The sequence below is a fragment of the Burkholderia sp. YHN3-13 genome, assembly GCF_055810675.1.
Genome location: NZ_JBVVNQ010000028.1, coordinates 1 through 57,045, shown reverse-complemented (window position 1 = coordinate 57,045; position 57,045 = coordinate 1). Strand labels below are relative to the sequence as shown.

The window sequence follows — 57,045 nt, the reverse complement described above, 5'->3', positions numbered from 1 at the left end:
CGCTCGGGTCGATTGCCTTGCGGTAGACGGCTTTAGCGGTGTCGAGAGTGATTCGCATCGCGTTTTCGGAATTCCCGATCGTTGTTTGCTCAGATCCCGTACTTCGCGCACAGTACGGCGAGGCGCTCGGTCTTCGCACGATGCGTCGCCAAGGCTTCCGGCGGCACCTCTTCGAGCTTCACACGCCCATGCACAACCGACATATCCCATTCAGTCGTGCGCCGAACGAGATCGACCAACTCGCGGAGTTCATTCGTGGCAGTTTCGAACACATTCATGGTTACCTTCCTATGCAGGTTGAACGTTGAAGTGCGCGGCGCCGTACCGAGCATTGCAGTTCCAGACTTCAACTCCGTCGCGGGTGAACGTTGCCCATCCACCCTTCACAACCATCCTCGCGCGCGGAAACACTGCACTGTGGCCATTCGCGGCTGCGCCCAATATCGTACGCTCACGGCACGTCGCCTCGTACTCGCCGTCCATCAGCATTCCGTCTGCTGGTTTGCTGCTCATCGTGGTTTCCTTTTCCATTAGGGTCGTTCGACTGCTGACTCAGCGCGATGCCGCGCCGCATCGGCCGAGCGGTCGATTTCTGCCCTAACACCGACCCCAAGAAAATCTCGACCCTCAGCGTCCTTGTACACGTCGTATTTACCCCGCCCGCCCGCAATCACGAATACTTGCTCGCCGGCCTCGACGTCGCCGATTGCGACCTTTACGGTTGCCGGCGTCGGCAACTTCCCGCTTCCATGCATCACGTTTTTCCCTGTCCGTGTTATCGGCACACGTGCGCCGACCATGAGGCAATCCTATCGCCACACAATTACAAATGCAACATCTATGTTGCATTTGATTTAACGGTAAGCACTAGTCCCCGATATGCATCCGCCTCCTTCACGGGCACTTCCTGCCCGGTTTTTTCGTATCGGCCGATTTGTTGGCGAGTCAAGCCCCAGCGCTCCGCAAGCTGCGTTTGGGTCAATCCGGCCTTCTTGCGCAGGGCCTGCGCGTCTTCGCCGTAAAGCACGTCGGTATCCCTCATGGGCGTTTATCAAATGGAACATAGGTGTTCCACAATCTTACCTCACGTGCGGGCGTCATAACACTTCGCAGAACATCTGCCTGAGCCTTCTTTCGGACACGGCCAGATAGGGCAAAACGTGGTCCAGTTCCGCATGACCTAGAAGCTGCTGCACCGTTTCGATATCGTGCCCTTGCTCAACGAGGTTACTGGCAAACGAGCGCCGTCCCGAATGGGACGATCCACCGCGTATCCCCGCATCCCTGTAGAGCTTTGTGACGTAGGCTTGGAGGCTGTCACACGCCGAGTAGTCAACCGGCTCCTCGGCCTCGTTGATGCGCCGCTTGGTGCTCATCGCAAACTTGCGGCCAGTGCCAGCAAGGACCAAGCAAGTCGACGGCGCGAGTCCTCGATAGCGCTCTGCGGTTAGCTCGGTTCCCATGCCGCGTGCAATGCGATGGTTCAGATAGCGCTCCAGGGCCGAAGCCGTTTTCGGATGCGTGAGATAGACGCATCGTTGCCGACAACCCTTCGTGATTGCGGCGCGAAGACTGACCTCTGAACGGATTGCGCCCGATGGAAACAACACGTCCTGAACTTCGATTTGAGCTATTTCGCTGACGCGCATCCCGCATGTAATACCTAGCAGGAGAACGAGACAATCGCGTTCCGGATGGCGCGATGTTGCAGACGTGACGGCGAGTAGATGTCGGATTTGAGCCGGGCGAAGTGTTGCAGCTTGGGCCATGCGTTCCTCTGAACTGGACAGGTTAATGACGTATTCAGAGAGAGATTTGGTCGGGGTCTTTTTCGAGCCTATCACGGCTTGTTTATTCACAACCTCGGAAAATTCGGCGCGGCGCCGACCATCCATTACCATTCCGTCCTATTGCAATTACTCGGCAACGATCGTGACGAATGAACTACAAGACCTACAGGCTCAGCTCCGCGAATTGAATATTCGACTCGCAGACGTGAAGAAGGACGAGAAGCAGGCGTATTTGGCCGGCGTCCAGGAGCGCGTTGCGCTCTACGGCATCACCGAAGAGGAACTACTGCGCGCGGCGGGCTTTCGGAAATCGCGCACACCGCGGGCGCAAGCGAAGTACTACGACCCCTCTTCGGGTAAGCAATGGTCTGGATTCGGGCCGCGACCGAAATGGCTGGAAGGCAAGAATCTCGACGACTACTTGATCGAGCGTGCTGCAAAACCGTGGTGGCCCGGAGAGGACGTCTAATGTCCCGTCCCCGCGACGATCTCGCGGGGACAATGTTCGGCGATCGGCCGAACGTCACGACAGTGGTAGGTCCATGCTCAAAACTTGCGGTACCCTGTCCCTGAACGGTTGCTTAGGGGACACGGCAATGTGCTATTCCGCAAAGATCCAAGCCAACTACCGGGAGTACGTGCGGCGCTATGGCGCCGACATGGACATCGAGACGTTCAGGCGCATCTTCTTCGCGCGCGCATCCGGGGCCGACATCAAGATCCCGAAAGCGGTTGAGGCCGCGTTCGCCGGTGTCGACGAAGAGATCACTGCCGCGATCTCCGCGTATCGAAGCCAGCGAACACGGAAGCTGGAGACCGATCTGTTCGAGCAGCGCGCGCGGCTCGCCGCGGCCGAGAAGAAGCTCGCCGCGAAAGTCACGAAGAAGGCCAGCGAGGACGTCCGGATCGCCACGGACAAGATCGAAGCAGCGATGCGCGGGCTCGACGATCATCGCCGGACGGACCTGCAGGAGCGCGACTCGCGGATTTATCCGGGCTGGTATGCGCCCGTGCTGATCGAGCTCGAAGGCAAGCGGCTGATCGTACCGATGCGATATCGATGCCGCATACCGGGGTGGACCGAGGCAGATGAGAGGGCGAAGCCCGGTTGTTATAACAGCCGCGTAGATTCACTTTCCACGGCCTGGCGCAAAGTCTTCGGCTTCACGCACGGCCTACTACTGGTCGACGCGTTTTTTGAAAACGTGAAGCGCGAGGGCCAGAATGTCGTGCTTCGCTTCGATCCAATGCCGCCGCAACACATGCAGGTCGCCTGCCTATGGACGCGCACCGAGATCCCGGGCGCAGACGACCTCTGGTCGTTCGCGGCGATCACCGACGACCCACCGCCCGAAGTGGCGGCTGCCGGACACGACAGGTGTATCGTCCCCATTAAATCCTCGAACGTCGACGCCTGGCTCGCACCCGATCCAAGCCGCCGCGCGCAGCTGCGCGAGATCCTCGCCGATCGCGAGCGGCCGTACTACGAGCACCAGCTCGCAGCGTAAACGCGGGGGTTGGTAGGGCGGTTATCTCTGTCATATACTGTACAAACATACAGTATTATGCGTAACCGACCCCATGCACCCCGCTCTCGCCCATCCAGAAGCAATCCATTCGAGTTTATGGCGAGCCAGCCAACTGGCTCGCTCGAGCGTGCGCGGCGTCGACACGGGCCATCCGGAGTTGACGGCCGAACTGCCCGGCGGCGGCTGGCCGGCCGGCGCGCTGATCGAGCTGCTCGCACCGCAGCCTGGTATCGGCGAGCTTCGGCTGCTGGCACCAGTGCTCGCGCGCGCGGCCGGCAAGCCGGTCATACTGATCCAGCCACCGCATGCGCTGCAACCGTTGGCGCTCGCGTTTTGGGGCATCGACCCGTCAGGCTTCGTGACACTGCCGGCACCGCGCACGGCCGACGCGCTGTGGGCCGCCGAACAGGCGCTGCGCGCCGGCACGTGCGCCGCCGTGCTGCTCTGGCAGTCGCATGTCCGCGCGAACGCATTGCGGCGGCTCAACCTGGCTGCGCAGAGCGGGCAGGCCCTTTTCTATCTCTTCCGGCCTGTCGCCGCCGCGCGCGACGCGTCGCCGGCACCCTTGCGGCTCGCGCTTGCGCCCAAGCGCGACGGCATCGACGTCACGTTCGTGAAGCGCCGCGGACCGGCACGCGACACGCCGCTGTTCGTTCCCCTGTCCCCCTCGCCGATTTTGTTGAACCGCCATGGCAGTCTTTCTCGGCGTGCATTTACCTCATCTGACCCTAGAAGTGTTCCGGCCGCGATCGCCGGCGCCGTCGCCTGACGATGCGCGCGGGCTCGTCGTGCTCGAGGGCGGCCGCGTCGTGGCGCTCGATCAAGCCGCGCGTGCGCTCGGCGTGGTCGCTGGCATGCGCCGCGGTGGCGTGCTGTCGCTCGCGCCGGACGCGCAGATCCGCGAGCGCGACGCTGCGCGCGAGCGCGAGCTCGTGCTCGGCGTTGCCTATGCGCTCCTGCAGTTCACACCGAGCGTCGTCGGCGCCGAAGAAGCCGTGGTGGTGCTCGACGTGACGGCGAGCCTGCGTCTCTTCCACGGCATCCGCGCGCTGCGCCACCGCGTGCGCGACGTCGTCGCATCGTTCGGCGTCACCGCAGCGATATCCGTGGCGTCCTCGGGCCCCGCCGCGTGGATGGTCGCTCGCGGCCTGCGCGGTGGCCTCGCGCTGACCGCGCGGTCGCTGCGCCGCGCTCTCTCGCGCGCGCCGCTCGTCGTGGCGCCGGACGCCCGGCGCTACGCGAACTGGTTTGAGGATCTCGGCTGCGAAACGCTCGCCGATCTGCAGCGCCTGCCGCGCGCCGGACTGAAAAAGCGCTGCGGCACGCAGCTGCTCGACTGGCTCGACCAGGTCGCCGGCACCGCGCCGGCCGCCTACGACTGGCTCGAAATGCCGCCATCGTTCGACACGCGCGTCGAACTGATGGACCGCGTCGAGCACGCCGAGGCGCTGCTGTTCGTCGCGCGCCGGCTGATCCTGCAGCTGACCGGCTGGCTCACCGCGAAGCAGCTGGACGTCGCTGCGTTCGCGCTGCTGCTCGAGCACGAGCGCGGGCGGGACGCGATCGCGCCGACCGAGATCGAGATCGCGTTGGGCGCCCCTACCCGCTTCGAGGAACACCTCACGCGGCTCGTCAAGGAACGGCTCGGTCACGTCGAGCTCGCCGGGCCCGTGATCGCGGTGCGCCTGGTCGCCCGTAGCGTGCAGGAAGCGGCCGCGCCGAGCGACTCGTTGTTCCCGGAGCCCGGCGGCACGCAGCAGAATCACGCGCGGCTGCTCGAACTGCTGACCGCGCGGCTCGGCGCCGAGAACGTGCTCGTCCCGGCTCCCATGGCCGACTACCGTCCGGAGCCGGCCGCCCGATGGGTGTCGATGCGCGACGCGCCGAAGCCGGCGCCGCTGCCGGCGGATCTGCCACGCCCGGCTTGGCTGCTTGCCAAGCCGGTGCCGCTGCTCACGCGCCAGCATCGACCGTTCTACGGCACACCGCTGCGCATTGTATCGCCCGGCGAGCGCATCGAAGGCGGCTGGCAGGATGGGCAGACAGTGACGCGCGACTACTTCGTTGCCGAGGACGACCACGGCGCCTGCTACTGGATCTATAAGGAGCGGCCGACAGCCAGCGACGAGAGCGAAGCGCGCTTCTTCCTACACGGCCTGTTCGGCTGATCCGTCATGGACGCCGGCAGTTTCGGCGCCCTGCCCGCCTACGCGGAACTGCAGGTCGCCTCCGATTTTTCGTTCCTGCACGGCGCGTCGCGCGCGGAGGAATACGTCGCGCGCGCGGCGCAGCTCGGCTACAGCGCGATCGCGATCACCGACGAATGCTCGCTGGCCGGCGTCGTGCGCGCGCACGTCGAAGCGAAGGTGGCGAACATGCCGCTGATCGTTGGCTCGCACTTTCGCTTGACGGCTGCCGACGGCTCGCCGGCGCTCGCGTTCACAGCCCTCGCGATGAACCGGGACGGCTACGGCAATCTCTGCGAACTCGTATCGCTCGGCCGCATGCGCGGCAAGAAAGGCACGTATCGGCTTGCGCCACTCGATCTCGAGCATCCGGAAGCGCCGTACACCCACCTCCGCAGCCTGCCCGACTGCATCGCGATCCTGTCGCCCGACTTCCCGGCCAATGAGCAGCGCCTCGACGCGCAGGTCGAATGGTTCGCGCGCGTGTTCGGCGATCGCGCATGGGTCGCGCTGACGTTGCACGCGCGCGCGATGGACGACATCCACCGCGGCGTGGTCGAGCGCGTCGCTGCGCGCCACGGCGTGCCGGTAGTGGCCACCAGCTGGCCGCTGATGCACGTGCGATCGCGCAAGCCGCTGCAGGACGTGCTCACGGGGATCCGGGTCGGCCGGCCGGTGTCCGAGTGCGGCTACGAGCTCGCGCCGAACGCCGAGCGGCATCTGCGGTCGCGCTTGCGGCTCGCGAACCTCTATCCGGCCGGCGCGCTCGAGGAAACCGTGCGTGTCGCGCGGCGCTGCACGTTCTCGCTCGACGATCTGAAGTACGAGTATCCCGACGAACTGGTACCGACCGGCACCGACCCGGCGACGTACCTGCGCGAGCAGACCTACATCGGCGCGCGGCGACGCTTCCCGGCCGGCATCCCGGTCGACGTTCAGGCGCAGATCGAGCACGAGCTGCAACTGATAGCGGAGCTGCACTATGAGCCGTACTTCCTGACTGTCTACGACATTGTGCAATTCGCACGGGGACAGGGAATCTTGTGCCAAGGGCGCGGATCGGCGGCGAATTCGGCGGTGTGCTATTGCCTTGGCGTGACCGAGGTGGACCCGTCCCGCTCCAACATGCTGTTTGAGCGTTTTGTCTCAAAAAATAGGGCCGAACCCCCAGATATCGATGTGGACTTCGAACATGACCGTAGGGAAATCGTCATGCAGTACATCTACGGCAAGTACGGCCGCGATCGCGCCGCGCTGACGGCCGCAGTCACGACGTACCGACCGCGCAGCGCGTTGCGGGAAGCCGGCAAGGCACTCGGTGTGGATCCGGCGATCGTCGACCGCGTGGCGAAGCAGCATCACTGGTTCGACTCGCGCGCCGATCTGCTGCAGCGGTTTGCCGAAGCCGGCCTCGATCCCGAAGCGCCGTTGAATCAGCAGTGGGCCGCATTCGCCGCGCAGCTGCTTGGCTATCCACGGCACCTGTCGCAGCACTCGGGCGGCTTCGTGATCAGCCGCGGCAAGCTCACCCGGCTCGTGCCGGTCGAGAACGCAGCGATGGACGATCGCTCGATCATCCAGTGGGACAAGGACGACATCGAGGCGCTCGGCATTCTGAAGATCGACGTGCTCGCACTCGGCATGCTGTCGATGGTGCGCCGCGCGCTCGACATGATCTCGGAGAAACGCGGCGAGACATTCGAGTTGCAGGACATTCCGGCCGAGGACAAACCGACCTACGACATGCTGTGCGACGGCGACAGCATGGGCGTGTTCCAGGTGGAATCGCGCGCGCAGATGTCGATGCTGCCGCGCCTGCGGCCGCAATGCTTCTACGACCTGGTGATCGAAGTGGCGATCGTCCGGCCGGGTCCGGTTCAGGGCGGCATGGTCCATCCGTTCCTGCGCCGGCGTCAGGGGCTGGAACCGGTCACCTACCCGTCGCCCGACGTCGAGAAGGCGCTGAAGCGCACGCTCGGCGTGCCGATCTTCCAGGAGCAGGTGATGCAGGTGGCGATGCTCGCGGCCGGTTTCTCCGCCGGCGAGGCCGACCAGCTGCGTCGCGCGATGGCGGCCTGGAAACGCAAGGGCGGCTTGGAGCCGTATCACGAGCGCCTGGTCAGCGGCATGCTCGCGCGCGGCTACGATCACGAGTTCGCCGAGGCGATCTTCGCGCAGATCAAGGGTTTCGGCGACTACGGCTTCCCGGAAAGCCACGCGGCCAGCTTCGCGCTACTCGTCTACTCGAGCGCATGGTTGCGTCGCCATGAACCGGCCGTGTTTCTGGCCGCGCTGCTCAACAGCCAGCCGATGGGCTTCTATACGCCGTCGCAGCTACTGCAGGACGCGCGACGCCGCGGCGTTGAGGTGCTGCCCGTCGACGTCAACGTGAGCACATGGGATTCAGCGCTCGAAGGGCCGACGACGTCGGCGCCCGTGCGCCTCGGCTTCTCGCTGTTGCGTGGCATGCGCGAAGACGTGGCCGGCCGCATCGAGCTCGCACGCGCTGCGCGACCATTCGTCGACGTCGCGGACCTGGCGCGCCGCGCGCGGCTCGATCGACATGACCTGCAGGTGCTCGCGCGCGCGAACGCCCTTCGCTCACTGGCTGGCGGCAATCGACGCGCGGCGCTTTGGTTGGCGGCCGCCGCAGTCCCTGATCGGGATCTGCTGCGCGGCACCGAGCGCGACGACGCGGTGCCGGCGTTGCCTCAAGCATCGGAGGGCCACGAGATCGTGACGGACTATCGCGCGATGGGCTTCACGCTCGGCCGGCATCCGCTGACGCTGCTGCGTGAGCGCCTCGCGCTCGATCGCCTGCAGTCGGCCGAGCAGCTGGCCACCTTGCGCAGCGGCCAGCTCGCGCGCGCATGCGGATTGGTCACGGTGCGGCAGCGGCCGGGCACGGCCAACGGCGTGCTGTTCATGACGCTGGAGGACGAGACGGGCCAGGTCAACGTGATCCTGTGGCCCGGCCTGCTGGAGCAGTTTCGGAAGGAAGCGCTCGGCGCCGCGCTGCTGGCCGTGTACGGCGTATGGCAGGCCGAAGGGAAAGTGCGCCATCTGATCGCGAGCAAGCTCGTCGACCGGACCGAACTTCTCGGGGCACTGCCCACGACGGCGAGGGAGTTTTGCTGACGCTGCCGAAAAACTGCGGTCAGTAGCTATTGGCCGTTATTCAGTCGGCTTCCCGGCAATGGCGAGCATTCCGCGGAAGTGGCAAAACGCCCGAGCCTATCCCACCCCTGGATATAGCGATACTTCGAGACGCTAGCGACGAGTGAATCCATTCTCAACAGCAGCTGCTCGATCGGCACTAAGCTGTCGTCCGGCAGTTTCCACTCCCGCCCGGTCGCCGCCGTGTCGATGCTCAGTTGTAACACGGACTCCGCCTCTAGGAAGAGCGCCAAGTCACTGTCGGACACATCAGGCTCGACGAGGAAGTACCCCAGATAGAGCACCCGGAGTAACGCGATCATCGTCTCAGGTGTTCCCTGCCCACTTCGAATAGTCGCCAGCGCCAAGTGATTTTCGAGTGATATGGCGCGGGCATGAGGGGCCGGCAGCGGCAACAACTCCGCCTTGCTACGCGGTCGTCGATTCGAGCGTTTTTGCGACATTCTAGTGACGGCGCTTACTGTTGAATCGTTGCATTCTTCATCAGTCCGCCGACGAAGTTCGCCGTCGCCTTCTCGAGCGCCAACGCTTGCAACTGCTGCTGAATCGTCGCCTTCGCGGTGTCAAACGATGGGACCTGCGTTGGTCGCTTCGCGTCGACCTTCACGATCGCGCGTGGGCCATTGACGTCATTGCCAAGCGCGATCGACTGTGGCGTCACACCACCTGCGGGCAATTGCGTAATCGCCTGAGCAACGGCTAGCGGCAATCCTTGCGTATTCCCGTCCGTCACTGGCGTCTTGAAGCTCACCCACGGCAGCTCACCGCCAGCAGAGGCGGTCGGCGCCTGGCTGTACTGCCGCGCCAATGCGTCGAACGACTGCCCCGCTTTGAGGCCAGCCAGCACCGTCGCAGCGGTCGCCGCATCTTTCGTCACGATGATGCGCGGCTTGACTTCCTCCTTTCCAAGCGATGCGACGATTTCATCGTATCGCGCCTTCACTTGTGCATCCGTGACAGGCTCAGGTTTTACGTTATCGCGCACGAAAAGTTGCGTCTCGGCTGTCGATTTCGCAAGCTGCATGGCTGCCTGCACTTCTGGCTTGCTGCCGTAGCTCGCTTTGTCGGCCGCTTGCTGGATCAGCACGCGCGCGATCAACTGGTTTTTGATCGCTTGGCGAAACTGCGGCGTATCAGGCTGGCGCGACGCCTGCAACACGGCGTCGACCTCTTCCTTGGTGATCGGTGTACCGTTCACCGTTGCGACAGCACCCGCGGGCAACGCCGAAGTTTGTGTTTGCGCCTGGACAGGCAGCGCCAATTGCCAGGCAATCGTCGTCGCGATCAGAATTCGGTTGAACGTCGTCTGCATGCTTGATGCTCCTGCTTGTGTGAACACGCTAGCGACCTCAGTCACTGCGCAAAGTGTCCGACACCGAGGGGTAGTCGGACACGACTAAATTCGATCTAGTAAAACCAGTTCAAGGTACCGAGTACCAGCGTCGCCTTGTTGCCCAGTGCCGCCGGCTGCGTCAGCGCGCGCCCGACCAGCACCTCACCCGAAAGCGACTGCTTGCGCCACTGCCATTGGGCACGCAGGCCGGCCCCGATGCCGGCGAGCGTCGGGAAACCTGAAACACCAATCAGGCTCGTCTTGCCGGCATCGAGGAAAACGTACGGCTCGATACGGCCTTCCCTCCACATCGGAACGTTCACCCATGCGAGCTCGTTACGCGCATAGAGGCCACGGTCTCCCGCGATCTCACCCGATCGGAAGCCCCGGATCGTATCCATGCCCCCGAGGTAGAGTTGCTCCGAGCCGTACAGCGCCGTATTCGTGAACTGGCCGCCCAACGCGCCTCGGTACACTAACACCGCGCCGTTCAGCTTCGGCAGCGGCAACGTAATCGTCGCAGTCGCATCGAGCTTGGTGAACTGACTGTGCGCGGCGTCGCGCGCAATACCGTGCTCGTCGTGGTTTGCACCGAACCACGGTAGACCCTGGGACAGCCCCCCGTTGACCGTGAAATTCCCCTGTGCGTCGTTCATTACAAACTTGTGCAGCCAGTTGCCGCCGACCCGGAGCACGGCGACCCGCTGCGGATCGAGGTCCGCACCGTTGATGGTTCGATCGGTGCGACGCCACGAGAGCGTCGTGTCGATACTGGTGATGTCGCTCACGGTCCTGCCGACCAGGTAGTTCCATCCGAAAATGTGCGAGAGCGTGCGGCCATACAGCAGCGCCGTCGAGCCGATCAGCTGCTGGTATTCGGAATCCGCGATCGTGTAGCTGAAGGTATTTCGCCCGAACGGTACGGCGAACGATCCTACCAGTGCGTTGCTGTCCTGACTGTCGAGGAAGTTGACGCTAAACGATTCCTGCAAACCAAGCAGGTTGTCCGCTTCGACGCCGGCGCGATAGCGCGTCACACCCGTTGCGGAGCTGCCGTAGTTGTCGACGCCGAGATTGAAATACAACCGGTCGCCAGGCTTATTGTCGATGGCGACAATCGAGTCACCGGCATTCTGGCCCGGCAGAATTTGTACCGCGGCCTGATTGCGGCGCAGTCGGTTGATCTGCGCGACGCCTTGATCGACGTCTTGCAGACGAAGCGGATCGCCGGGCGAGACTGGGAATGCATTGGCATAGCCGACGTCGGTGAGCCAGCCACCGCCCGCCGACGCCTCGCCTGGCTTGAGGCGATGAATCGGCTGCCCATTGACCATAAAGCCCGCGACGTGGCCGACTTGGATCGAGACCCGGAGAGTGCCGGTCGAAAGATTCTGCGGGCCGAGCAGCGCGCGAGTTGTCACATAGCCTGCCGCGACAAAGGTGTCAGTCAGACGCTTCAACAACACATTAATGCGGTGCGTGCCGAGCTCGTGATTCGCAAACTCAGCGACGAGGGTATCGAGTTTCGCGCGCGACACGCCGCTGGGCGACTCGAACCGCTTACCGTCGGCCGACTGCAGCAGGATCTCCCGAACCCGAAATGTCGGACCACTTTCGACGATCGCGTCGACCGGCGTACCGGGTGGCACGTCGAGCGTCGTATCGGACGGCGGCGGAATCGTCACCGAAGGCGGCGGCTGCTCGAGCTGACGCTGGCGCGCCTGTTCTCGTTGTTGTTCGATAATCAGTTGCGCGGGGTCCTGCACGGGTCGGACCGCCGGAGGCACCGTTTGCGCATGCGCCGGCATGTACCACGCTGCGAGGCTCGCGACCAACAGCGGTAGCTTACATCGAGGGAAGACGGGTGCTTTCATTGTGGTTGTGCGTGCGGAATCCCGCGAGCAGACGTGACGGTGCCGACGGCGCCGCTCGTCGATGCGGCGAAGACGACCGTGGTTGCCTGAAAAGCTACGACGACCATGCCGAGGCGATTTTTCGTTCGATAGTCCATTCGCTTAACGCCACCACCACGTCGTTAGGCCCAAATGCTGATCGATGGAAACCGGCGTTCGCGACGGCGCACGCACGGTAGTAATACCGCCGGCAGCCGTCACGCCCTTTCCGCCGCTGAACGAGCCGCCGTCGATCACACCGTCTCCGGTCAGAAAGACCTGTCCGTTCGCGGCAAAGCCGCCACCGATATCCATCGCGATCAGCTGCGCCCACGTGCTGCCGAAGAACGCCTTGAAGCCACGATCCTGATTGATCGCCGAGTAGCCGGTCACGCCCTGCGCATAGGTGACGGGCGCGTCGACCATGATGTCGCCCGTTGCGAAGACATTGCCGCCGACGTTGCGCGCGACGGCGCCGCTCTTGATCGAGATGTTGCCGCCCACGCTGGATTGCGAACCGCCACTCGCCTGAATCGTGCCGCCGTAGGGCGTGACGTTGCTCGACGCGTTAGCGTGACAGAAGATCCAGCAGCTGCGCGAATAGTTCGCCTTCCCCGAGAACACCGCCGCATTCGTAAATGCGTTCTGCGCCGTGATGGTGACATCACCGGCAGTCGCTTGAATAACACCGCCCGAATTCGTCACGTTTCGTCCGGTGATCGTCAACGGTCCACTGGTTGTCGCGAGGTAGGCAATCTGGTCAGGACGATTGACGGTTCCGTAGTCGACGTTGACCCCGGTCGTCGAATGTGTGAAGAACAGGAAGCTGCCGCCTCGATCCGTGTACGCCGCTGGCTGGCCCCCATTCGTACCGCCCGAGTGGTCGATGACGTTCTGCACGTCGCCGGCCGCCGTCAGGCTCATGCCGCCGTTCGATGCGATGCGTGCGTTATCGTTGATGATGTTGCCGCCCGCGGTCAGCGACGTCGTGCCGTTGGCTGAGAAAATGATGCCCTGATTGGCGGCGCTGGATCCGTTGAGAATATCGCCGGTCGCGCTCAGCGTCAGGATACCGCCTGCAGGCGTGCCATTCGCCGTCGTACCGGCCTGGATCACACTTCCTATGTTCGTAATGGCGCCGCTGCTTGTCAGGTTGACGGTATTGTTCGCACTCAGCGTCGACGGTCCGGCCGCATCGTCCGAAAGCGAGATCGAGCCCGCATGAACCGTCGCGTTGTTTCCGGCATTCAGTTGCGCTCCCTGTAGCGTAACCGCGCCGGTCGTCGAGATCGATGCGTCATGTGCGCCGAAGAACTGGTTGTCGGCGATCGTGACGTCACCAGTCGAAGTGACCACGGCATCGCCCGCATTCGCGTACAGCTTGCCGAGGCTGCGCACGCCGGCGCCCTGATCAGTGATGATCAGTTCCACACGTCCGGCCGTCAGGCCGCCGGCGGCCGTGATGTCGACCGCGAGCGCTTTGCTCGTCGCGCCGGGAAACGATGCACCGATCCGCCAGTCGTGACCGTTATCGGTTGGCGACATGCCCCCGTTCCAGCTCGTGGTACTGCTGCCAACGGTACCGCGAATGAAACTCGGCACACCGGTCTTGTTGTCGTAGGTGTTCGTCACCGGCCCGTTCAGAGCCAGTTGCTTGGCGACAAGATCGAGACCGATCAGGTCGCCCGTCAGCCCGCCTGCCCCGATCGTGATGGTTCCGCGATCGGTATTCAGCACAACGTTGCGCTGCACCGTGCCGGGCGCGAGTGCCACATCGGCGAAGCTCACCTGTCCCGTCGACAGCACGACGTGGCCGGTGTTCGTGAAGTTCCCGCCATCTACCGTCACGCCGTTCGGATTCGCCAAGATGACGTTCGCGCGCGGGCCGAGGACGTTGATGTTGCCCTGGATCAGCGACGGGTTTGTGCTGGTGACCTGGTTGACGATCGTGCGTGCATTGATGCCGACGTTGTTAAGGTCGGCACCGGCCTTCGAGACGTTGAACGACGAGTAGGTATTGTTCGAGACGCCGCCGATGGCGGGCGCGATGTTGACAGTCTGGTGGCCGTTTACCCCCACCGAAACGGACGTTGCGGTACTGCCGTCAGGAACGATGGTCACGGCGTACGCAGCATTCTGCAGAACCGGACCCGACATCACGAGAAATGCTAATAGACGATGAACGCGTCCGATTCGCTCGATGTCGTTGTTTTTCATCATATCGCTCCCGCGACTGTTTATTTTTGACTGACGCCGGTTGATGAAGACACACTTTTCCCAGCCTGCAATGCAGTGCGAAACTGTGGCACAAAGCCCATGAGTGCTTCGTCAATCCCCTGAATTGCGTGAGGCAGGTCTCGCAGAAGATCAGTGTACAAAGGATAGGTATACGGGATCGATTCCTTCGCATCCTGGCCGGAATTCACATCTGCATTTTTGCTGCCGCCTTTGCTGGATTTTGGGCTTATATACGCAGGAGCTGGCAGGAAAATATTCTGAGAGAAGATCGGCTCAAGTGTACTCGCCGAGAAAATTCGAATTCGACTACTCACCGACCGGACATATGGCCAACCCAATCCGGTCGCACCATATCCTGTAATGACAGGTGCAATCATGATTGCATCCGCACCGGTGTAGGCATCACCTTTCAAAACGGGATTCAGCCAGTCGCCTGCGATCGCTGGCGTGCCAGCCTGCCCGAGTTCAATCTCCTTCACTTGATAACCTAGTACCCGCAGTTCGGCCTCTAGTGCGTTAATGTACTTTCGGTTCAGTCCCGTATCACCAAGTTCACTTTTGACAACGCTGTCAAAGTCCTTGTTGGTTCGAGTCGATGCTGCCGCCGTTCCCCCAGCTATCGCCCCACCTACAGCGGCAGCCAGCAGTCCTACGCCAGGAATCGGAACGATTATTGGCCCACCGGACGTGACCGCGAAATACGTAGTCGGCTTCGGCACGTTGACCGCGATCGTCTTGATCGAAGACATCCTCTGTGCGTCGAAATCAATTGGAGAATTAGACGCACATGCACTCAGCAAAAGCACACAACAAATTGAGGACGCCCTAATTATTATTTCCATATAAAATTATCACCCAATGTTTTTCGCAGAAGAAATTTCACTAACTCTACATATTCGCCAATCAGTACCGATCGTGTTACTTATAAATATCAACATAGCGTCCAGTCACTTCTTTGATTGTCCCCGATCGGGCGCGCCCTGGGTCGGGTCAATTGCGACACCAGCGGCGACAGCACCGCACTGGTCGCCCCGCCAATCGCACCGTATCCGGCACCCGACGCGGCCCGCATTCGCAACAGCCCGCAACCCTAGACGCGGCGCGGCTTCGCCAGCGGCCGCCGCCTAGGTTCGGTTCGTCATTCCAGTTTTTGCCCCAGACGCGGGTTTTCAGCCCACACCTCGAAGTCACTTAAAGAGCACTGCGCCGCTCAACGTCGCATGCGATAGCGTTACTGTATTCGCTTTCCAAACCCCATACTGTCAATTCTCATTTGATCATCCTTACGATCCTTTTGGATCACGCTGAATCGTGTTCGCCAAATCCCAACACTGCTCCCGCCTTCGAAACCCTAAGAGGAAGATTTCCAGCAAGCAGATAAGCCGGGTCGCCAGTGCTCAAGTACAATGCCGATTGATAGTGGAAGAGCCAGCATTCACCACAGTCCACAATTTTATCCGTCGACACGACCCATCGATCATCTTCAGGCGAATTGTAGGAAGTGCGAACCGACTCGTTTAGATAGTTTTCAGCAATATCAATGGCGGCTGTCAAAGTAATTACAGTCATTTCGCACCAATTGGTTTCACGGGCATGAAAAGCAACTTCGGAAAGGCTGCTGGATTTGCAACAGTACCCGTTTGCCCATCGAGATATCTAATAGTGCCATTCTGATTGACAACATTGAATACGTGCCCCACATCTGATCCGGCAGGCGGAAAGCCGTACACAATCCCAGTCGCACCATTGCCTTGTTGAAGCAACGACTGCTCGATGCTGCTCGTCGTCGCCGGCGCAAACCTACTTCCGAACTGCTGCTGAAGAACAGCGATGCTCGTTGGACTACCGGGAAGCGCACTGGCTGGATTACCGCGCAACGTAGCATCGGTCGCTATTGCACAGTTGACGCAGTTCATGTCGCCGCCGGTTGGATTGACATTTCTGATACTACCAGCCGCCGGCACCGTATCACCTGCAGTTGCCCGGCTTCCGCTCGAACCTCCAAGCAGCGACGCAGCCCCAACCGTTCCCACCAACGACACCAGGCCCCCGAAATCCGGATCGTCATAAGGCAGCATCGCGCCGTTCAGGAACGGAACATAGTCCGGATAGCCCGGCAGCGCCCCATTCACGAAGTTCGGAATCGCCTCAACCGTTCCGACTGCCGTATTCCACGCCGCGCGCCCCGTATCTTTAATTGCGCTCGTCAGCGTGCCGCAGTTGTGGCCCGGCGCGCATGTATTGTTCAGCGTCTCGTTCTGCGCCGCTGTCATCGCAGCCAGCGCGTTCTGACCCAGCAAGCCCGCCACTGCGCCACCGAGCAAGGACGTTGCCGTTACGATCGCCGCAAGCTGCCCCTGATCGGTGACGCCCTGCCCGCCTGTTACCGCCGTGGCGATGCTGTTCGCCGTCATCGCCGACACCGCCCCGCCAATCGCACCTCCGCCGCACCCTTGACCCGTTGCGGCGCCCGCAGCGCAGCCGAGCGCAGCGTGTGCCGCCACGTACGCCGCACCTGTCAGCGTGCCGTCCTGATTCAGGTTGCCGATTGTGTAGGCAATGGACGCCGCAGCATTCGTCGCTGCGCTGTTGCGCAGGTTCGTCAGGAAGCTGCCGCCCTGGATTGCCGTCTGTATGGTTGCTTGAAGCACCGACTCCGCAGCAAGCGCCGTGAACGCGGTCGACAGGGAACCGGTTGCTGCGCCAGCCTGCGGCACAAGCGTATTGCCCACCGCTTGCACTCCGGAAAGCGCCGCGAGACTGTTCTGCGAGGCATTCCACGACCAGCCCAAGCTACCGTTATCGAACGTAATGCCATTCGTCAGGCCAGCCGTTAGCGCCGCCACACCGCCAGTCTCGAACACCTTCCCTACGCTGAATGAGCCTCCACTGTTCAACTGGCTCATCGTGCTGTTCATCATGCCGGCAAACGCGGCCGACAGCGCCACGTTCGCCGTGCCTGCGCCAACCGCCGCCGCCGTCGTCACAGTCACCTCGGTCGTGCCAACCGCTATCGTCGTCGTAGTCGCTGGCACGGCTGCTGCAAATGTCGTCCCAGTACCGACGGTTGCCGTCGCCGAAGCCCCAATCGCCCCCGACGCCGCCATGCCCCCCATAATCGAGAGCCCGACGATCACTCCAGTCATGAAGATCTGGTCGAACCACGAGTCGCTGTCGAGCGCTTGGGTATCGAGATGGTCGGTGACGGTCTGTTGCGTGAAGTTACCGCCGAGTTGACTCTTCAGATTCGCCAGCATCGCCTGCGTGCCAGCCGTATCGACTGCGCCGTCCGCACCGACTTTCTGGAGTGCTCCGCCGATCTGGTTCAGGCTTTGCACCTGCAAATCGTAATTGGCGGCCGACATGAAACCGCCTTGCTGCGCCACGGTGCCCGTGGTCTGCAACGCCACGCCTTCCGGCCCCTTCTGATAAATCGTGCCGATATCCGTCGAACGCTGTTGGTTAGTCAGCGAACCGGTATTGACCGTCAGGTTCTGCGCCGTGACCGTGCCGGTATTCAGAATGCTGTTCGCGAAATTGAGCGTGACATTCGTGCCCGTGATTTCGCCGTCAGCGTTCACTTCCGCGAAGTTCTTCGGCAGCAGCACCTCCGGCATCAGCGCCTGCACTGTCGGACAGGCCGCGCCGCCGGTCGTGCTGCATCCCGGCTCCGGCACGGATTGCTCGACATACCAAAGCATCGGCGAGTTGATCTGGGCGAGCTGGGCTTCACTCAGCTTCGTGCCGAGCGCGACGTTGTTCTTCTCCGCATACTCGAGCGCCGCGCCGTACAACGCTGCCTTGTCCTGATTGTTGATCGACGCCTGGCTCGTACTGTCCGTCGCACTCGTCGTGCTGTAGAAGCTGCTCTTGCCAATCGCCTGCAACGCTGCCTGCTGGATCAGCTGGTTTTCGGTGTACGGGTCATAGTAGAAAGGCACGCTCCCCGGTTGCAGGTTCGCGGGCAAATTCGCGATCAGCGCGGCCGACGAGAGCGAATCGACCACCTGAGCGGCGGGATTGCTGGTCAGGTAGCTGACCGTGGTCGTCGCACCCGCGATCGTCTTGACGGTGACGCTTTGCGGCGTACCCGCGATAGGCGCAGACGCCGAGCCCGGCGACGCGCCTACCGGACGGGTCGTCACGGTAACCACCGGCGCGACCGGCTGGCCGACCGTCTGCGAGCCGATCGGCGTATTGGCAGGCAGACCGGTCATCCCGGTGACCGACGTCGGCCGGCCGCTCTGATCCGTGACCAACCCGGCCTTGTTCACCGAATCCGCGATCGAACTGGGCAGCGTTGGCGGAGCCAGCGAAATTACCTGTCCCGAGACGACCGGCGGCGGCGTAAAGACGTTCGGGTTCGTAATCCCGTTGACGAGCGTCGAGCCCGTCAGGGTGACCGTTTGGCCGATCACGTTGCCGGTATTGTTCAGCGTCGGCGAATGGACGCTCAGATTACCCGCCTGAATCGTGCCCGGCACGAAATCGGGCAATCCGACGTTCGACGGCAGGCCCGATACTGCTTGCGCATCGCCAGCATTGAACGCCCCGCCATACAGATTCTGGCAAGTCGACGCCATGCCCAGGCAGCCCCACGTTCGGGTACCAACCGGATTACCGGTCCAGTACGCGTGCAGGTACTGGTTGTCGCTCGATGCGCTTTGAGTTGCGTTGATCGTCGCGGTATTCAGTGCCGTGATGAGACTGCCGGTGTTGCTGAACATCCCCGCTGCGATCGACAGGTTGTTGTTCGCCGTAATCGTGGACGGCGTAGCCGACTGCACCTCGACATACGCTTCGCAGTTCTGGCCACACCCGCTATAGGGCGACGCCGAACCATAGTTCTGATGGACCGCCACCGGCGCGGCAATCGTGTTCGTCACACTTGCCGCGTTGATTTGCACGTTATGACCTGCCTCGATTGCGGCCGACGTGTTCGTCACACTGGCAGCCTGCGTCGTGTTCGCCGCAGTCGTGCCAGCACCGCCGATGACGACGTCGTTCTTCGCAACCAGATTGCCGTAGGTGTTGCTGACCTGGTTGGCGGCAATGACGATGTCATGACCGGCCGTCACGTTGCTGTTGGTCTGCTGGTAGCTGTACGCCTCCGAGTTCGGGTTGGTCGTTCTCAGATTCGAGCAGCCGGCATTCGACACCCCCGACGCACACCCGGCCGTCACGGCCTTCGACCCGACATTCGATCCTTGATTCGTGAAGCTTGCCGCCTGAATCGTGACATCATTGCCAGCCGCAAGCGTGCCGGTATTGGTCAGATTGCCGCCCGACAGATTCAGATTGTTCCCTGCAAGAATCTGCCCGACGGCACCTTGTGTCGTGGCGGTCCTGCTCGTTGTCTCCAGCGGCACCGTCCCCGGCGCGCTGATCGTATAGGTTGCCGGCGGCGTTGGCGTACCGACCAGGCAATATCCTCCCTCGCACTGATACGTGCCACTCGGGTTCGCCGTGCCGGCCACGCCGATCGATCCGGACTTCTGCAACGCCTGCAGTGACGTCAGGAACGCATTCAGCGATGCGCCATCGACCGTGTCGGTGACCGACGACGTGAAGCTCGAGCCTCCGTTCTGGAGCTGCTGCACGTTCACGTTGGCGTCGTGCCCTGCGCTTACAACACCGCTCTGGTTATTGAGCGTGTTGGCCGTCAGGTTAAGGTCGTGCCCGGCCGCGATGACAGACGACGTCACGGTCGCGCCGGTCGTGGTGGTGGTCTCGGTAACGGTCGGCAGGGTGAGGGATTGAACCGTCGTTGCACCAGAAACCGGCGTAGAAGGCGGCACGACAACCCACATAGCACCTTTGGGTGCATTACTCGTGGGCACCAGTGCAAACTGGACTGTTCCCGAGGACGCAACCGGTGGCGAGGCGTCGCCCCAGCCTTGATAGATCAGCCGCGCGCTGGAAATCGACCAGACGGTTGAATTTGTCGGCTGCTCACCGCCGACCGACAGGAGCCCGCCGAGCGTCGCCGGCAAGTTTGCCTGCCCAAGGGTCAGCGTCCCACCGTCCTTGCCGACGTTATAGATCGCATAGACCAATTCCGAGCCGATCGGCGTGGCCATCAGCAACCCAGGATTGTCGACGGTCTTCGTGGTCGTGGTGGTTGTGACCGTTGCCGCCGCGGAATTGTTGACGTTGTTTGCCGTGATCTTCAGATCGTTCGTCGCCGTCAGCGTGCCGCCAGCGTTCCCGAGGTCGCCACTCAGGTTGATCGTTGCGTTGCCACTACCGGTCGGGCTCTTGCTATTGCCTGCACTGGTCACCCCGTTCGAATTGTCGTAGCTCGTCCCCGCAATCGTCAGCGTATTGTCTGCGTGAACGGTACCGCTATTCGTACCCGCACCGTTGAGCGTCAGCGCATCGAGCGCCGCAACCGTGCCACTGGTCTGATTGGCGAGCGAGCCATTGATCGTCAGGTCGTTGCCATTGATCGTGCCAGTATTTCCTACAGCACCATTCACCGTCAGTGCACCGATGCCTTGATTGATCGTGCCGGTGTTGTTGAAGCCCTGCGCGGTGGACACCGTGACGTTCGAACTCGGTAGCGTCCATGTTCCCGAATTATTGACCGATTGCGCCGACAGGTTGACGCCATTACGACTGTCGACCGTACCGAAGGTCGCTGCGGACGGATCCAACGTCTGGTTCGGCAAATTCAACGTCGCGTTGTTCTGCCCATAAATCGTGCCGCCTGAGTTGTTGAACGAGCCGTTGCCCCCTGTCACCGTCACGGTCGTCTTGCCCGTTGCAGCGGTCGGATTCGCAACATCACCGGCGTACAACACACCCTTTTGGTTGCTGAGATTCGCCGTCGTGACGTTCAGCGCGTTCGTCGCCAGAAGGCTACCCGAGTTGGTGACGCTGCCGCTCGCCGTGACGTTCGTGGTGGGCCCATAGACGGAGCCACTGTTCACGAGGTCCGCGGCATTGATTGTCGCGGTCTGCAGTGAGGACAGTGCACCCGAATTCGTGACGGTCGTACCCGACACATTCAGGTTGCCGGCCGCCATTTGCGTACCGACGTTATTGACCGTACCGCCCGCCAACGTCGCGTCGCCCTTGAACGCGGCCGTGCCACCCGTCGTCAGGCTTTGCGTACCGGTGATCTGCGTCGCGCCACCGACCACCGCGTTCGCGGTAGTCACGTTCGCACCCGAAAGCGTCGCGTTGCCGCCCACGGACAGCGCCGGCGCATTCGCGTCGAACTGCGCATTGAGTTGCCCTGCTGACGTATCGAGCGCGTTGCTCGCGGTAGCCGTCAGATTCCCGCCCGCCGATACACCCTGCGTCGTGATGTTCGTCGCTGCGAACGTCGCGTTCTTGGAGACCGTGGTCTGGCTGGCGAGCGTCAGGTTCTGGCCGGCGTTCAGCGATGCATTACCCGCAGTCGAGACAGTGCCGGCCGCCGTCAGGTTGCCCGATTTCGCATTGACCGAGAGATCGCCGAGACTCTTAACGCTGCCTTGGGTTTTAACATCAGTGCCGGCCGTGATCGTCGTCGCCCCGCCCGACAGCGCATCGCCGGTCAACGCCGCGGCGCCGTTCGTCGCCGTCAGCGTGCTGCTACCCACAGCCGTGGTCGCGCCGACCGACAGGTTGTTACCCGCCGTCGCCGTCAGATTGTTGCCGGTCTGGACAGTGCCGCTGATGCCGATATTGCTTCCGGCCTTCAGTGTCGTGTCGTTCGCGACGCCGATTGCGCCAGTGCCGTTGATGTCGCGCCCAGCTGTCACACTTGCATTGCCGGAATTGCCGACCTCGAGACCACCGTTCAGGTTGGCGTCACGTGCGGCCGCAATCGTCGTGTTCTGGCCGCTTTGCACGGTCCCGGCAACCGAGGCATCCTGTCCCGCGTTGATGTTCAACGTGCCGGGGGTCGATACCGTACCGGCCACCGCGACGCTGCCTGCAGTCGATCCAATCTGCGCGTTGCCGCCGCTATAGACCGTACCGCCCACATTCACGCCCTGCAGGCCGCTCGCATTCAGCGCGCCCGTCGAGACTACGTTCCCTGACGTGCTCAAGGTGCCGCCGTTCGCCACGAGCGTCATATCGCCAACGGATGCGGCCGTCCCCTTGATGCTGGTATTACCGCCTGACGTCACGCTCAGGTTCCCGCCGCTCGTCACGTTCCCGGCCAGCGTCGTATCCTGCCCTGCCTGAATCGTAACGGCGCCCGGCGCCGCTAAGGTGCCGCCGAAGCTCGCGTCGGTACCCGTCACCGCACTGATCGTGCTGCCACTCTGCACGGCGCCGTTCAGCGCAATCGCTTGCCCAGCGGCCAGATTGACAGCACCTTGCGACGACGTGACGTTGCCTTGCCCCGTCAGCGAACCAGCCAGCGCGGTAATAGATACCGGGCCCTTTGCCTGCGCGGTGCCGCCAATCGACGCGTTCTGGCCGGCACTGACGGTCAGGGCACCATTGGACTGAGCGCTACCGCTTACTGTCGCTGAGCCGACTTGCGCCGTGATCGTCGTGTCGCTCACCGATGCGATCGTGCCGCTCACGCTGGCGCCGCGGCCGGCCGTCATCGAAACCGTGCTGCCACCGGTCAAACTGCCCGTTTCCGTCGCGTCGCGACCGGCCGTGATCGCGATCGCGCCCGGCGCCGATACGTTCGCCAGCGTCGCATCCTGCCCTGCCGTCGCTGTGACCGCACCACCGCTTTGCACCGCACCGCTATACGCGATGCTCTGACTCGCCGACAGCGCAACGTTACCCGTCGTCGTTCCGATCGCGCCAGTCCCGGTCAGGTTTCCGTTCCTCGCCGCAAGCGTCGCGTCGTTGGTCGTCGTCAGCGCGCCGTTGACGGCCACATTTCCGCCGGACACGTTTGCGGTCGCGGCCTGCGTTTGCCCACCAAGCGTCGTGGTGCCGCCGGACTGAACCGTCAGCGTGCCTGGCGTCACCGCGGTACCGGAGATTGTCGCGTTGCCAGCGCTCGCGGTGACGGTCAACGGGCCCTGCGCTGAGACATTGCCGCCTACGAGCGCGTCCTGTCCAGCCGTCACCGAGAGTGCCGCGTTGCTGATCGCGCTGCCCGCAATTTGTGCGGTGCCCGTAGTCGCCGCAATCGACGTCTTGTCGACACCAGACACGGCGCCGTTCACGCTCGCATTGCGTCCGCCCATCAGCGCGACCGTGCTACCACCTTGAACGGCACCGTTCACCGTCAGATCGCGTCCGGCCTTGGCCGAGATCGCGCCGGGCGCGCTCAACCCTCCGACGGTCAGGTCGCCATTCGACGCCTGTAATGCGACGTCGTGCGCGGACAGCGAGCCGATCGACATCGATTGCCCGGCAGTGAGGTTCGCTGAACCGTTTGCAGCGACTGACGCAGCGTTCAAATTGCCGCTGGCATTCATCGACACGTTCTGCCCAGCTGAAACAGAGCCGGTCGCGTTGACGTCGCCGTTGGCGTTGACCGTGTAATTCTGGTTAGCGAGCCCGGTTCCGGTGATCGTCGTCGCGCCTGCGCTCGTCAAATTCACGTTCTGGCTGGCAAACGTTTGACCGACCGTGACGTCGCCGTTCGAATTGACGACGACATTCCCCGCTGTCGCGGTCAACGGGCCTTGCATGTTGGCGCCGAGGCCCGCTGCTGTCTGGACGATGTAGACCTGGCCAGCGGTGACCGATCCGAACTGATTCGCATCGATCGCCAAGCCGTTTGCGGTTTGGATCGCCGTGACATTGTTCGGCAGACCGTTGGCTGCGGTACCGTATGCAGTGCCGGTATTGCCCGTCGTGGTCGGCGTGACGAGCTGGTTGCCCGTCACGACGTTGATGCGCTGATCCGCACGGATCGGCGCCGCCAGCGTGACTGTTTGCCCGATGAGGTCAATATTCCCGACAGTCCCTTCGATCCCGGCTCCCGGACCGTTTACGCCTGCCGGCCCGTTGATCGAGATGTTGCCGGATCGAACGTCGTACGCGACCGCACCGGCGTGCGCGAAATCGGTTGGAGCACCACCGACGCCCGTGATGAACTGCGGCGTGCCTGTGGTCAGCGTGAGATTCGGGATGTTCGTGAGCGACAGTCCGTTTGCCGATACCCCGCCCGGAGCCGCGATCACGATCGGCGCCGCAGCACCGAAGGTCTCCAGTGGTCCGTTCAGTACCGCGATATTGTTCGACGTGACCTGGTTGATGATCAACGACGCAGGTCGGCCGTTCAGATTCGGGTTCGCGCCAAGCGTACCGCCCAGCAGAGGCGTACCCGAAATCGTGCTGTTATTCAGCACGAGGCCTTCGGATCCCACGTTGAACGACTGATACTGTCCGAGACTCACCCCATTGGAGTTCGGCGCGGGGATATTGATAGCAGGGACACCTGAGCTAGTCGCGGTCACCGTCGGCTGAAACGGAATCGGCGCGCGCGGATCGATGATCGGCGCAGCATGCGCAGTCTGATCGATCAGAAGTACCGCGGGGCTGAGGTACATCACGACCGACATGACCCATGCGGTCGCCTTGACCCAAAGCGCATGCTCTTCGCTTTCCAGCGAAGCTTGACCGAAGATGATTTTCTGTTTGGCCGTTCCCCGTTGAACGTGCCGAGCTTCTATTTCGCGCATCAGTCGGCGCATGGTTGGTCTCACTCGGAATTTTCAGCGGATGTTCGCACAGCAGAAACCGAAAGATGGTCAACAATTGTCATGCCCCTTCTTGCTGCCGGGATCATTATTACAAACTGCCTTCATGCTGATTCGAATATCAAAATATCGACGATGGCTTACTGTGACCAATATAAAAATAAATAAATGTTTTGAGATTGATTTAATCAAAAAGACCCCCGTTCCCGGCCGAGAGACCGCAGAGCCATGCCTGACAGCGCTTTGGCTCCGAGGGGGGCGACGGGCGCATCGACTACATGTGTGCGCTAGGACCGAATAGAAATGTTAAAAATCGTTTCTTGAAAACTTAAATCCGATCGATGAATACCTCCCGATCGGGAGGGAATAGCCGGTCGCAACGAGGCATAACGCGGTCAAACGACATCAGCTGGCTCACAAACCACCTGCGATTTTTACGAGGGAGCGTGTTGTGCTCTGTCGACGCGGACTTGACTTTCGTTTGAAGCCGGTAAGGTAGTCGATACCAATTTCTCAACCACGAATGGAGAAAGCATGTCGACATACCACGAACTTCTCGCAAAGCGCGCCGCACTCGAGGCGGAAATCGACGCCGCAAAAGGGGCTGCTCGGGAGACAGCTTTGAAAGAGGTGCGCCGGCTCGTGAACGAATTCGATCTCAGCGCCCGGGAGGTCTACGGGGCGCGCGCAACCCGCAAGCGCGGCCGCGTCGATGCGAAGTATCGCCATCCCGACACCGGCGCGACCTGGAGCGGTCGGGGCCGCCCCCCGGCATGGATTGACGGCAAGGACCGCACGCCCTTCGAAATCCAGCAAAGCGCCCCCCAGTCTTGAACTCCCGCAGAACACTGGATACATTTACAGTGTGCCAGGCGCAGCAGCCACTCGCGATCTACCGAGTGGCTGGCCGCAGGTCCCTTGTCTCGCCGATTACTATGAACCTCGCCCCGACTGTTGATTGCCACGATGCCGAGCTCGATCCGATTCGGTACGGGTATGCGCTCGAGTCCGCAACGCAAGATCTGCGACGCATTGCGACGTCGCTCGCAGCTCGCTATATCAGCGCCGGCCTTGCTCACGCCTTGAGCTGGCCGCTATTGCTCGAGATCGAAGAGCAGGCGTTTTCTGATTTGGCATTTCAGAGCCGCAACGATCCAGCGATCATCGACGCGCTGCCGCGCATCGGGCCGGCGACGCTGCCGGGCGTCGATTTCAGCGGTCTCATCGACTGGGGGCAGTCCGATCCATCGCTGCCGATCGTCTATCAGTGCGTCCGCGAGCTTCTGATGGGCGCCGCCACGTTCGAGCGCAGTGAGGAAGCTGCGTGAGCGACGCAATCCGTGGGCTCAACGAGCTGCGTATCGATGCCCACGCTGAAAAATGGATGGGGGGATGCCCCACCCTTCTGCAAGCGAAGGACGCGAATCGTAGATTCGCGTTATGCTTGGGGTACCCAATATTCAGTATATAAGATCAAATGGACGAACCGACTTTCTGGCTGTCGGCGCCGACCGAGGCCTATCGACAGTGGCAGCGCACGGAAGCCGCCGGCGCTGATCGGCGTGCGTTCTCGCCGAGGTCGATCGTCCAGCACGAAGCGATGTTTGAACGCTTCATGCGCCACCTCGCCGCCGCGCAACGGTCGCTGGCCACCTTCGGACCCGACCACCTCGAATCATTCTTCGCTGATCTCGATCGCCGGTGCAAACCCGGCACCACGACGCGCCTGCGCTACGAGAAGCTTCTCGACAGGCTTGGCCGACACCTGGTCGACGTCGGCGTGCGCAAGACCAATCCAGCGGCCGTCTACACACTGACCCAGATGTGGCCAGAGGACGAACCCGTCCCGGTGTACCTGCTCGAGGCCGATGACCGTCGACTGCAGGCGTCGATCCGAGCCATTGATGGACTCGACGATCGCGCGTTGCGGAACCGCGCCATCGTTGGCTTATTGCTCTCGACCGGCATCACCGCGCAGGAAATCCGGCAGGCGACCGCCGACGACCTCGACCTGTCGCCGGCGCGGCCGCACCTTCAAATCCCGAAGCGCGGCCCGCGCGAATCACGCCGGGTCGACGTAGTCGAGTTCGCGGTACCGGCGCTCACGCGATGGCGAAGCCTGTCTGCGGCCGCCGACAGCCCACTGCTGTTCCCGTCCCCCCGTGCAGGCGGGCCGATGACCGACGAGATGCTCGGCCGCATCGTTCGAGACGAACTCCTCGCGATCGACATTCGGCTCCCCGATATGAGTCCGCGCACCCTGCGCAACACGTTCGCAAGGCGCTTGCTGCTTGCCGGCAAGAGCAACGACGACGTCATGCGAGCGCTGGGCCTCACCAGCCAGCGGACGGTGGTCAGGATTCGCGCAACCCTCTCGCCTTCACCGCAAGCTCACACCGCAGCTTGACTTCTGAACCGCCTCGATAGCCTGAAGAAGCCAGCACTTTCGCTGGCGTCTTTGCTATCGGAGTATTCGTATGGACTACGTAACGCGCTACACCGACCTCATTTACTTCGCGAACGGCGAAATTGCTTCATGTCGATACAGGTTCATCAAATCGCCGGACAACCAGACGCAAGTCATCCTCCAGATCAATCATCACGGCGGCCGACCGGGCAACCTGGCCGCCGATCACCAAACGCGTGACGCGATCCTGAATCGAATCGCAGACCGCGAGTTGACCGGGGTCCCGTTCTCGATGCTCTGCGTCGCATTGACGGAGGGTGACGTGCACCACGTCGTCTTCCCCGAGCCCGATCTGGAAGACTACATTCAACGTGGCCATCCGTACCAACAGACCCCCGAGCGCGCCGCACGCGGCCGCCATATCGAGCGCATCTCGATCGATTCACGGAACCTTGTGATCGGCCGCGCCCGGATTCAGACGGCGCACACCACGCCGACGCCGCCGGATACCGACCTTGCGGCGCTGCTGAACCGCTCTGAGGCGGCGTAGCAATCTTCCCCTACGGGGCGGCAATCGTCTGATACGTTTGTGTGCCGCGCGAAAAAAAAGCCCGACACGTGAGTGCCGGGCTTTTTGCAACAGCGCTTGACCTCAGGCAGCCTGAGAAAACAGGTCGACAGGCGCCAGATTCAGCATCGTAAGGTGCTCCGCGTTCGAGATCGCGCGGTCGACCAGAAATCGATCCAGCTCCGCCGGCGTAAGGTTAAATCGCTCGGCGAGACGGGCGAAGTACTGGCCGCGCTTCGCCATCTCCTGATAACGCCCCGCCATCCCCGCCGGCAGCCGCAAAATGCCTTCGTTCAGCCAGAATCGGGCCGACTCCATCCCAGCGTGTTGCTGGGCTTTCACGGACCAGCCTGCGTCGAAGCTGCAGGTCACGAACGCGCAGGCTGCCTCATTGTCCACCTCGAATTGGTCTCCCTCTTCGAAATAGACGATCTGCTCTCCTCCCTTCGTGCGCGCGTAGCGGCTGGGCCGATCCGGATGCAGATAGCGATTCCACTGCTCTGCGGTGTAGTCGCGAAGCCCGTCTGCAGGCGCCTCGGCATCGTACGCACCGACGTAGAACCATCCGTGATGTGGGATGTCAGTCTTCGGCAACGGGGCGAGCACCGGAACATGGTAGCGTCGGCCGAGGCGATGCACGTCAAACCAGACCGAAAGCGCTGGAAACGCGTGAGGCGCGTAGTGGTGCATGGAGAGATAAAAATCGATCGCCACCAGCTGCGCCGGCGTGATCATCTCGAACTGCACATCGCAGAGCGCCCGGTTCTCCGGAGTATCAGGTATTTCGCCCGTCGCCAAGGCCCCCTCATGCCGCTCCGCGCGCTCGACCTCAAGCACGTCGAGGGTCAGCAGGTACTGCAGCAATCGGAGCCGCTCCCGATAGGAGAGGACGTCGGGCTTGACCGCCAGGTACCCAGCGTCGCTCAGCTTTCGGCCGACCAGTTCTCGTCGACCAAGATCCCACTGCACCGCGACCAGATAGTTCCTGAAGCGATTTAGCCCTTCCAGATGCTGGTGCTCCGGCTCCTTCACCATCGACTCCATCGAGCGATCTCGCTCGCCCGACACGCAACAGAACGCGCACCCGAATCTGGACCCGCACGCGGCTCGCGCGCCGCCCTCCCCGAGAATCACGCCGCATGTTCCCTCGTTTCCCGCCCGATAGAGATCCGACAAGCGTCGAATCGACGCAGCGGAAATCGGCGACGGAAAGGGCCGATCGGCATCGGCCGCGAAGAGCGAGAGCATCGCCCAAACGCAGTCGGTGGACCATTCAGCGATCGGGGAGAACGTGAGCAGCCCGTCCGCGTTTCGGACGGGTCTCAACGCATTCTCGCTGCGCGCCGTCATGGCCGCTGCACGACTGCCGCTTTCGTCGAACCTGTTGCCGAGTATGGTGACAACTTCGCCACTGCCGCTGGCGGCTGCCGAGCGCTCGAGCGCGACGCGCAACCGGTTTTGCGGATCGACCTTCCAGTCAGCCGCGCACGCACGAATCCGCTTCCCGTTCTTCACCCCGTTTTCCGGGGTGCGGGGAAGCGTTCCGCGCCCGATCGTTGCGACGACAAACTGCGACGCCAAAGATGGCTTCGCCACGTGCACCGATACCGACGTGCCAGCGTCCGCATAGGCGTCGCGGATCTCATCCAGCATGGCCTGAAGGTGCCAGTGCATACTCGGGTTTTCAATTGTCGTATCCGCACTCGTCACGAAGTGCTCGCGCGACACCTCTGCTCCGGCGCGTCGCACCGCCTCGAGCATGAGGATCGCGGTGCAAGTCGAGTCCTTGCCGCCGCTCAGCGCGTTGGAGACCGTGTACCCCTTCCGAATCAGCGCGACGAGCGAGTCGATCGCGGACTCCATCTTCACCAGAATATCCGAAAACATGTGCTGCTCCAGTAGCGCAGGAACAGCCCCACGCGGGATCTGTCCCGCGTGGGTTGAGAGGAAGATAACAATCAGGGCGCGCGATACAACTCGCCGCGCGCGGACACCGCTTCCCAGTTCTTCAGGTACGCATCGGCAACACGAGTGTCACCCCGCAACACTACGACGTTCTCCGCGTTGTACCGGGCCGCTTGCTGCGAATAGTTGTAGCTTCCGGTCTCGACGGTCATGCCGTCGACAACGACATACTTCGAGTGCTGCGCCGGAAAGGCGCTCACAACACGAACGGGGATCCCGGCGTAAGCGAGAGCACCGAGCGCCGCCCGTGCTCGGCCGCTTCGATCCTCTTCGAGGTTGCTGCGCGCGTCGACGCTCACCGCGACGTCAACGCCGCGGCGCTTTGCGGTGATGAGCGCACGCGTCACTGCCGGAGCGGTGAACGAGTAAGCCAGCACACGGATGGACTGGCGAGCTTCGCCAATCGTCCGCAGCACCAGCGCTTCGGCGCCGCCATCCGGCGAGAACGCTATTTCAACCCGAGGCGGGATCTCCGCCTGCGCGCGGCCGACCAGCGCAATCGCGACGAAACAGCACTGCCACGCCACCAGTACAGCCCAACCGATTTGCTTCTTCATAGGTATCTCCAAACGAATATGAAAAGCCCCGCTCCATTCGCAAGCGGGGCATTGAGATGCGCCATCGAAACGATGAGAGGGACGCATTAGCGGTTCGCCAATGCCTTCGCAACATCACGCGCGGTGACTGTCAAGAGCCACCGTTCGCTTTCCTTTCGCGGCCACTTGGCGAACTCCGCGTACCCCTCCTTCTGCGGAACAGCGGAACTGACAACCGCAACGAGAAAGCCGAATCGATCGGCTGGAACACGCAGTAGCGCGCAACTGGATTCGAGCGCGATCCGGACCGCCGAAAGGCCGACATAGGCCGGGGCGTCGATCACCGTCAGTGCATTCAGTGCAACATCGCGCACTGACGTGTTCCCAGCTTGATCGGCAACGATCGCGAGCGTCGCCAGACGCGCCCGAACCGACATCTCGTCGAACGGACCTCGCGCGCTTTCAGGCACGACACTCGACGCGAGCTGAACAAGATCAACATTCAGGAGTGGCATATAGGTTCCTCAAAAAAATGGCCCCACTCTCGTGGGAGAGCGGGGCCGCCGGACAAGGGTTAGATGCAGGGCTTGGGGTGCCCTGCGAGAAAAGTGTGGACTTGGCCATCTTTGCAGATGACCGCGTCCGTTTTATTAGCCGGCCGCCTATCCGCGGCGTGCGAAGCCACCGCGTAGCGCAGGGCCGGCGCATGCGGCTCCGAACCGCCGTGCATCGCGATCAACAGCATCACCAGGTTCGTCATCCCGTTCATCGAGCGTTCCTCCGTCGACGATTCAGGACGCCGCGACGGCCGTAGCGGCCACCGTCACCCAGCGCCCATCAACCAACACGTCGCGCAACCGTGAGCCATTCAGCTCGTAGACGTGTTCCGTACCCATGCGGATGGGCTTCGGGCGAACCGATGCCGTCAGACTTCGATGCAGAGCAGCAGTATTGGACTTCAGGTTCATTGCGTTCCTCGAAAAGGAAAAAGGCGAGGAACGCCCCTGTGGGGAACGTTCCCCACCAGGGTTAAAAAATGTGTGCTGCACTACCTCGCAAGTGCCGCCACGTCGATGACAGCATCGGCCTCCGCAATCAGGTCGGGCGTTTGCGAGATGAAAAACTCCCGCGCATACCCACCCTGACGCAGCACCTCGCGCTTCATACGCATGAACTGCACCTTGCGATCGGGATCAAGCGGACCATCCGACTCGTCGCTAAACAGCGTCTCGTACGGTTGTCCCGCGTTACCAGCGATGTACAGGGCGACGCCCCGTGTCAGGCATTCGTTGATCCACACCTTCTGACCACCAGACATCACGCCAACCGCTTTGCTGCTGTCGCTTTCGGCGTCGTGCACGAGGATTTCAAATCCCTCGCGCGTGTCACCATTGGCCAACGTGCGCTGCGTCTGGATCTCGACCGTGAACCGCGTGCCGTAGCACGCAAGCAGCAGGTCGTTCACCGTCTGCGTCAGTGCCGGGCCCGCGTCGTCGATCGTCAGCGCGATCACGCCGTCATTGCCCAGCCCTTTCGCCAACAGCTTCCACTTCGCGATCTCGTCCGAGATGCGCTCTGCGAGTGCCCGCGTCGCTGAAAAGCCCTCAAGCTCGCGCTCGAGCGTTACCAGCGTCGTTTCTCCCGTAGCCTGACTCCGGATCAATGCTTCGATCCTGGCATCCAGCCCCGTGCAGGTCTCGCGTCGAGCGGCCAACTGGCGATCGACATCCGCAATCGCTTGCGCGACATCGACAGAGGCCAGACGCGACACCTCCGCCTCGACCTCCCGCAACAAGCCGTTTATCCGCACCGTCTCGGTCTCTCGACGCTTCGACGCCTCGCCTCGCTCAACTTCGAGCGACGCAAGTTCCGCCTGGCTCTGTTGCATCCCGGTTTCAGCTGCATCGAGCAGCGGCTTTCGTGCGGCAAGTTCGGTTGCACGTTGCAGCGCCTGCCGGGCCGCCGCGATTTCCGAATTGACGCGCTGCAGTTCGGCGCGCTTCGCAGACAACGCCTCAACAGCCGGCGCCAGTTGATCCAGTTCCGCCTTATGGCTGCGGTACCGGGTCCGAAGGTCGTTCAAAGAGATGGTCTGGACGTCCACCTGCTGTGCCGCGCTCCTCGCTTGCGCGAGCAACGGGCATGTCACGTGAATATCCATCCCCGCACACGGCACCGAGCCGATGACCGCCGATTGCTCGGTCAGGGTCTTGATCAAGTCGGCCTTGGTCGTGCCCTCCGATTGCAGGCTGGTGAGCGTCGATCCGACCGTTGCTGCCCGCAGTCGCTTCGCGTCAAGCTCGTCGATCGCGCGCTGCAAAGGTTCGAACAGTGCTTCAGCCTTGCCGAGCCGAAGCTGTGCATCGTCGCGATCCGCTGCGGCGCCAAGAATGGACTCACGCTGCCGAACAACGGCCGCGTGGCCGGCGATCGTGTTACGAATCGTCGTCGCGCGCTGCAAGAACCGTTGCTGCTCCGCCTGCCCGTCACGCTCCATGGCCTCAAGCGAAGACCGCAGCTCGTTGCGACGCGCCCCCAATTCCCCGAGTCGCGCCGCCGCAGCTGCGTTCTCGCCTTGCTTGGCAACCAGCACGGCGTGCTGCTGCGTCAGCGTCGCGATCTCAGCCTGGACAGCCGTGCGCCGCTCGCGCGCGGCAGCCATCTCCGAAACGTCCATCGCGATCGCCTTGCGCGTCTGATCGACTCGCTCACGCTTTCCAGAAAATGCCGTGAGGTCTTGCTGCACAACACCAAGTTGCCGGGCCAGCACCTTCGCGACCTCTGCAGCCTTCGTCGACAACGCACGGAGGTGATCGATCTTCAGCAGTTCAGCGAGCAACGCCTTGATCTCGCTCGCTCCGTACGACGCGAGCGGCCGGCGGTTCTGCGCCGAAAACACGCTCGTGAAGAACGACTCGAGCGAACCGCAGATCGCGTCAACACATCGATCGTAGGTTTCGCCCTTGCCATCCGACACGGTGCCATCCGGCAGCGATACCGGCCGCCACTCGCCATCGGTCGAGCGATAGAACAGGAAGTAGTCCGCCTTGCCGGTCTTGCCGGGCTTGCGGAACGCGAAGGTCGACCGATAGCGCAAGCCATCGTGCTCCCATTCAAACTCCTTGCGCGCCTGCACCCCGCAGATGTGATCCCAGTACGAGAACGCATCGACCGAGAGCTTCGACGCGCGCGACGGCATGATCCGGTATGGATGGAGGTTGTCCATGATCGTCGTCTTGCCGGCGCCGTTCGGCCCCGTCAACGCGATCAATCCATTGGGCAGTGACTCCAGGTCGAGTTCGACGCTGTCGCGTTTCATCCCGTCCCGCACGCCATGGAACCCTTCAAGCAACAGTTTCAGTGGTCGCATGACTGGATCTCCGCGAGCGTAATGGGCTGCAGATAGTCGTCAGGCAGGAACGGCACGTCATCGTCGTCGATCGTCAGCGTCGGCTCGGGCCGGGAAGCCGGCTTGCCCAACGTGCCACCGACAGCAGCCTGCACCGTCCCGCAGAGGCGACGGAACGCGTCCGACGTCTGCTTGAGCACCGCGTCCCAATCGGGACAACCCGTGAGGATCTGCAGCTCGCGCCCCGACCACTGACCCGAATAGCCCGAGTCGAACGACCAGAGCAGGTTCTGCAGCTCGACGCCCGGCGTGACCACGATTTCAGCCAGGTCGGCTTCGATCACATGGGTCAGGACGAACAGGCCATCGCGCTGCGCGATGACAGCGCCGCGCTGAGCACCGAACGGTTGATGAAAGAGAGCTGCCGTGCACCCGCCATGGTCGACGAGGAGCTTCTGCAGCGACTTGGCGTCGGTGGACGCAGTATATGTTTGCGCCCAACGGACGCCAGCAGGATAGAGACCAAACATGAGCACACTCCGGAATGAAGACGGAGTGCGCCCCTGACGGGGAACACGCCCCGTCAGGGAAGAGAGAAACTGGATGCAGCGATGCTGCGTTCGATGCGCCAATGGGCGCGGGGTGAACCTCGTTTCGATAGCCACGCGGGCTATCGGAACATGGCTAGTGTTCGAAAATGACGGAATGCAAACCGTCCGTGGGCCAAACTACGCCGCAAACAAATCGTCGATGAGCCAGGATTGTTCGTCAGCAGCCGGCGCGATAGTCGCCATTGTGGCCAGCGGCAACGCCGACTCGACGATCGGCGTGACGGTCTGACCACCAGCGGGCTCGTCAGCACTGGCTAAACGCGCCAGGATTGCTTGCGCGATCGCGTCCGGCTCCCCGGTCTCGAGCAGCTGCAGCCGGTCAACCAGCGGCATAGCATCGACGTCGGCCAGCTCGCACCATCGGGACAGCTTCGCTTCGACCGTCGGCGCCGTGCTGATCCCCTCTGCCCTGCTACGCATGACAGGAAGCACGCGCGGCTCGAGCTTCACGCCGGCGGCCGTCGAGAACATTGCTTCGATCGCCTTGCGGTCGACCAGCTGCTTATGCTCTTCGTCGATCTGCCAGCGGATACGCACGAACTTCCCGGCGGATGCCGCCGCGAGCGCTTCGAGCTCGTTCGTGTCAGGCGGCCCGTCAAAAGCAACGGAGACCATTTCACGAGATGGCGTCGGAACCTGCGCCGCATGGGCGTCGTTCGCCGAAACCTCCCACGAAAGGTAGCCCTTGTCGCCGAGCTCGCCGTAGTGGAAACGCCCGATCGAACCCGGATACCCCACGATCCGCCCCTCGCGCTCCCACGTCTGGTGCTTGTGGATGTGACCCAGCATGAACGCCGAGCACTCCGCGCCAAACAGCGCGCTCAGGCTGAACTCGTGATCGAATCCTGCCATCGTGACGCCGTGTTCCGTCTGACAACCGTTCACCGTGCCGTGCGACACTCCGATCGTCGGGACGCCTGCCGCTCGGAATGCCGCATTGATCCGGCCGGCAGCAGCGAGGAACCCCGCGAGGGTATCCGCGAGATCAGTCGATGCCGCCAGCGACCCGACGCGCAGCGCCAGCTCCGCTTTGTTCATCGTCGGAAGACACGTAAAGATCGCTTCGGGCTCGCTGTACAGATGGTGTCGCACTTCGTCCTCGTCGAAGACCGGCCCACGCGAGAACCAGAAGTTTCCATCGTAGAGAGCAACCTGACAGACGCGGTCCGCAATGGCCACCGGATACCGAGCGCCCATCAGCGCGAAGTTGTCGAGTGTCCCGGGCGGCTCGTGCGAGAACGTGCCCTGCAGCATCAGCACCGGCATCGCTTGCGCAAGTCGGTGCACCTGAGTCGCGAGTGAGTTCAGCGCCGGCGCATGGGCATCGAGCCGATGGTCGGTCGAGTCACCGCTGATCACCGCCACCTCGGCCTCGCGTGCTATCGCGTCACCTACCGCATACGAGAAGCACCGGTCCGCCTCGTCGAGGTGTTCAGGCGCGTAATGCAAGTCAGAAAAATGCGCGATCTTCATCAACGCCTCCAGAAAAAGAAAAGGCCACCCGCAGGCAGCCAAAGATAGATCCGCGCCGGCATGCGGCGCAAAAAGGAAAGTTACGATCGAGAAAGCGCGTCCCGCACGTGCATGAGCGCCTTGCCGAGCAGGTTCAACCCCTGCCAGGCGGACGGATCAGCGATGCGGGGATCCTGTTCGCCGAGCCCGACGCCCCAGATGCGGTCATACGGGCTCGCCTCGACCAGAACCGACGCCCCGGTCGCGCGCAGCGCGTTCGCGAGAGCCTCGTTTTGTCGAAACTTCTCGCGACAGCCTACGAACATGATCTTCTCGCGCGCCGCTAGCCAACGGGCCTCGTCGAAGCCGCGTACCGAACGGCCAAGCCGCTTCTGCTCGCGTGGCGATGTCGACGACAGGATTGCTTCCGCTGTCGCGTGGTCATCGAACAGCATAGCCTTCGCGTACATCATGAATTGTTCGACACAGTTGAAGGTGACTTCGTGGAACGTGAAGCTGCACGGGTGCCAGTTGCTGAACACGTCGGCGGCGCCGAAAAACGCCGTGATGTTGCCGATCCGGCGCATGGGATCCTCCAGAGGGATGGGTCAAGAGATGGCCGCTTGCGCGGACGATTTCGATGCGTGAGGCACGCGGTCGAAAGCACTTGAGCAAATGGCTTTGCTGAAGGACTCTCAGGGCGCGACGTAGAAAAAGACACCGGCCCCGAAGGGCCGGCGAAAGGGGTGTCATTTAGTTGCCGTGGAACGACTCGACCGCGGCGCCGATTTCACTTTGAAGTGAAGTCGGGTCCTCCAGCGCCGTCGTCAGCCTCGCGATCATCTTGTCGACGTCGGTGGGCCGTTCCACCCAACCGCGTCCGAATCGGAAGTGGCCGTAGATGCGAAAGGCCTTGCGCTGGTCCTCCTCAACGAAGCGAAGGCGCTGCAGTAGGTCCTGCATGCGATGGCGCTTTTCGTCCATCGACTCGGGTGGACCGTCGCCGGCTACAGCCTGATCAGCGCGCATGGCGGGGCTTTCTCCGTCCGACGGGTGAAGCTGAATCACCGTGCTGCCAGAGTCGGGAAGTGTGGGCCGCCCGGCGCCTTCGATCGCTGCCGTGGCGTCCTCGGCACCGTCGAGCAGTGCACCAATGTCGATATCCGCATCGAGCACGGTCAGCATCTGCATCTGACGCACCGCGTCGCCCGCCTCGTTGATACGCGTGATGTCGAATTCCCGCTTCGAGATCCAGAACTTCGTGCCCGTCAGCTTGCCGCGAGCCAGCTGGACCGTCTTCATCGCCGCGTACGCTTTCTGCAGGACGTAGATCGAGTTCGTCGGGAGTTCAATCAAACCCAGTCCCTTAATATCGGGAATGGCGAAGATGAACTGGGCACCGAGGTTGCATTGCCGGCTTTGGTACTGCGGGCATTGCTCGGGGTTGCAGATGCCATCGGGAATTGCATCATCCTGCCGGAAAATCACGTCGCGGCCGCCGAAATGGCGAGCCGCACGCTGCGCCCGCGGATCGCGCTCGACCTTCGCATACGTCTTGCAGTAGCGGAGACCATCGGGTCCGTACTGCGAGAAGTACTTACGGCCGCTCGAGCCCCACGCCGCCATCTCATTCGGGATGTTTTGCATCCAGTCGTTGAAGGCAAATAGCACGGGGAAGCGGTAGAGCCGGATACCCTGCCCTCGATCCTCACCGTAGAGCCGGAGAATTTCGTCGGCGACGTCCGGATTGTTGAAGTCCGACCGGCGGCACGTGAAGTAATCGGTGTTGCGCGGCGCCAGCGCATGCTTGAGCCGACAACGGGATTCGATCGCTTTGCCGATCGTCTCGAACGAGTCTCCGGCGGCCACCATCTCCTCGTACAGCGCAACCGCATCCGGATTGCCCCGAGCGGCAGAGGTCAGGACCTTGATACCGGGCCGGATCTTCCCGATCACGGGCGGACGCATCGCCCGCTCTTCGACGACGCTCCGTACGGGGCCGCCGATCAAACTGACAACTGCATTCATGAAGGTTTCCTCGCAAGTTGGAAGATCGCCTGGGTGCGCAACGCGTCCGCGGATTGCTCGAGCGCGTTGGCAGCCGCCTCTCCGCGGCGGTGGGCGATACTGGACAGAAAAATCCGGCGGTCGGAGTCGGTGAACATCGCGACCCGGGCCACTTCGCAACGCTCCCGCCAGGCGGGTGTCGTCGTGTCGGTGGTCGACCTTTCCTCGGCGATCGTTTGACTGATCACGTCGGCAATCCGGGAATTGAGACGATTGGGAAGCACACGCACCTCCGGGACAGAAAAAAGACGAAAAAAAAGCGCGTTCCTCGGCAGAGGAACGCGCTTCGTGGATTCGGTTAAATGACCCAAGCACCACGTCCCTTCCGGGGACGTGGTGCTCAGGGAGCCGGTCGGCTCATAGAGAGGACGTTAGGTCGTCCTCGCACAGCATGGTCACGCTGTGCTACAGCCCATTTTCGGAAGTGCCATTCCGACGCAGGTTCACGGCTCAGTCGACTACAGTCGTTCTACCCAGACAGAGGCCTGGAGAGAGACACCCGTTGTCCGGGGTCGAACGACGTCGCGGCGCAAATGAATGCGGCCAGCAACGAGTTTTATGACTGAAATGGGGAGCACGGGCGAGGCGCTCATCAGAAAGGAATTCCACACTGGTTGCCAACCAGTCGGAGCATGCCCATAGGCACGGCTTGTACAAAAGATGGACTTCGGCCAGCGAAGTCAAGGTCGATGCGTCAGGGACGCGAGAAGTAGAGTCAGTATCGCGAATATCTCGGCTCGCGATCCCCGAAAAGCTCACGAAAACAGACTCGCTTTTGCCGGTACGCACATCTGGTGACTCGCTCAGAATCATCGATGAGAGAGACCACCCGAAAAAATCATGTCTGCCGTTCTCGAACCACCGCACGAAGGGCGCGGGCAACCTGACACGCCCACGCAAAACACCCCGCCCACCGACGCGTCGCCGGTGCGCCTCGCCACGTCGACCGGATTGAAGCCAATCCAGCGCCTGACGAGCGACAGCCGTATCGACAGGATCGTGCCGGATTCCGACGCGATCACGATCCTGCACTACAGCTCTGTCTTCGCACGCACGTTCATCCGAAGCGACTACAACTTCTGCGCGGCCAAGATCGCCGTTGCCCGCGGCGGCAAGGTACTGGCCGTCCAGACCGCCCTGCGGGAAACCGCTGACTGGATGCGGAAAGCCACCGCGTGGGTCGAACGGCACAACGCGCGCGCGCTCACTTTCCCGTACGAACAGATCGAATTGAAGGTGACGCGGCCGCTGGCCGGCCTGCTGGTCAGGTGCCTGACTCAATACGACCGCCTGTTCGTCGCGTCGATGGAGGCGCAGCTCGCGGAGAAGATCACGCCGCAGGACCGGGCCAACATCCTCAAGAACGCCGAAGGCCGGATCCTGCACGTGAGAACCGTGTGCATCCCGGACAACGACCGATACGACGCCGACGGCTCCGCACGCGACTGACGCGACAGCACCCGCAGCACGACCCCACCGGCTTGACATTGAAAACCGGTGAATAAGCTCGTCTTGAGCCTGCCGCGCCTTTAAACGCTGTCGCGGTATGCCGATCATCCACGGAGGAAATCTTGGACATTCGAGAGATCCAGGCGCTACATGCCCAATACTCGTCGCAACCGGTCGTCATCGACATCAACAGCCACGTCCGGGCGCTCCCTGCTCCTGACCGACAGGAATCGACGCGCGAGCGCGTCACTGCTCGACTCTCTTCTACCGGTCGAAAACTTGGCCGGCCGGCCGCGATCGTCCTTGCTGTCGCAGCGGGGGCGGGACTCACGGGCGTCAGCGCGGCGAAGCTCTGGCACGCACTCCATCCGCCGCAGGCGGTCGTACACGTCGAGCGGGCGACCACACATACTGCGACCACGCCGCCCGCGCCCGCCGCAGCCTCGACGCCGCCCGGGGTCCGACGGCCGCTCACCGGTTCGGACTTTGCCGAGCCAGCCGATCGCACGCCGGCGGCCACGTCACGCATCGACGCACAGGCGCTGCGGACCAGCGAGTCCGGAGGGTCGACGGCGCCGGCAACCGCCGCGACGCCCTCCTCCGCGACCGACCTGGAAAACGCTGCCGCGTCACCGATCCGAGCCGCGCGCGCGACCTCGAACCAAGCCGCCGGACAGCAACAGGTCGCTACCGCTCAAACCGCTCCGCCACCGCCGCCGGCGACATCGCCGGCACCCGTCGCAGCACAGCCCACGGTGCAGCCCGCAGAACAACCGAAAGTCGCGCGCCACCGGATCCACCGCGCCCCTACTCGCCAGCGCCAGGAGCCGGCCACCACAGAGGCGACGGCATCCACGCAGCATAACGAACCCACGAAGACCGAACACTCCCCGAAATCTTCGCCGCCCGCCAAGACCGGCGACGTTCCACTTTTCTGAAAGAGGCACACCATGAAAGCGAAACCGAACAACGTGACGGTCCTCATGCCCGGCCTGGTCGTCGAAGGCAACATGATCCTCGACCACGGCCTGAGCGTATTCGCTCTCGCAAACGGCGACATCATTTCCACCGACGGCCTGCTCCACGTCGGAGCCGGCGGCATCGTCAAGGGGAAAGTGCAAGGTGAGATCGTCCGTATCGATGGGCTCGTGGAAGGCGATGTCCACGCTCGCGACATGCTCGAGATCAACGGTCGCGTCCTCGGGAATGTGTTCTATTGCGGCACGATCCGGCTCGGCCAGCACGCCGCACTCAATGGGCAACTCCGTCGCGTATCTCGTGAGCTCGTGATCGAGAATGCGGCCGCCGAACGAGAGACCGCACCGGAGCGCCTTGAATCCAATGGTGCCGCTCAATGATTACCCGCCAATTTGTTCAGCGCTGGAGCGCCTGGGGTCTCTCAACGAGCCAGATGTTCGTGAGCTAAACCTCAACTGTTCGCAAATACAACCCGAATGAAGAAATCTCTCGTTGCATTCGCTATCGCAATTGCCGCGGCCCATGCCAACGCCGGCAGCACGACCAGCTCAGCTGTCGACATCACCTGGGCAAAAGAAGGGCAAACGCTCGTCCGCGGCGTGCATCGCTTCGTGAATCCCGCCGGTGCACTCGCACCGTTCGTCACCACGACTCAACAGCAGTTCCCTTACTCGACGTGTACCCCCGACGGAAACTCGCCGAGATACGAAGCGAAGCAGCTGGCCATCGGACGCACGTTGCTCCTCAAGCCCCAGCGAACGCCTGGTGGCACGATTCACCTGGATATTCAAGCCGAAGATACCGAGGTGTGGACGGTCAAAACGACCGAACATGGGCCTTGCTCCTCCATGTCCCCGGTCACAGGCGGACTGCCGCTCACCACCTTATCGGTTGATCTTCCCGAAGAGGGCGCGGTTGCCGTTTCCTTCCCGGACGGCCACTACGCTTTGACTTTGAGAGTTCTTAGCGACTCGAACTAGTCGCTACGATGCGGCATAACAAGCCGCCGGTTGCCGGCCGTCCGCCCGCGCTCGTCCACCAACGCCACCCCCTCGCCCTCCATGAGCACCGACCCTATCAACCCATTCAATCTTTTCTTGCTCGGCTCCTTTGTTATCGGCGTCGCATTGTGCGTGCATTTCGTAATCGGGCAACGAGTGCGCAGTCTCCGGGGATTTATCGGCATAGTCATCCTCGCCGTGACAATCGCGTATCTGGTCATTGTCTACGCGCCCCTGCCTTTGCGATAGATCGGGCTTGCCGTTCCCGAGCTACCAACCAAACTGGGCGATTCAGAGGGTACTGGAGAACGTACTGTCGGCCACATCGCGCGGCCGCTCAATTATCCGATCCCTGACTCAATCACAAATCGCGAGACGGCGTTCTTCTTGATCGAAGAGATAGTAAGGCTATCCCGGGCGCGCGTCATCGCGACGTAGAACAGGCGCCGCTCTTCCGACTCCGGACTCTTGTCGTCGGGCACCACGCCCTCCTCCGATCGACTGATCCACACGTGGTCGTACTCGAGCCCCTTCGAGCTGTGCATCGTCGCCAGCACCAGCACGCCATCGCCAGGCTTGTTGTTATCGCGTTTCAGGAACTCGATACGCTCGGTAAAGGAACCGGTCAGCCGGCTCACGATGTCGTAAATGCATTGGATCGCGCGAATCGCGACGTCGCCCTTGGCGTACGTCATCATCCATTCGTAGACGCCCTCCAGCGCGAGCGAGTGGAACGATCGTTGGCAGAGCGCCTGCCACTCACCCAGCCGTTTCATGAAGGCGCGGTACGCAGTTGCTGTCTCGTCGCGCAGTCCGAGGCCGACCAGTTCCTGCTTTTGCATCTGGACGAAGGCCGCGCCCATGCGCTTGTGCAAAGCGCCGAGGTCGTAGGAACTCATGCCCATGTAGCCCAAAACGGCGTCGATGCCGTTCTGCTTGTGGCCTTCGACCACCTGCAGCAGGTTGCACATCAGCGCGGCCTGCGGTTTGTTGAGCACCGATCCGCCCGACGCACGGTAGTACGCCACGCCATGTGATCGGCACACGGACTCGATTGGATCGAGGATCCGGTTCGTTCGCGCGAGGATCGCGCAGCTTGCGCCGGCAGTGAGTTTCGGTTGAAGCGCCTCGACCGCGGCCACCGCGTCGCCATACTCGTCGTCGAACCGCCGTGCCGCGATCGCACCGCCGGCGCCCCGCGCGGCATGAAGGATCTTCGGCATCCGATCGACGTTGTTCTGGATCACCCGATCGGCGGCCGCCAGGATCTCCGCGCGACAGCGATAGTTGCTACCCAGCACTACGCGTTGCGCATCGAACGTGCTCGCAAAGCTCTCCATGCCACGAAAGCCGAGTGCGGCCCGGAACCCGTAGATGCTCTGGTCGTCATCGCCCACGACCGTGACGTGCGTGCCGGCGCGCGCGTGCAACTCGACCCACCGAAACTGCAGGGGATCGGTATCCTGGAACTCGTCGACAAGCAGATCGGTAAACCGATAGGGCTTGATCTCCTCGCTCTGCATCCGCTCGACGGCGAGGCGCAACATGTCCTGGAAGTCGATCTTGCCGTTTCGGTCGAGCGCGTCTTGGTACGCAGCGTAGAGCGTGGCCTCGGCCGAACCCTCATCGGCTCGCCCGAAGTTCGTCTTGATCCGCTCGACGATCGGTACCGCCTCTTCTACCTTCCAGTCGTACCCCAGCTCCGCAAGTACGCGCCCAAGTATCCCGAGGCGATCGCCTTCCGATGCAATATCCGGTCGGCCGCGACCCGGCCGTTGAAGCTGCTTGTATGCGAGCGAATGGAAGGTTCCAGCGATCAGCCGACGCTTGGCGTCAGGTGGCGCCAGCGCAAGAATGCGCTCGCGAAGCTCGACGGCCGCATCCTTGCTAAAGGTAACAGCGCCAACCACCGCCGTCGGATCCTGCAGCAAGAACGCGGCCTTCGTCGCGCTCATCTTGGTCTTGCCCGCGCCAGGGCACGCGATCGCGAGGCAGTGGCGGCGCAGAAGTGCCACCTCGCGCTGTTGCGGATTCAACTCGTCGAGCATGGCACCGGTCTTCCCGATCAGTTACCGCGAACGGTGTTCATCAGCTTCAGGTGGGTTGTGTAGCCACGCAGGCCGACCGGGTGGAACTTGCGCAGGAAGCGCCCGGTCTCGTCGTCGACGTCGGACTGGTCACGAATCCCGTTCCAGACGAGGAAGTCGAAGTGATCCATCACCTGGTCGAACTTCAGGATAACGGACAGCAAGCGCATCGAGAACCGCGAGTACGCCTCGACTTCGATATCGAGCGACGGTTTCGTCACGGTCGGCGCGAATACCGTCTCGCCGCGATCGCGCATTTCCTTCTCGGTCTTCTCGCGGAAGCCTTGCGCAACGTCGAGCTGTTCGTTCACATAGGCTTCGAGCTGGTCGAGCTGCTTCTCGAACCACGTGCTGACAATCCCCTGCTCGTTGGCGCCGTATGTCGCGCGACCGAACCGCTGCATGTTGATCGTCATCCGGTTCAGGTACGGCCACCACTGCTCGAACAGCGGCCGAAGGCGCGTGTGTTTCATCGTGACCCGCGCGCTCACGACCGCGGCGCCCGACAGTTGCTTGTTCATCAGCTCGCGTCCGATCTCGCGACGGCGCTGGATGATTCGCGCGCGCTCTGCGGGTGACAGGTCGCGGAACAGCGTACGGGTGCGCGCCACCTCTTCGAGCTTCTGCTTCGCTTCATCGATGCTGATCAGCCCTTCGCGCTGCAACACGTTGGCCGAATTCTCCATCTCGTCGAGTTCACGCTCGACTTCACCATCGTCCGCGCCGTCAGTCGTCTGCCGAGTGTCGCCCTCAGCCGCGCTACCCTTGACTGCTGATACAGCATCGCCCGCCGCTGGGAGTACGGCGACGTGGCCAGGCGCCACGTCCGCGGTATCGGTGCCGACGTGCGCTTCTTCGTTGATCGTGCTCATGTGGATCCTATCTGGTTGACTAACCGCACGTGCGGCTTGCGTCTATTCTTGCGGGCCTATGCTGCGACGGACGTCCAAAACGTGAACGATTTCGCGCGGCTTTCGCGCCGGCCGCGACTCTCTGGACGAAAAAAAGCCCCCTCACAAGGAGGGGGCCAGGCTGAAAGCTCTACGGGGAGTCGAGCTTTCTGAGGACCGTAGACCATTGACTTATTGTGGCGCGGCCCGGCCGCCCAGTTCGGCGCAAATCGTCAGGTATTTCGTCTGCCTTTTCCCGGTGCGCGACGCGCAACCGGTTGTGGGCCTTTCGGCAGAAAGCTATACGAAAAGCTGGGGCTTTCCCCGGCTACTGGTATGAAGATGCCGCTTTCCAGAGCAATGCGCCGAGACATCCCGCGATCGCCAGCCAGTACGGTGCAAGGAGCGGCACCGGCGCGATCAACACCGTGAAAGTCACACCGAACACCAGCAAGATCCCATGACCGGCGAGATGGAATGACAGCGGACTGACGTAGCCGGCCGCCGCGGCTCTAACCTTGCGCCGGACCGTCCCGTCGATGAACATCGCGATGCCAAACACGAGCGCGCCGAGCAGCCAGTACTTCATCACGGTGAGCCGATAGACCATCCGGTATACCAACCGCCAGAAATTGTGGACCCACCGACTGGCGAAGTTCGACATGCCACCATCCTCGATCTGCGAATCCTTCGTCGACTCCATCGACGCCTGCACCAGCCCCGTCTCGACGAAGTAGCGCTTGAACGTACGATTCGTCGCGTCGACAGCATCCGCGGTTCGCGCTTCTCCAAGGCTGGCCGCAACCGATTCCGCTTCGGCATCCGGGATCGCGAACAACGACGGATCGGGCAGCGCTGGCATGAGCGCAACCGAGAGCAGCGGCACAAAAAAGAACCACATCTTGATGTGGCCGACAAAGCGGCTACCGGCCATACAACTCTCCCACGAGGCCGCCGATGAGATAGATCGGCAGGACGATCAGGCCGGCAAGGCCGACGTAGAATCGCGTCGGCCTGCGATCGATGAACATCGCCAGTGCGTACGCCATCGCGTTGCGGCCCTGCTGGAACTCCTTCGGCGGCCGTGCCGCCGGGTCGTCCTGCGCCGCTGCAGTCGTGATCGCGCGATGCACTGTGTGGTCATCGACCCGCGTCAGCGTCCGAATCAGAATATGCGTGAGCGACATCGTATTCCTCGAAGTACAGTCGGAAGGTTTCACCCGTCAGCGCGCGTGCCGCAAGCTGGAACGCCGCCGATCGCTGGCTGATGTTCTCCGGGCAGCGCTCGTCGACCATCTCCGGCGCATGCTTGTGGCGCGACTCGAACGCAGTCACCGGCTCGAACATCGGCGACCAGACGTGGCAGCGCTCGCCATCTCGCACGACAAAGCGGCGCGCGTACAGCATGTGGGCGGACCCGAACAGGCCTTGCATGAACGCGACATGCGGATCGCCGGTTTTGCGCACGCGCTTGAACGCAGAAAGGCCGTCCACGAACATCTCCTTGACGAGCGGCTCCGCCTTTCCGATGAAGTGCTCACCGACGAACTCCGCGACACGCGTGCACACCAGCTCCAGCTCGGGCGCAAGGGTGAACACCGGGGTCAGGTGGGCGGAAAGTTTGTGCTCGCGAATGATTTTTTTGAATACGGCAGACATGCTTGGTTGTTTAGCCTGTAAGAATTGGAATACGTCCCTGGTACACCGCGCCGCCGGAAATCCGCATGAAGTACTGCAGGTTCGGCAGGCTCTGGATCAGGCGAGTCGGAATCAACGGCACCGCCTCCAGCTGCTGCGACCGCGTTACCGATCCGGTGAACTCGCCGACATGGCCTTCACTCGCCTTGCTCGTGCTGCTGGAGACGATCAGGTTTCGAATCGCGGTATCCCCCACCTTTTTCGAGAACCACTCAGCCGTGTCGGTATCTTCCAAGCGTAAGATGATCTGGTTGTTCAGGTTCCCCAAAACCTGCAGCATTTTTGCGGCATTCCCCAACTTCGCCTCGAGGTCGGCGCGCGTCTGGAACGCCACGAATGCCTTGAAGCCGGCGCCACGGCCCTTATTAAGGATCTGGATCACCTGTTCGTTGATCGCCTCGGCGACCTCGTCGATCTTGAGCACGACTTCTGGCGGCTCGTCGTAGAAGTTGTAGATCGAACCACACACGGCCGACACGTCGGCCAGCACCATTGACGCAATCGCCTTCGCGACGATGCTGTTGGACAGCGAGTCGAGACCGATGTGGAGGACCGCCTTCTGGCGAATCACCTTCTCGATCGTCCAGATCTCGCGTTCGTCCTCGAAGTCGTCGACCTTCGGTGCGAGCATCAGGCCGGTCTCGCCGGTTGCGAGCATCTGCAGCAGCGGCAGCGCCGACGCGATGATCCGCATGTAGTGCTCGCGATCGTGCACGTGCGTCGCGATCAGGCCGTCGATCGCTTCGTGCCCGCGGTCGTTCGCACCGAAGCGGGCCTGATAGAGCGAGATCATCGCGTCGACGCGCGTGGATCCCGGCTTGTTCGCGATCTTGACGGTGTCCGCCGTGACCAGCTCTTCCCAATCGGCCAGCCCGCTTTCAATGAAGAACCGCTTGAGCGCCTTCTCCAGCAGCGGGTCAATGCCCAGCTGCGCGTACTTGAGAATGGACCGCAGGTTCGGCTTGTCGCCGATGTACAGTTCGCCGTTCACCGAGCGGCTGATGAACAGGTACGCGAAATCGCGGAACGGTCCCTCCTCCATCAGCTGCGCAATGCGGCTCGGTATCTCCGAAGGCTGCGACCAGCTGTCGAGCGGCTCGAGACGAATTGACTCGGACGGCTTGGCCTGGTTGAAGTAGAGGAATTTTCGGCCGGTGCGCTTCGCCTCGCGTTCGACCCGCTCCTTCCACTCTTTGTCGTTCTTCGGGTCGACGTTGATAAGAACATCGCCTCCGTGGATAACCTGAGTCGAGATCAGCTCGAAGGTTCTGGTTTTCCCCGCGCCGGTCGTCCCACCGATCGCGGTATGACCGCCCATCGCCTTGTAGTGGAATGGCACGAAGCCTTTCGCCGCCTCAAGACCGTGAATCCATGACGCGCCTTGGGGTGTTCGGTCCCTGATACTGTCCTTCGGCGCGAAAAGCTTCTCGATCATCTCCTCGAATGCACGTCCCGGCTTGGTCTTCGGCAGCCACTTAGGAAGACCCGGGATCTCGGTTGTCGGCATCCGCAGGATGTCGTGAGCCATCTGGCAATGCTTCTGCGTCCACTCGTACCCAGTGCCGAGATACATTGCATTGGCCTGGACGCGCATGCGCTCTTGAATCGACAGCAACACTGGTACCGCGAGCGTCGTCAACCATTTCGTCGACAGCCCCATGCGGAACTTCAGCGCGCGCCAGACCTGGCCTGAGCGGAACGTCCACAAGGCAAGCGCGACGAGCGCGAATGCCCAGCCGTACGGCATGCCCGAGAACGGAAGAACGAGCAGGGCAACCAGCCACCCAAACGCGGCCCTGACCTCGTAGATCGGACGAAAGTGGTTGATGTAGCCTCTCACGCACCACGCTCCTGAATCAGCTCACCGATACGCGGCGCCAACGTGACTTCCGCGGGCTCGTTGGCGAGCAGCAGGCTCCGGCGCCGCATGTGCTCGATCAGGGTGTCGCTCGCGACGCCATAGCTGCCGATGGTCCGCTTCGACAGGACGAGTCCCTGATCGGTCCAGCGCACCTTCGCCTTCGCCGTCGCGACGTCCTGCTGCAGCGCCAAAAAGAAGTCCACAATCATGCGGGGTGCCCCCTTCAGCACCTCATCGAAGTGGTTGCCGCTCGGCGCGGCGGCGGCCGGCTCGCGGCGAATCTCTACCGGATTAACCGCCGCGGCCGGCGGCGGAAGCTCGAGTGCCATCTGCCGGGCATCGGGGCTCTTCGGTGCCACGTGCGCAGCCGGCGCTGCCGGCGTCGTACTTTCAGTGACAGCAGCCGGCAGCGATCCTGGACCAGACGGCGTGCTACCGCCGGCAGCAACGGGCGCCAGCGCGAGATCCGCAGTCGCAGGCTGCGCCGGTGCCGGCGTGGGCGCGGTCGCCGTCGGCGCCGCCGCCTCGACCTTCGGCTCCAGTTCCGCCGCCACGTGGATAGCAGAGGGAACCGCGAACGTCACCGGCTCGAAAACCGCCCGCTGCGCCTTCCGATCGAAATCCGCAGCCGTGGCGACCGCCTGCCGCACGACCTTATGGGTCAGAGACTCGACGCTCGTCGGGGTCTGCGTCGGATTGATGGCTCCGAATATCTCGGCCTGAACTTCGGAATCGAGCCCGCCGAGCAGCTCGGTGCCCACCAGCGCATGCGCCAGCATGCCAGTCCGCATCCGTTCGACGGGAAGTGGCGTAGCGCGACGCGTCACACGGTAGCTCACGCCGGCAAGCCACGGCCCGAGTGCGCCATGGACGGACGGATTCCAGGCCTGGCGGTCCGTCGCGCGCTCTACGTCGAAATGACGATACGGCTCGTCCAAGCCCGAACAGATCGCCGCGAGGAACACGCCGTAGTTGTATTGCGGCTCGATCCGCCGACGGCGCTCTGACGGCAGGTTCGTGCCGAACTTCAGGCCGCCCGACAGCCGCATCGCGTAGAACGCAGTTTCGACTGTCCACCGGAACGCGCCGGCCGGCTCCCGGTACAACTCCGGGCTGAACGGAACGGACGAAAACCAATCCGCACACCGCCGAATTAGTACCATCCATTTCCGCTCGAACTCATCGCGTGACGACTCGTTCGCACATTGCGCGATGAGATCAATACGGCGCTCGTTGCGGGCAGTCAGCTCCGCGGCGTCAGCTGGCTCGAAAAGTCGTGCGTCGATCATCAAGCCATGCCCTTCGTTGCAAGCTTCGTCAGCCCCTTGATCGCCCCGCCGCTGGCATTCGCGCCGCCGCCAAACATCGAAGCGAACTTCGGAATCTCAAACGAGAGGATCAGTACGAAGATCGAAAGATCGAGCGTCAAGGACCCTGCATACGGCGTAGTCAAGCCCTTCGAGATCGTGTTACTGAACGACGTTGCCAATGTCGCCGTCATCAACCGCTGGAGGATCGCCGCCACCACCATGTACATGCCCGCGCTGATCGTGAAGTCGAGCCAGCTCTTGAAGTAACCTCTCGAAAACTCGGACATGCCGAGCGCAAATGCGATTTTTCCCAAGACGATCGCGACCGCCATCTGGATCGTCCCAAGCGAGATGAAGAAGAGGAAGACCAAGGCGGCGACCATCAGCAACGCCCAGGAAATCAGCAACGGCAAAAGATTAATCAGCAGCGCCATGTAGTTCCACCAGTGCTCTGCTTTCAACGCTTCAATCACCGCATCGAAAATCGAGCCTGCGGACTTCACCATCGCCATCGGCAACGACTCCGCGTCCGCCCCAGAAACTGCGACGGCCATTTCGTTGAACCACTTGTAGAAACCCGGCGCCCACCTCCCGTACGACACGTAGACAGCCGCAAATATGCCGAGGATGGCGAGATCTTCGAATACGCTGCTCCACGCCGCCACCGGATCCCGGGTTGCAGCGAACCGAATCCACGCCAACACGACAGTGATCACGGCGAGACCGCCAGCCATCTTGTCCGAGTACTTGTCGAGCGTCTTGCTCAGTTCCACCGCGAGATCGATCAGGTCCATCAGAATCTTCGTGATCTCTTCGATTGCCGCAGTAGCGCCCTTTGCGACCTCGCCCTTGACGTAGCTCGAGCTCCAACCGGACGGCATCATGTTCTTGAGATCGTCCCACGTCGACGCATTCGCGGCGGTGGGCAGCGCGAACGCAAGCAGGATCAAGCAACGTACGAGCCACGAACGAATCACGCGGCCACTCATTGCGCGGTGACCCCGTACGCGGCTCGCTCAGCCTGCTGCTTGGAAATGAACTTCTCTGCGTCGGCCGCCTTTTCCTTATCGTCCTCGGCCTGTTGCGCGTCCTTCTGAGCGTCCTTTTGAGCCTTGGCCGCGTTCAACTGGAGGATGTCCGCGTTCTGGCTCGTGACGATATCGAGATAGTGCGTCGTGATCTCGGCCGTCGCCTGTTGAGTCGGCGACATCGAGAGCTCAGATTGAAGGTCCTGACGACGCTTTGCCATCTCGTCGGTGTGCTGCATGATGTCCGAGCCCATCTGGAACAGGTTCCGCGCGACCTTGTCGTTTTGCTGGACTAACGTGTTCATGTCCGCGAACCATTGCGCGTTCGTTTTGCCCGACCGGGTAACCAATCCCTGCACCTGGGTGACCCATTCCCCGCCCTTCTTGAGGTCGCCGTAAAGCCCTTGCAGCGTCCCGACCAGCCCCTTGACCTTGTTGATATCACCCGTGATCTGGTCATACGCGGCCTTCCACGCAGCCGGATTCAGGTTCTTTGCCTGTAGCAGATCGTTCACCATCATCTGGTACTGGTAGAGAATGTTCGTGTTCTGGTAGATCTCGCCCTTGACGGCCTTAGCCGCCGAGATGACGTTCTGCACATAGTTGATCGGGTCGAAGACTTCGAGCGCCGATGCGTGCTCGGCGACGAAGAGGGAAGCCGTGAATGCCGCGGCGCGAAGGGTCGGCAAGAGTTTCATCGTGGGACCTTTCAGTCGAGGAATCGAAGTGCCGTACAAGCGGCGCACGGCGTCGTAGGGGCGTCTTGCGGCTGTTGCCGAGGCGGCCGATGTTCGCCGCCCGCCGGCGCCATCAGGCGCACCCGAACGGGCGTCCCGATGACGATCTGGTCGATTTCGTCTGCAGTGAGCGCGAAGAGGTCGCGGTACAGCAACTGCACGGTGAGAGTCGGATTGAGTTTCATTCGGTTCCTGTCAGTCGACGGTTGCCATTTCTTGCAGGTAGTCTTCGGCCCACGTCGGGGAGCCCGAGGCCAGGTGCTTGTCCAGCGTGCGCTGGGCCGCGCCGTCAGCGCGCAAGATCGCGAGTGCTTCCTTCGGGAATTTGGCCTGCAGCATCCGCGAGTGATCCGGCGTGACCCAGAGGTAGTCGCGGTTGGGAACGCCCTCGCTGATCATGTTGATCTGGTCGTCGGTCAGCCCGAACACATCGCGATAGAGGCGCTTGTTGTTCCGGGCATCACGGTTCGGCAGGAAGAAGAAGTTCTGGATGTTCTCCTTCAGGATCTCGAAGTTCGGGACGCGCTCAAGCTGGCTCAGCGATTGCGTCGCCATGACGAGCGTGCCGTTCAGCCCGCGGATCGTGACAGCCCACATTTCCAGACGTGCGTAGAAGCGCGGGTACCGGAAGAAGAAGCCGCACTCCTCGACCTCGATGATCGTGACGCGCTTGCCATCCAGCCATTGCGAGATGCGGTAGAAGGCATAGTCCATGAACAGCGCCGCTGCGACCGGGTAGCTTTCGAACAGCTCGCCCATCTCGATCGCAAGGTCGTCCGAAAGAGAGAACGCGTCTTCGACGTGATCGAAGAATCGACCGTTCTTCTCCCCCTTCGTCCAGATCTGCAGGCGCTCGCGCAGCTCGACGGGCAAAAGCGTCGTCAGGAACGTAAGCGTCCAGAACTCCCGGCCATACCCTTGCGCCAGCGTGACAACCCGCTCATAAATCGTGCGCTGCTGTTGCGGGGTGCAGACAAAGTCCTCGCCGTCGCCCTCGATTGCCATCTGGACCCAGTCCGACACGTACGTGTAGTGCCGGGGATCGGCCAGAAGGGATAGCGGGTTGACCTGCGTCGCGGCTGCAAACTTGCCGGTTGCATCGACGAACTTGCCGCCGGCAAACACGGTCGGGATGCGCGTCGACCGGTTCTTGTCGAACTTGATGCGGCGCGGTTGGAAGCGCCCGGTTTGTGAGACGAGAAAGTTGAGGAAGATGGTCTTGCCGGCGCCGATCGGGCCGACAATCAGCGTATGAGACTTCCCGCTCGGGTCGTGCAACGTGACGCGCTGCAAGGTCCGATGACGCGTCGGAAGAAGCGTCAGAGGGCCGACCTTCTGTCCGAGCTGCTGCGTCAGCCACGGGTTGACGTCGCTCCCTTCGGCGACACCGCGCACCGGCGCAATGTCTGAGACCACCGGCGTTTCGACGAACTGCAGCCGCTTCTGCTGGTCCCACCTCCCGGGCAGCGTCGATGCCCATGCTGCGGGGATGTTCCGCTTCTCGACCAGCACGCCGAAACCAGCGTTGCCAATGCGACCGACGATCTCGCGCGCGTTGTCATCGCACTCATCGATCGTATCTCCGTATACGACTACCGAGATGTTGACGAAGCCGTACTGCTGGCCGTCAGCGATCAGGCGTGCCAGTGCGTTCTCCGCCTCTTCGGCGAGGATCTCGCGCCCCTTCTCGTTCTCCATGCTCTCCTTCTTCTCATCTTTCGAGAAGAAGCTCTTCAGCACTTTGACCGGACTGAACGCAGCGACCTTGTAGAACTTGCGCATCTTCTCGATGTACACCTGCGCCTTGCTGGTCGACAGGAATCGAAACATCACGCACACGTCGAACTCGGAATCGACGTCCGCGAGAACATCGAGCGCGGCCTCCTGGAAGCCCATCCACTCTTTCACCGCGATGATCTTCGCGTACCGCGTGCCGTAGGCGGACTCGAACATGATGTGTTCGGCACCGTACGTCACGAAGCTTTCCGTCAAGTGCGTGTCGAGCATCGTCACGGGGTAACGTACGCGTCGCGGCGGAACTGACGGATTGGCGGCCTGGTGGAGAAAGGCCAGCGCGTTCTGCAGTTGAAGACGCTTCATCTTGAGGCGCGCCACGCCCCCTTTGAACGCGTCCAGAATGCCTTCGAAGCGTTTGATATCCGACGTGATCCGCTCCATGTCGAATACGAATGCACTTCGCGCGAACACCATATCCTTGATGGTTTCGAGCAAAGCGACTGGTACCGACTTGCCCCCCACCGTGATGTGATAGGCGATCTTCTCGAAAAGCTTGTTGATCCCCGTCTCAGGCGTGTACGCGAGCGCAAGCGAGTGGGTGTTGCGGAAGTACCTTCCGCTCCCAACGCTCTTCTGGTTGATCGCGTCGACATGCCGATCCATCTCTGACGCGAACTGACCACCAATCTCGCCCCGGACCCGTCGATGCGACATGCGCCACCATGCGGTGATCCGGTGATCGAAGTTCTTGCAGGCGTGGTCGAGATTGTCACGTGCGGCCGAGATCTCGTCGGAGTTCGGGCTATCTGCGTCCACGCCCTCGAACGTGTACAGCGTCAGCAGCGACCCATCTTTGTCGAGAACGATTTCCGGGGTCACCATCGTCGCCCACGGAGCGATTTCCTGAATCGCTCGGCGCTTCGGTTTCGCGCTCACAGCGGAAGCTCCTGATCAAATCCATAAGGCCGGCGGAATCGGGCAGCGACTTCGGAGGTATGCAGTGGTTCGTGCACGTCCGGATACCGGTTGTAGACGACCAGAACCTCCTTCCACCACGGATCGCTTGAAGACAGCCAGCGCAGGACCCAGTGCACCACGATCCCGACGCCAAGATAGATCGGCGACATGCTGCTGTAGCAGAGCAGCGCCGTCAGCGTGCCGTTGGCAATTGCGAGGCCGCGATCGGCGCCGCCCATCTGGCGCGGCAACGACAGCGACCGGCTGACTTTCTTCCGTTCACGCACAGGTGTAGTTGATCTTCAGCTGGTTCTTGACGATAGGCAGCGCACACGACGCAACGCCCAAACCCACGACAATGGTCGAGAGGAACTTCCCGAAGTTGCTTTCCGAGTTCGAGATCATGACCGCGCCAACGATGATCATCACAATGCCGATTCCGAAGAGCCACGGCCCACTGACGTAGGCCTGAATCAGGCAGATGAAGCTGGCCGCGTTACCCAGATCCCCGAGGTCGACCGCTTTCGCGGCCGGCGCCGCAAACGTGAGCATCAGCGCGATCAGAGTCGAGAGCCGCTGGCCCCGCCCGAACAAATAATGGGCGGTGTACTGCGCCTTTTTCTTGATCAGCGAACACAACATTTGAATCTGCTTCTTCATCGAAAAACCCCGTGTGGTTAGAAAACGCGTTCGAGGACGTAGTCCCCATCTTTGAAACCCTTGATCGCCACTACTTCGGAGACGTGGCGCAGCTCGCCCGTGCGACGAAGATGGATGACGTAGTGAAAACAATCGGCGATCGCCTTGCGCATGTCGGCGAGCTCCCACCGGCTACCGGGCGGGATGCCCAACATTGCGAGGCTCTCGAGGCGGCTCAGCCCACCGCGCGCATCGTTCGCGTGAATCGAACCCATGCCGCCGTCATGGCCGGTGCTCAGCGCCTGGATGAAGTCGTACGCTTCCCCACCGCGCACTTCGCCGACGATGATTCGGTCGGGGCGGAACCGTAGGCAAAGTGCGACGAGCACCTGCGCCGTCACGCCCTTATCCAGATTCGAGAGCAAGCGGACGAGGTTCGGAACCATTAGCTTCAGTTCCTTCGTGTCTTCGATCGTGATGACACGCTCGTCGTCCGGAATCGCACCGTTGAGTGCGTTGAGGAACGTCGTTTTGCCGGTAGAGGTTCCGCCCGCTACCAAGACGTTGGCGCGGCTCCTCACCATTTGGACGAATGCTTCTTCCAGCACCTCGTTCTCAGCGCCGGGGGGGAAAATTGCCCGCTCAGCCGTACGTCTCGCGTGCACACGAGAGAACGCCCCCAGCCGGGTGTAGTCACCCAATGCTAGATTCGTTTCACGATGCCGACGTATTGCGAGCGCGTCTCCATCGATCGCCGTCGGTTTCATTACCGCGGCGATCCGGAGGTTGTCGTGCCCTGCGTTGATGATCCCCTGCGCGGTCCCCCGCAGCGCGGACTTTTCAACGGAAGCCGCGAGCGAATGGATAGCGCCCGTCAAGGTCATCGGGTTGAACTGGGCGTCCAGGCGATGCATCACACCCCGCTCTTCGACCCAGATGTTGCCCGCGTTGTTAATCAACACTTCGGCAACATTCGGGTTGTGTAGCGGTTCTTCGATCAGCTTCAACGACTCGAAGAACAGCTTCACGGCATTCTCTTCGAGTCGTGCGACCTTCAGGTAGGGACTTTCGGCAATATCAGACATGCAGCTATTGTTCAAGCTGGCACATCCGCAATTCGCCCGAAAGAATGGCTAAATTGAGCAGCTTTCGCGCGCCGGGCGGACCGCGTCGGAACGCTCTCAAAGTGCGGACTCTGGCGCAACTGGTTGAGGGGGCAAACCCGAAATGCTCCAGAAAAACGTATAGCTTTCTCCCCTTTCTAACCTCCGCGCCGATGGCATGCATTTGCGTAGGACGAAAAAAAACCCGGTCACAAGGACCGGGTGTGTTTCAGGAAATAGCGCGCCATCGCAGCCGCTCAGCAGACGACTTCGATCGTCTCGCCGAACAGCGCCCGCCGCGCTCGCTTCAGCGGTGTCGTTGACGCCCATAGAACCGGGTATGCCGGCTCGTCGGTGGGAAACGTTCCCTCCATGTCGGTCAGGTACACGAGAAACGCCGGTTCGATGTCCTCGGCCGCGACCCGTAGAAACGGATCGATGAACGAGGTACCGCCACCGCCTTTCAGCGGCGCAAGCTTCACCGGTTCACCACGCTCGAATACCTGAACCTGGGTCACGCGCACGTCGCAATCCATCACGATCAGGCGCCGCGGGCGAACCGCATCGGCAACGGCCAGGATTTCGGCCGCAAATTGCGCCTGCGTTTCATCCCAGACGGAACCGCTGGCGTCTCGCACAAACACCGCGTCGCCGACCGCCGGCTCGTTTAGCGACGGCAGATACATCCCGAGGTGCAGGTAACGACGATTTGGCTGCGCCCACGTATAGTCGGTCGGCGCCGCGTCCTGCGCGAAGCGATGCAGGAGCGAGCGCCAGTCGACAATCGCAGCGACAGATTGCTCGACAGCGGCCTGCAATCCACCGCCGAGCTTGCCGCAGGCCTGCGCAGCCTTGGCCGCCTGCAGCACGGCCACCTTCCACTCGGCCGCTTTCGCCGCCTTGTCTGGCCCGGCATACTGCCGGACTTCACCGCACGACGCTGCCGGGCCACCCGCTTTGTCGTTGGAGGGTCCCGACGGCTGCGAGCCGGGCGAGCCTGTCGGCTTGCCCGCCTTACCTCCCGACGGCGGATCGCTCGCCTGCTTGCCACCAGGCTGCTTCGCCACCTGGCGTTTCTCATGCGAGAGCACGCCGTACACCTCTTCGGCCGACATCCCCTTGAAGCGGTGATCAATGAGCGCGCCCGACGGAAGCTGCATCCCAGCAGCCTCCACCATCAGATTGACGACATAATCGCACGCCTCGTTCCAGCCGTCGGGGTCGCGATCCCCTTGTCGCCAACAGTGCCCGCCGGCTACGTGCCATACCTCATGGGCGAGCACGCCACAGACCTCCAGGTCGTTCAGGCGCTCGGCATAGGTCGGGTTGTAGCCCAGCGTCTCTCCGTCCGTCCAGAACGTCTTGCAGCTCAGGTCCTCGCGGACTTTGAGCCGTAGCGCCAAGGCGCCGATGAACGGATGGTCGAGCACCAGCGCCGTGCGCTGCTTCGCGATGCGTGAGTCCATGACGACCTCATGCAGCGGCGAGGAACGACAAGCCCGTCGCCGACTGAACCGGGATCTGGTCAGTCAGCGGCGCCGCCGGCGCGCCGCCCATAAAGGCAGCCATCAAGCCCTCGATCTCGGTCGCCTTGCTGGCAACCTGCGACCGGAGCACTCGCGACTCCTTCAGATCCGCTCCGTTGTGCGCCGCGAGATGCTGCTTCGCCTCCGTGAGGATGTGCGCGAGCTTCGGGTCGTCGCTGAAATTCAGCTTCGGCTGTCAGCGTCGGATAGATACTCCCCACTTTCGTCGAAGTAATTTTCCCCAGTTTTTTATACGACGGCGCCGCAGTAGCGGCGCCGTCCTGTCGATCGCTGACCATATTGCCCTTGAGATCCGTCGTGGGGGTGT

52 protein-coding genes and 1 pseudogene (1 of these 53 only partly in view) are annotated in these 57,045 nt (G+C 62.2%); 12 read left to right on the top strand and 41 right to left on the bottom strand.

From position 1 onward, the window contains the following. The 6 genes in view from AC0KUR_RS35080 to AC0KUR_RS35055 are tightly spaced (at most 55 nt apart) and all read right to left on the bottom strand, a layout consistent with a single transcriptional unit that may run on beyond the window. Window positions 1–58: the start of a hypothetical protein gene (locus tag AC0KUR_RS35080; RefSeq protein ID WP_194794506.1), read on the bottom strand. The gene continues 197 nt to the left of window position 1, outside the view; the window shows 58 of its 255 coding nt (coding positions 1–58); the start codon lies at window positions 56–58; its stop codon lies off the left edge, out of view. 31 nt (window positions 59–89) lie between these two features. Beyond that, window positions 90–278: a hypothetical protein gene (locus tag AC0KUR_RS35075; RefSeq protein WP_228545139.1), complete on the bottom strand. Its 189-nt coding sequence runs from the start codon at window positions 276–278 to the stop codon at window positions 90–92. 10 nt (window positions 279–288) lie between these two features. Next, complete coding sequence (locus AC0KUR_RS35070) at window positions 289–513, bottom strand: hypothetical protein (protein ID WP_473377185.1); 225 nt, start codon at window positions 511–513, stop codon at window positions 289–291. Between the two features lie 17 nt (window positions 514–530). After that, complete coding sequence (locus AC0KUR_RS35065) at window positions 531–800, bottom strand: hypothetical protein (RefSeq protein ID WP_473377184.1); 270 nt, start codon at window positions 798–800, stop codon at window positions 531–533. Between the two features lie 38 nt (window positions 801–838). Beyond that, window positions 839–1,042: a helix-turn-helix domain-containing protein gene (locus AC0KUR_RS35060; RefSeq protein WP_059522815.1), complete on the bottom strand. Its 204-nt coding sequence runs from the start codon at window positions 1,040–1,042 to the stop codon at window positions 839–841. A gap of 55 nt (window positions 1,043–1,097) precedes the next feature. Next, window positions 1,098–1,895 (bottom strand): tyrosine-type recombinase/integrase, encoded by a 798-nt coding sequence (locus AC0KUR_RS35055; protein ID WP_473377183.1) that lies wholly within the window; start codon window positions 1,893–1,895, stop codon window positions 1,098–1,100. Window positions 1,896–1,932: 37 nt separating this feature from the next. On the opposite strand from AC0KUR_RS35055, the gene AC0KUR_RS35050 reads away from it, so the two are divergent. From AC0KUR_RS35050 to AC0KUR_RS35030, 5 genes are all read left to right on the top strand, one after another. Next, a complete protein-coding gene (locus AC0KUR_RS35050; RefSeq protein WP_059447316.1) occupies window positions 1,933–2,259 on the top strand; it encodes an H-NS histone family protein in 327 nt (108 codons plus the stop codon). A gap of 127 nt (window positions 2,260–2,386) precedes the next feature. Beyond that, a complete protein-coding gene (locus AC0KUR_RS35045; protein WP_473377182.1) occupies window positions 2,387–3,298 on the top strand; it encodes an SOS response-associated peptidase family protein in 912 nt (303 codons plus the stop codon). A gap of 73 nt (window positions 3,299–3,371) precedes the next feature. After that, window positions 3,372–4,088 (top strand): translesion DNA synthesis-associated protein ImuA, encoded by a 717-nt coding sequence (gene imuA / locus AC0KUR_RS35040; RefSeq protein ID WP_473377181.1) that lies wholly within the window; start codon window positions 3,372–3,374, stop codon window positions 4,086–4,088. Next, on the top strand, window positions 4,009–5,487 hold the full coding sequence (locus tag AC0KUR_RS35035; protein WP_473377180.1) for a Y-family DNA polymerase: 1,479 nt from the start codon (window positions 4,009–4,011) through the stop codon (window positions 5,485–5,487). Before imuA ends, AC0KUR_RS35035 begins: the two co-directional genes overlap by 80 nt. 6 nt (window positions 5,488–5,493) lie before the next feature. After that, complete coding sequence (locus AC0KUR_RS35030) at window positions 5,494–8,643, top strand: error-prone DNA polymerase (RefSeq protein ID WP_473377179.1); 3,150 nt, start codon at window positions 5,494–5,496, stop codon at window positions 8,641–8,643. A 26-nt stretch (window positions 8,644–8,669) separates the two neighbouring features. Here the strand turns inward: AC0KUR_RS35030 and AC0KUR_RS35025 are convergent, their stop codons facing one another. The 8 genes from AC0KUR_RS35025 to AC0KUR_RS34990 all read right to left on the bottom strand — a co-directional run bounded on the left by AC0KUR_RS35025 (window position 8,670) and on the right by AC0KUR_RS34990 (window position 24,755). Beyond that, entirely contained in the window at window positions 8,670–8,984 is a 315-nt protein-coding gene (locus AC0KUR_RS35025; protein WP_244135777.1) for a hypothetical protein, read from the bottom strand. 155 nt (window positions 8,985–9,139) lie between these two features. Then, window positions 9,140–9,994, bottom strand: coding sequence for a peptidylprolyl isomerase (locus tag AC0KUR_RS35020; RefSeq protein WP_473377178.1), 855 nt, complete (start codon window positions 9,992–9,994; stop codon window positions 9,140–9,142). Between the two features lie 95 nt (window positions 9,995–10,089). Continuing rightward, window positions 10,090–11,823 (bottom strand): ShlB/FhaC/HecB family hemolysin secretion/activation protein, encoded by a 1,734-nt coding sequence (locus AC0KUR_RS35015; RefSeq protein WP_473377194.1) that lies wholly within the window; start codon window positions 11,821–11,823, stop codon window positions 10,090–10,092. A gap of 62 nt (window positions 11,824–11,885) precedes the next feature. Then, entirely contained in the window at window positions 11,886–12,026 is a 141-nt protein-coding gene (locus AC0KUR_RS35010) for a hypothetical protein (RefSeq protein ID WP_473377177.1), read from the bottom strand. A gap of 4 nt (window positions 12,027–12,030) precedes the next feature. Beyond that, entirely contained in the window at window positions 12,031–14,064 is a 2,034-nt protein-coding gene (locus tag AC0KUR_RS35005) for a two-partner secretion domain-containing protein (RefSeq protein WP_473377193.1), read from the bottom strand. Between the two features lie 80 nt (window positions 14,065–14,144). Beyond that, on the bottom strand, window positions 14,145–14,894 hold the full coding sequence (locus AC0KUR_RS35000; RefSeq protein ID WP_473377176.1) for a hypothetical protein: 750 nt from the start codon (window positions 14,892–14,894) through the stop codon (window positions 14,145–14,147). A 550-nt stretch (window positions 14,895–15,444) separates the two neighbouring features. Beyond that, the gene (locus tag AC0KUR_RS34995) at window positions 15,445–15,714 is read right to left on the bottom strand and encodes a YrhB domain-containing protein (RefSeq protein ID WP_226158691.1); all 270 of its coding nucleotides are present in this window, start codon (window positions 15,712–15,714) and stop codon (window positions 15,445–15,447) included. Then, a complete protein-coding gene (locus AC0KUR_RS34990) occupies window positions 15,711–24,755 on the bottom strand; it encodes a two-partner secretion domain-containing protein (RefSeq protein WP_473377175.1) in 9,045 nt (3,014 codons plus the stop codon). The genes AC0KUR_RS34995 and AC0KUR_RS34990 overlap by 4 nt, the downstream gene beginning before the upstream one ends. A gap of 540 nt (window positions 24,756–25,295) precedes the next feature. Here AC0KUR_RS34990 and AC0KUR_RS34985 point away from each other — a divergent pair. From AC0KUR_RS34985 to AC0KUR_RS34970, 4 genes are all read left to right on the top strand, one after another. Continuing rightward, window positions 25,296–25,595, top strand: coding sequence for an H-NS histone family protein (locus AC0KUR_RS34985; RefSeq protein WP_059447309.1), 300 nt, complete (start codon window positions 25,296–25,298; stop codon window positions 25,593–25,595). A gap of 101 nt (window positions 25,596–25,696) precedes the next feature. Beyond that, complete coding sequence (locus tag AC0KUR_RS34980; RefSeq protein ID WP_175907871.1) at window positions 25,697–26,089, top strand: DUF2471 family protein; 393 nt, start codon at window positions 25,697–25,699, stop codon at window positions 26,087–26,089. A gap of 149 nt (window positions 26,090–26,238) precedes the next feature. Continuing rightward, window positions 26,239–27,168 carry a tyrosine-type recombinase/integrase gene (locus AC0KUR_RS34975; RefSeq protein WP_473377174.1) on the top strand — a complete coding sequence of 310 codons (930 nt, stop codon included), beginning with the start codon at window positions 26,239–26,241 and terminating at the stop codon, window positions 27,166–27,168. Window positions 27,169–27,238: 70 nt separating this feature from the next. Next, a complete protein-coding gene (locus AC0KUR_RS34970) occupies window positions 27,239–27,718 on the top strand; it encodes a hypothetical protein (RefSeq protein ID WP_473377173.1) in 480 nt (159 codons plus the stop codon). A gap of 102 nt (window positions 27,719–27,820) precedes the next feature. Here AC0KUR_RS34970 and AC0KUR_RS34965 read toward each other — a convergent pair whose 3' ends face one another. From AC0KUR_RS34965 to AC0KUR_RS34915, 11 genes are all read right to left on the bottom strand, one after another. Continuing rightward, window positions 27,821–29,623 carry a phosphoadenosine phosphosulfate reductase domain-containing protein gene (locus AC0KUR_RS34965; protein ID WP_473377172.1) on the bottom strand — a complete coding sequence of 601 codons (1,803 nt, stop codon included), beginning with the start codon at window positions 29,621–29,623 and terminating at the stop codon, window positions 27,821–27,823. A 71-nt stretch (window positions 29,624–29,694) separates the two neighbouring features. Continuing rightward, window positions 29,695–30,258: a phospholipase D family nuclease gene (locus AC0KUR_RS34960; protein WP_473377171.1), complete on the bottom strand. Its 564-nt coding sequence runs from the start codon at window positions 30,256–30,258 to the stop codon at window positions 29,695–29,697. Window positions 30,259–30,344: 86 nt separating this feature from the next. After that, a complete protein-coding gene (locus AC0KUR_RS34955) occupies window positions 30,345–30,752 on the bottom strand; it encodes a hypothetical protein (protein WP_473377170.1) in 408 nt (135 codons plus the stop codon). Between the two features lie 59 nt (window positions 30,753–30,811). Then, complete coding sequence (locus tag AC0KUR_RS34950) at window positions 30,812–31,006, bottom strand: hypothetical protein (RefSeq protein ID WP_473377169.1); 195 nt, start codon at window positions 31,004–31,006, stop codon at window positions 30,812–30,814. A 22-nt stretch (window positions 31,007–31,028) separates the two neighbouring features. Beyond that, a complete protein-coding gene (locus AC0KUR_RS34945) occupies window positions 31,029–31,205 on the bottom strand; it encodes a hypothetical protein (RefSeq protein ID WP_473377168.1) in 177 nt (58 codons plus the stop codon). Between the two features lie 80 nt (window positions 31,206–31,285). Beyond that, complete coding sequence (locus AC0KUR_RS34940) at window positions 31,286–33,607, bottom strand: SMC family ATPase (RefSeq protein ID WP_473377167.1); 2,322 nt, start codon at window positions 33,605–33,607, stop codon at window positions 31,286–31,288. Next, the gene (locus AC0KUR_RS34935) at window positions 33,595–34,116 is read right to left on the bottom strand and encodes a hypothetical protein (RefSeq protein WP_473377166.1); all 522 of its coding nucleotides are present in this window, start codon (window positions 34,114–34,116) and stop codon (window positions 33,595–33,597) included. Before AC0KUR_RS34935 ends, AC0KUR_RS34940 begins: the two co-directional genes overlap by 13 nt. A gap of 198 nt (window positions 34,117–34,314) precedes the next feature. Next, window positions 34,315–35,670 carry a metallophosphoesterase family protein gene (locus tag AC0KUR_RS34930; protein WP_473377165.1) on the bottom strand — a complete coding sequence of 452 codons (1,356 nt, stop codon included), beginning with the start codon at window positions 35,668–35,670 and terminating at the stop codon, window positions 34,315–34,317. Window positions 35,671–35,750: 80 nt separating this feature from the next. Further along, window positions 35,751–36,236, bottom strand: coding sequence for an NADAR family protein (locus AC0KUR_RS34925; RefSeq protein WP_473377164.1), 486 nt, complete (start codon window positions 36,234–36,236; stop codon window positions 35,751–35,753). A gap of 166 nt (window positions 36,237–36,402) precedes the next feature. Then, window positions 36,403–37,677, bottom strand: a complete 1,275-nt coding sequence (locus AC0KUR_RS34920) for a recombination directionality factor (RefSeq protein WP_473377163.1) — start codon at window positions 37,675–37,677, stop codon at window positions 36,403–36,405. Further along, window positions 37,674–37,940, bottom strand: coding sequence for a DUF7696 family protein (locus AC0KUR_RS34915; RefSeq protein WP_473377162.1), 267 nt, complete (start codon window positions 37,938–37,940; stop codon window positions 37,674–37,676). Before AC0KUR_RS34915 ends, AC0KUR_RS34920 begins: the two co-directional genes overlap by 4 nt. 616 nt (window positions 37,941–38,556) lie before the next feature. Between AC0KUR_RS34915 and AC0KUR_RS34910 the strand changes: the two genes are divergently transcribed. The 3 genes from AC0KUR_RS34910 to AC0KUR_RS34900 all read left to right on the top strand — a co-directional run bounded on the left by AC0KUR_RS34910 (window position 38,557) and on the right by AC0KUR_RS34900 (window position 41,123). Next, window positions 38,557–39,165: a DUF1845 domain-containing protein gene (locus AC0KUR_RS34910; protein WP_473377161.1), complete on the top strand. Its 609-nt coding sequence runs from the start codon at window positions 38,557–38,559 to the stop codon at window positions 39,163–39,165. Window positions 39,166–40,115: 950 nt separating this feature from the next. After that, window positions 40,116–40,523, top strand: a complete 408-nt coding sequence (locus AC0KUR_RS34905) for a bactofilin family protein (RefSeq protein WP_473377160.1) — start codon at window positions 40,116–40,118, stop codon at window positions 40,521–40,523. 96 nt (window positions 40,524–40,619) lie between these two features. After that, the gene (locus AC0KUR_RS34900; protein ID WP_473377159.1) at window positions 40,620–41,123 is read left to right on the top strand and encodes a hypothetical protein; all 504 of its coding nucleotides are present in this window, start codon (window positions 40,620–40,622) and stop codon (window positions 41,121–41,123) included. 362 nt (window positions 41,124–41,485) lie between these two features. On the opposite strand, the gene AC0KUR_RS34895 is transcribed toward AC0KUR_RS34900, so the two are convergent. The 16 genes and pseudogenes from AC0KUR_RS34895 to AC0KUR_RS34820 form a co-directional block, all read right to left on the bottom strand. Next, the gene (locus tag AC0KUR_RS34895) at window positions 41,486–43,192 is read right to left on the bottom strand and encodes an ATP-dependent helicase (protein WP_473377158.1); all 1,707 of its coding nucleotides are present in this window, start codon (window positions 43,190–43,192) and stop codon (window positions 41,486–41,488) included. A gap of 17 nt (window positions 43,193–43,209) precedes the next feature. Then, entirely contained in the window at window positions 43,210–44,103 is an 894-nt protein-coding gene (locus tag AC0KUR_RS34890) for an ATPase (RefSeq protein ID WP_226158709.1), read from the bottom strand. Window positions 44,104–44,449: 346 nt separating this feature from the next. Then, window positions 44,450–45,055: an IncC plasmid conjugative DNA transfer DtrJ family protein gene (locus AC0KUR_RS34885; RefSeq protein ID WP_124902155.1), complete on the bottom strand. Its 606-nt coding sequence runs from the start codon at window positions 45,053–45,055 to the stop codon at window positions 44,450–44,452. Next, window positions 45,045–45,308 carry a hypothetical protein gene (locus AC0KUR_RS34880; protein WP_226158711.1) on the bottom strand — a complete coding sequence of 88 codons (264 nt, stop codon included), beginning with the start codon at window positions 45,306–45,308 and terminating at the stop codon, window positions 45,045–45,047. The genes AC0KUR_RS34885 and AC0KUR_RS34880 overlap by 11 nt, the downstream gene beginning before the upstream one ends. Next, window positions 45,262–45,780 (bottom strand): hypothetical protein, encoded by a 519-nt coding sequence (locus AC0KUR_RS34875; protein ID WP_208001385.1) that lies wholly within the window; start codon window positions 45,778–45,780, stop codon window positions 45,262–45,264. Before AC0KUR_RS34875 ends, AC0KUR_RS34880 begins: the two co-directional genes overlap by 47 nt. A 10-nt stretch (window positions 45,781–45,790) precedes the next feature. After that, window positions 45,791–47,659, bottom strand: a complete 1,869-nt coding sequence (gene traD / locus AC0KUR_RS34870) for a conjugative transfer system coupling protein TraD (RefSeq protein WP_473377157.1) — start codon at window positions 47,657–47,659, stop codon at window positions 45,791–45,793. Continuing rightward, the gene (locus AC0KUR_RS34865) at window positions 47,656–48,969 is read right to left on the bottom strand and encodes a TraI domain-containing protein (protein ID WP_473377192.1); all 1,314 of its coding nucleotides are present in this window, start codon (window positions 48,967–48,969) and stop codon (window positions 47,656–47,658) included. The genes traD and AC0KUR_RS34865 overlap by 4 nt, the downstream gene beginning before the upstream one ends. After that, a complete protein-coding gene (locus AC0KUR_RS34860) occupies window positions 48,969–49,979 on the bottom strand; it encodes a type IV secretion system protein (protein ID WP_473377156.1) in 1,011 nt (336 codons plus the stop codon). The genes AC0KUR_RS34865 and AC0KUR_RS34860 overlap by 1 nt, the downstream gene beginning before the upstream one ends. Then, window positions 49,976–50,716, bottom strand: a complete 741-nt coding sequence (locus tag AC0KUR_RS34855; RefSeq protein WP_473377155.1) for a type VI secretion protein — start codon at window positions 50,714–50,716, stop codon at window positions 49,976–49,978. Before AC0KUR_RS34855 ends, AC0KUR_RS34860 begins: the two co-directional genes overlap by 4 nt. An 11-nt stretch (window positions 50,717–50,727) precedes the next feature. After that, entirely contained in the window at window positions 50,728–50,940 is a 213-nt protein-coding gene (locus AC0KUR_RS34850) for a hypothetical protein (protein ID WP_473377154.1), read from the bottom strand. A gap of 10 nt (window positions 50,941–50,950) precedes the next feature. Further along, window positions 50,951–53,428: a VirB4 family type IV secretion system protein gene (locus AC0KUR_RS34845; RefSeq protein WP_473377153.1), complete on the bottom strand. Its 2,478-nt coding sequence runs from the start codon at window positions 53,426–53,428 to the stop codon at window positions 50,951–50,953. Continuing rightward, on the bottom strand, window positions 53,425–53,736 hold the full coding sequence (locus AC0KUR_RS34840; RefSeq protein ID WP_226158717.1) for a VirB3 family type IV secretion system protein: 312 nt from the start codon (window positions 53,734–53,736) through the stop codon (window positions 53,425–53,427). Before AC0KUR_RS34840 ends, AC0KUR_RS34845 begins: the two co-directional genes overlap by 4 nt. Next, complete coding sequence (locus tag AC0KUR_RS34835) at window positions 53,729–54,109, bottom strand: TrbC/VirB2 family protein (RefSeq protein WP_226158718.1); 381 nt, start codon at window positions 54,107–54,109, stop codon at window positions 53,729–53,731. The genes AC0KUR_RS34840 and AC0KUR_RS34835 overlap by 8 nt, the downstream gene beginning before the upstream one ends. Before the next feature lie 17 nt (window positions 54,110–54,126). Next, the gene (locus AC0KUR_RS34830) at window positions 54,127–55,173 is read right to left on the bottom strand and encodes a CpaF family protein (RefSeq protein WP_473377152.1); all 1,047 of its coding nucleotides are present in this window, start codon (window positions 55,171–55,173) and stop codon (window positions 54,127–54,129) included. Between the two features lie 275 nt (window positions 55,174–55,448). Further along, complete coding sequence (locus AC0KUR_RS34825) at window positions 55,449–56,657, bottom strand: vWA domain-containing protein (protein ID WP_473377151.1); 1,209 nt, start codon at window positions 56,655–56,657, stop codon at window positions 55,449–55,451. Between the two features lie 7 nt (window positions 56,658–56,664). Next, window positions 56,665–56,910 (bottom strand): annotated as a pseudogene (locus tag AC0KUR_RS34820) (hypothetical protein); the annotation flags it as partial. Window positions 56,911–57,045 lie beyond the last annotated feature (135 nt).

What these genes read in the sequence shown, in the direction of transcription:
- AC0KUR_RS35075 (WP_228545139.1), bottom strand. Translation starts at nt 278, where the DNA reads ATGAATGTGTTCGAAACTGCCACGAATGAACTCCGCGAGTTGGTCGAT.
- AC0KUR_RS35070 (WP_473377185.1), bottom strand. Translation starts at nt 513, where the DNA reads ATGAGCAGCAAACCAGCAGACGGAATGCTGATGGACGGCGAGTACGAG.
- AC0KUR_RS35065 (WP_473377184.1), bottom strand. Translation starts at nt 800, where the DNA reads ATGGTCGGCGCACGTGTGCCGATAACACGGACAGGGAAAAACGTGATG.
- AC0KUR_RS35060 (WP_059522815.1), bottom strand. Translation starts at nt 1,042, where the DNA reads ATGAGGGATACCGACGTGCTTTACGGCGAAGACGCGCAGGCCCTGCGC.
- AC0KUR_RS35055 (WP_473377183.1), bottom strand. Translation starts at nt 1,895, where the DNA reads ATGGATGGTCGGCGCCGCGCCGAATTTTCCGAGGTTGTGAATAAACAA.
- AC0KUR_RS35045 (WP_473377182.1), top strand. Translation starts at nt 2,387, where the DNA reads ATGTGCTATTCCGCAAAGATCCAAGCCAACTACCGGGAGTACGTGCGG.
- imuA (WP_473377181.1), top strand. Translation starts at nt 3,372, where the DNA reads ATGCACCCCGCTCTCGCCCATCCAGAAGCAATCCATTCGAGTTTATGG.
- AC0KUR_RS35035 (WP_473377180.1), top strand. Translation starts at nt 4,009, where the DNA reads ATGGCAGTCTTTCTCGGCGTGCATTTACCTCATCTGACCCTAGAAGTG.
- AC0KUR_RS35030 (WP_473377179.1), top strand. Translation starts at nt 5,494, where the DNA reads ATGGACGCCGGCAGTTTCGGCGCCCTGCCCGCCTACGCGGAACTGCAG.
- AC0KUR_RS35025 (WP_244135777.1), bottom strand. Translation starts at nt 8,984, where the DNA reads ATGATCGCGTTACTCCGGGTGCTCTATCTGGGGTACTTCCTCGTCGAG.
- AC0KUR_RS35020 (WP_473377178.1), bottom strand. Translation starts at nt 9,994, where the DNA reads ATGCAGACGACGTTCAACCGAATTCTGATCGCGACGACGATTGCCTGG.
- AC0KUR_RS35015 (WP_473377194.1), bottom strand. Translation starts at nt 11,823, where the DNA reads ATGCCGGCGCATGCGCAAACGGTGCCTCCGGCGGTCCGACCCGTGCAG.
- AC0KUR_RS35010 (WP_473377177.1), bottom strand. Translation starts at nt 12,026, where the DNA reads ATGGACTATCGAACGAAAAATCGCCTCGGCATGGTCGTCGTAGCTTTT.
- AC0KUR_RS35005 (WP_473377193.1), bottom strand. Translation starts at nt 14,064, where the DNA reads ATGTCGGGTCCGGTTCTGCAGAATGCTGCGTACGCCGTGACCATCGTT.
- AC0KUR_RS35000 (WP_473377176.1), bottom strand. Translation starts at nt 14,894, where the DNA reads ATGTCTTCGATCAAGACGATCGCGGTCAACGTGCCGAAGCCGACTACG.
- AC0KUR_RS34995 (WP_226158691.1), bottom strand. Translation starts at nt 15,714, where the DNA reads ATGACTGTAATTACTTTGACAGCCGCCATTGATATTGCTGAAAACTAT.
- AC0KUR_RS34990 (WP_473377175.1), bottom strand. Translation starts at nt 24,755, where the DNA reads ATGCGCCGACTGATGCGCGAAATAGAAGCTCGGCACGTTCAACGGGGA.
- AC0KUR_RS34985 (WP_059447309.1), top strand. Translation starts at nt 25,296, where the DNA reads ATGTCGACATACCACGAACTTCTCGCAAAGCGCGCCGCACTCGAGGCG.
- AC0KUR_RS34980 (WP_175907871.1), top strand. Translation starts at nt 25,697, where the DNA reads ATGAACCTCGCCCCGACTGTTGATTGCCACGATGCCGAGCTCGATCCG.
- AC0KUR_RS34975 (WP_473377174.1), top strand. Translation starts at nt 26,239, where the DNA reads ATGGACGAACCGACTTTCTGGCTGTCGGCGCCGACCGAGGCCTATCGA.
- AC0KUR_RS34970 (WP_473377173.1), top strand. Translation starts at nt 27,239, where the DNA reads ATGGACTACGTAACGCGCTACACCGACCTCATTTACTTCGCGAACGGC.
- AC0KUR_RS34965 (WP_473377172.1), bottom strand. Translation starts at nt 29,623, where the DNA reads ATGTTTTCGGATATTCTGGTGAAGATGGAGTCCGCGATCGACTCGCTC.
- AC0KUR_RS34960 (WP_473377171.1), bottom strand. Translation starts at nt 30,258, where the DNA reads ATGAAGAAGCAAATCGGTTGGGCTGTACTGGTGGCGTGGCAGTGCTGT.
- AC0KUR_RS34955 (WP_473377170.1), bottom strand. Translation starts at nt 30,752, where the DNA reads ATGCCACTCCTGAATGTTGATCTTGTTCAGCTCGCGTCGAGTGTCGTG.
- AC0KUR_RS34950 (WP_473377169.1), bottom strand. Translation starts at nt 31,006, where the DNA reads ATGAACGGGATGACGAACCTGGTGATGCTGTTGATCGCGATGCACGGC.
- AC0KUR_RS34945 (WP_473377168.1), bottom strand. Translation starts at nt 31,205, where the DNA reads ATGAACCTGAAGTCCAATACTGCTGCTCTGCATCGAAGTCTGACGGCA.
- AC0KUR_RS34940 (WP_473377167.1), bottom strand. Translation starts at nt 33,607, where the DNA reads ATGCGACCACTGAAACTGTTGCTTGAAGGGTTCCATGGCGTGCGGGAC.
- AC0KUR_RS34935 (WP_473377166.1), bottom strand. Translation starts at nt 34,116, where the DNA reads ATGTTTGGTCTCTATCCTGCTGGCGTCCGTTGGGCGCAAACATATACT.
- AC0KUR_RS34930 (WP_473377165.1), bottom strand. Translation starts at nt 35,670, where the DNA reads ATGAAGATCGCGCATTTTTCTGACTTGCATTACGCGCCTGAACACCTC.
- AC0KUR_RS34925 (WP_473377164.1), bottom strand. Translation starts at nt 36,236, where the DNA reads ATGCGCCGGATCGGCAACATCACGGCGTTTTTCGGCGCCGCCGACGTG.
- AC0KUR_RS34920 (WP_473377163.1), bottom strand. Translation starts at nt 37,677, where the DNA reads ATGAATGCAGTTGTCAGTTTGATCGGCGGCCCCGTACGGAGCGTCGTC.
- AC0KUR_RS34910 (WP_473377161.1), top strand. Translation starts at nt 38,557, where the DNA reads ATGTCTGCCGTTCTCGAACCACCGCACGAAGGGCGCGGGCAACCTGAC.
- AC0KUR_RS34905 (WP_473377160.1), top strand. Translation starts at nt 40,116, where the DNA reads ATGAAAGCGAAACCGAACAACGTGACGGTCCTCATGCCCGGCCTGGTC.
- AC0KUR_RS34900 (WP_473377159.1), top strand. Translation starts at nt 40,620, where the DNA reads ATGAAGAAATCTCTCGTTGCATTCGCTATCGCAATTGCCGCGGCCCAT.
- AC0KUR_RS34895 (WP_473377158.1), bottom strand. Translation starts at nt 43,192, where the DNA reads ATGCTCGACGAGTTGAATCCGCAACAGCGCGAGGTGGCACTTCTGCGC.
- AC0KUR_RS34890 (WP_226158709.1), bottom strand. Translation starts at nt 44,103, where the DNA reads ATGAGCACGATCAACGAAGAAGCGCACGTCGGCACCGATACCGCGGAC.
- AC0KUR_RS34885 (WP_124902155.1), bottom strand. Translation starts at nt 45,055, where the DNA reads ATGGCCGGTAGCCGCTTTGTCGGCCACATCAAGATGTGGTTCTTTTTT.
- AC0KUR_RS34880 (WP_226158711.1), bottom strand. Translation starts at nt 45,308, where the DNA reads ATGTCGCTCACGCATATTCTGATTCGGACGCTGACGCGGGTCGATGAC.
- AC0KUR_RS34875 (WP_208001385.1), bottom strand. Translation starts at nt 45,780, where the DNA reads ATGTCTGCCGTATTCAAAAAAATCATTCGCGAGCACAAACTTTCCGCC.
- AC0KUR_RS34865 (WP_473377192.1), bottom strand. Translation starts at nt 48,969, where the DNA reads ATGATCGACGCACGACTTTTCGAGCCAGCTGACGCCGCGGAGCTGACT.
- AC0KUR_RS34860 (WP_473377156.1), bottom strand. Translation starts at nt 49,979, where the DNA reads ATGAGTGGCCGCGTGATTCGTTCGTGGCTCGTACGTTGCTTGATCCTG.
- AC0KUR_RS34855 (WP_473377155.1), bottom strand. Translation starts at nt 50,716, where the DNA reads ATGAAACTCTTGCCGACCCTTCGCGCCGCGGCATTCACGGCTTCCCTC.
- AC0KUR_RS34850 (WP_473377154.1), bottom strand. Translation starts at nt 50,940, where the DNA reads ATGAAACTCAATCCGACTCTCACCGTGCAGTTGCTGTACCGCGACCTC.
- AC0KUR_RS34835 (WP_226158718.1), bottom strand. Translation starts at nt 54,109, where the DNA reads ATGAAGAAGCAGATTCAAATGTTGTGTTCGCTGATCAAGAAAAAGGCG.
- AC0KUR_RS34830 (WP_473377152.1), bottom strand. Translation starts at nt 55,173, where the DNA reads ATGTCTGATATTGCCGAAAGTCCCTACCTGAAGGTCGCACGACTCGAA.
- AC0KUR_RS34825 (WP_473377151.1), bottom strand. Translation starts at nt 56,657, where the DNA reads ATGGACTCACGCATCGCGAAGCAGCGCACGGCGCTGGTGCTCGACCAT.